The sequence below is a fragment of the Pseudobutyrivibrio sp. ACV-2 genome (assembly GCF_900107545.1).
Lineage (GTDB): Bacteria > Bacillota > Clostridia > Lachnospirales > Lachnospiraceae > Pseudobutyrivibrio.
Window position 1 is genome coordinate 1 of the sequence record NZ_FNQZ01000014.1, and the last position, 56,541, is coordinate 56,541.

A 56,541-nucleotide genomic window follows, 5' to 3' on the forward strand; every position below is an offset into this window, starting at 1 on the left:
CTGCAATCATCAGTAATTTCGCGCCAAAGCGCGAAATATCATATTTCAGATTCAAGATTGCAAACGAGCGTCAGCGAGTTTCGCAATTACCTATTATGACTATACTCTATTTCTAGCAATAAAAACAGAACATGAAAGAGAGCAAATCTTTGAATTGACCGATTATCCACATGAAAAGATAATTAAAGAGCTTGGTACAGTGATGCGTATTGATTTATTAAATAAGCGTGATCCAGAGAAGTTTGAGGAGCTCTGTAAAGAACACGGTATTAAGTAAAGATAGTTATGACAAGGCCTTTTGCATTAAGCAGAGGTCTTTTTTCATTCGACGATTGTTTGTTTACAATAATACAATACTAATATAGCTAGCGTTTGCACCACTTGAGTATTAAAATACTTTGGTGGTGCATTTTTGTGGCCAGAAGGGATAATAAATATGAAGAACAACAAGAGAAGACAACAAAACAGAATAAGCATAATATTGATAATCGTAGCGATAGTGATGATTATTGGTTGTGGGGTATATTTCCTCTGTGGAAAAATGGGCCAAGGCCTGGAGGCTACCAGCGAGGAAGAAATAACTGCAATAGATAATCCAATGACTTCATTAGACAACGAAGAAGCAGAGGAACTGGATGCAACTAAATTAAATGAACTCGAAGATCTTTTTAACACCAATGAATATAACGGCTTTTTGACATACGCATTTACGAATCCAAGCGAGATTAATTGGGAGGAAGTATTTTACAACGGAGCTGGAATTAACAAAGAGAATGTATCTCAAAAAGAGAAAGATGAGTATCTTAAGTTGATGGAAAGCGATCAACTTGATACGGATTTAATTGCAATAGATAAGAATGACCTTACTAGTTATGTGAAAGAGAAGGCAGGGGTAGATGTTAAGGATGTACATCTTTTTTGGATATATAGCGATAAATATCACTGCTATTATGCTGAGCATGGAGATACAAATTTTCTACCAGTTGAATGTATAAAAGGTGTAAAGAATGGTAATAGAATTACACTGGATTTTAAGCCAAGCAATGATGAGGGCTATGGAGTTTTAGGTGTTAATCCAGATAGAATAATCACCATTGAAGAAACTGATAAAGGATATATGGTGAAGTCTATGTATATTAATTGGGAGGATGGAAATAATCCGGAGCAGACCTTTGATGTGGATTTACCTGTGTTTGATGGTCAGTGCCGATTGATTAGCTGGGATGGAAATCTTGATACCAACGAGGATGCAAAAATTCTTCTTACTGTAGATGGTAACTATGAGTGTGGACATACAATAGGAACTGACGATAACTTTGAAGACAGTCATCTTCACATCAAAACTATAAGTGCAATTGGATTATTTGACTTTAATGCTGATGGACGCAAGGATATTGAGGTAATCGGAAAAGATTGGGAAGGAAATGATGCTCTTGCATTATTAAAATGTGAGCCAAGTTATGATGGAAGTTATTATTTTTCACTGGAGCCTGCAGCCTCAAATCTTATTTTATCTCAAATAAAAGGTGAGCTTACAATTCCAAATCTTAAGGCTGAGCTGCTTGGAGATAATAAGTCTGGAACAATTGATAATTGGAAAGATGCCTTTAAACTGGTTGTTAGATTTACTTCGGACAACGAAGATTTAAGCTATAACCTTGTCTATATAGATAATGATGATATTCCAGAGCTGGTGGTTGATAGGACTGGTTATGAAGTTAGTGTTTACAAATATTCAGATGGTGTTGCAAAACCTGTTATTGAAGGTTGTGCATATGGAGCATTTGGAAATCACGGCTATGATTACGCCCCTAAGAAAAACTGCATGCGAAACTATAATTCAGATTTTGCAGGAGCAATTATGTACACTACCTATTTCTCAATTCATGATGATGGCGAGGCAGTTGAAGATTATGAAGTGAAAACCATGAATTTCAAAGATTTAAATGGTGATGGCTACCCATCTACTGAAGAATTGGAAGCAAGTGATGAAAGCGACTGGGAAGGAACCACAGAGTATGGCATTATGAGTGGCGAATTATTTTCTGAAGAAGAGGAAAAAGCAGAGATTGAGAATATTGAAAGTACTTATATATTTACGGGACTTTATGGTGAATATAGCTATGAAGAGCTTGTTAGCAAATTAAAATAGGAAATAAATATAGTTATTATAAGGCCTTTTGCAAGCAGCAGAGGTCTTTTTTTATATCTTGAGATTAGATATAATCAATCAAAGATAACCTATGAGAATAATCTATGCCAAAAAAGAGTAGAAAATGAAGCTTTTGCAATAGTCGGAGAGCCATATAATGAGTGGCATAAGCAAGGTATAGGATTTTTCACGTTAGATAAAATTTGCTAAGAAAGAATAGGGGGCTTTATGAAGATAGCTAGAGTTATTCTTATCACTGCATTATTTATTGTACTAACAGGTTGCGCTTATAATCAAAAGATGGATGGGGATGGTATGGTAAGAAGCTATACCCAAATCTCTCAGGAAGAAGCCATGGAAATGATGCAAAAGGATGATGGTCATGTAATATTAGATGTCAGAAGACAAGATGAGTATGACCAGGGCCATATTCCTGGCGCTATTCTGATTCCTAATGAGACCATTGATACAGAGATGCCAGAAGAGCTTCCAGATAAGGAACAGATAATATTGATATATTGCCGTAGAGGTAATCGCTCAAAGGAAGCAGCACAAAAGCTCTTTGATATGGGCTATGATAATGTATATGAATTTGGTGGCATCAATACTTGGACAGGGGAAATAGTTACTGAGGAAGCGGAGGAAGACGTATCCATGAAAATGATGATAGGAGAAACAGAAGTACCAGTTACATGGGAAGAAAATGATTCTGTTGAAGAATTAAAGAGTCTTCTTCCAATAACTGTTAACATGTCTATGTACGGTGACTTTGAGCAGGTTGGCTCACTAGGACAAAGTATCGTGCGAAATGATAAGCAGACAACAACTAATCCAGGGGATATAGTTCTTTATTCTGGAGATCAGATTGTTGTATTTTATGGTTCCAATTCTTGGAGCTACACAAGACTTGGCCATGTAGATCTAGCTGATGATGAACTCGCTGAAATGCTTTCTAATGGAGATGTCACTATAAAACTATATTAGTAAACATATTGCATTTATTTTTTGCCTTTCTTGGAATCACGATAATAGTCCAGGGAAGGCATTCTTTGTTCTTTAATATCATATCTAATCTGAATTTCCTCAGGAGAATAGCTCTTAAGAAGACTTTCAAAGCTGATAATGGAACCAGCCTTAGTAATTCTGCGACGATCAATGTAGACATTATAGGTATTGAACAGTGTTCCATTCAAGATAAGGTATGCAGTACCTTTAGCATCAGAATAAAGCCCTTTTCTTACACCTTCCTCGAAAGTCTGAATATCCATAATCTTAGAGTCTTTTGGATTTAAGGCTCCCATATTAGATTCCTTGTTAGCTGAAATATTATTTTCCATGGCACATATTATACACGCAAATTATGGAAATACTATGTAAATATATTAATGCGTAGTTCTAATAGTTAATATAGTTAAAATAGTTATAATCGTTAAAACCTATCATAGCTCTCAAGAAAAAATAAATAAAAAAAGTTGGTGCATCAAAACCTTGTAAATACAGGGCTTTGGCGTCTTTTTCATATATGAACCAAAAAATATTTTGATCAAAACTCCCAAATTGGGACATTGGCTTTATGAAAGGGTTAGGAAGGAGCTGATGATTTTGACCCAAGAAGAATTACTAGAAGAAGTCAAAGGGAAGGATGAAGATGGTAAATCTAAAGCTCAGGTTACTGTAGGTATTATGGATGTCTTAAATAATGAGATGATTGACTCCATAACCTCACTGTATGGTGTTTTAGATGTAGCTATTGTTCCAGATTATAATTCAGCATTTGAGCTTGTCTATACTGATAGTGCAGATTATGAGTTTGTTCAGATGACAGGTATTGTATCATACACCACTTGGATTGGTTGGCTAATAGCGTACCTTTCTTTGTTTATGTGTTAATATTTTCTAATACCAAAAGCTCCAGGGCTCTTTACCTCTCCCTGGGGCTATTTTTATTTAAATGTCCAAAAGTGGATAAAATAATAAGATTTGGACAAAACTAGTAATTTCATAAAAAACTATTCGCGGAAAGAGGGAAAATTAGATAGATTTTGCGGCCTCATATTATTTATAGAAAGCAGCTCAGAGATCTGTTTTAGTCTCTGGGCTGTTTTTCTATCTTATGCCAACTAAAACTGTTAGAATTATAATAACTATTTACGAAAAATTGGGAGATAAGATAATGATTACAATGCAGCCAACTGATCATCTAGTGGGGATAAATGTACAGGGGGATTATTATGATTTTGAAGCATTTGTTGATGCAGCCCATAGACTAACTGGCATGTGGCCAGATGAAAACTATAAAGATCCATATTATTCATGCAGTAATAGACTCCTAGGTATATGCTATGACATACGACACGCGTACCAAGGCGATAGAGAAGTAGTGGTGAAAGATAATGGCCTTAATAGGGAAGTGATGAAATACCATAATCTTGTAATGTCAGATCAGACTGTATATTACAGTGTAAACATCCTTTTCCCAGAAGCCATTTTCATGGCAACTACATCTGAAAAGTTCTTGAGTTATGCCCAAAAGTACTATGGGAAAAACGGGAAAAAGCTTATGGAAAAGGAAGGTTGGCCTTTATACTATGAGTATCCGCAGTACCTAAAAGACTGCGCCGTTATAAGAAGCTTTGCGTGTCTAATATGGGGGGCAGTTGGAGATGTCATTGGTGAAGCTGCCCTTGAACGTATCTTAAATTCACAAAGTCCATATGAAGCATATATCGGTTATGCAGCACAGTATATAGATAAATTTGATATAGAGCTGATTAATGCCAAACTAGATAAAAGAGTAGGTAAACTTAAAACCATGGCAAAGAAGATAGTAGATCCAGATAACAGTTATTATCAGGTATATGCAGATGTTTCTGCCGCGGCCAGAGCATATGGTTGCTCTATTCATGAGGTGCATGACCCTGATTTAGATTTTCCTGAAGAAATTGAGTGGTAGCGGAGATATAGAGATGAACAAAAAAGACCAAATGACAGTAGAAAACTTCGTGAGTACAGGGATGGAACTAGAAACCCTCTACACTTGTTTTCCAGACTTTTCAAAGGAAGAAATAGCTGAGATTTACAACAACTATAAAGACAATGAAATGCCAACAAGTAATTCTACAGGCATGCGTATCAATTGCTCATAAGGTAAGGTGGTAAAAATGGATATAAGAAAGCAGGATTGGAAACTGTTTAGAGAAAAAGTTCCTGAATGGCAAGAACTATATATGGAAAAGCTATTAAAGCAATACATAGCTCTACTATCGGATGAGAGTAGCTATGCGTCAAAGAGATTTTGGAAATTGGACGAGAAGATTAAAAAGGATAAGCGTACCCCTGGTGTACAGCTGCAGCTAGACAAGTCCGAGATGGAAATAGATACAGCTCATTTAATCATGGATGGTGCAATAACGCTTGATGACTTATCAGATTTCAGCAAGGAATTCCAGGATACTGTTAATAGTCTCATAGAAAGATTTAATTAGAAAGATATTAAATGATATAGAAAGCACCACTAAATATAGAACTTTATAACAGCTTGAAATAACTACAGACAAGCTGGAATATTTGATAATATCGAGGAAGAATAAGTTATGTTTTTTATTATGGGAATTGAAAAGGAAGGTAGACCTCTTGCAGGTAGCATTTATGCTATGTATAAAGCTGGTAGCATAAACATTACTGATTTTGCAAATCTACTGAGCTGCTCACGTACAACTATATATAAATACATTAGCATTAAAGAAATTTCTGAAAGTACATAAATTAAGATTATAATTGTAGAAGGAGTACTGATTTAATGAACATACAGATTTTTGGAACAAAGAAATGTAATGATACAAAAAAAGCAGAGCGCTTCTTTAAGGAGCGTGGTATCAAGTACCAGTTCATCGACATGAAGGAAAAAGGCATGAGCAAGGGGGAATTCACCTCTGTTGCCCAGGTAAACGGAAACATTGATGCCATGCTGGATCCAAACTGCAAGGATCAGGATACTCTTACCCTGATTCGATATATTGCAGAAGAGGATAAGCTTGAAAAGATTCTGAAAAATCCTCAGGTAATCAGGACACCGGTTGTCAGAAATGGGAAACAGTCCACCATCGGCTACCAGCCGGATGTGTGGAAGAAGTGGGAGTAAATAAGGTATTAACTAATGGCAGGTAAAGACATGACAGTTCCTTGCGAGGATGGATTAATCAACCTTCGCGTTGGAGCAATTATTCTGAAGAACAGTAAAATATTGATGGTTGGGAATGACCGGTCGGAGTATCTTTATTCTGTCGGTGGACGCATCAAGTTTGGTGAGACATCTGAAGAAGCAATCCTACGAGAAGTGTTTGAAGAAACAGGCATTAAGATGGAAGTCGATCGACTGGGGTTCATTCACGAAAATTATTTTTGGGGCGATGCTGAATCAAATCATGGCAAGCTTATCTATGAGGTTTCATATTTCTACTATATGAGAGTTCCGGAGAATTTCGAGCCATTATGCATGAGTATGACAGAAGACAATCATGAGGAATTTCTTCGATGGATAGATGTTAATGATCCAATAAAGTATTACCCTGAGTTCTTCAGAACCGAGCTATTACATCCAGAAAACAGAGTAAAGCATTTTGTAACGGATGAGAGGTAATTATCTGTATATTTAACAAATTTGGTGTTAGATGAAACATTAACATTAATATTGTTAAAGAAAATATGTCTGATATAATATTTCACGGAGCTATCAATGATGGTAGGCGGTTAGCCCTCGCCAGAGGGGTGTTACAGCCCTCTGAGTAATCAAGGGGGTGATGCTAATGGTTACATATAGTGATTTGTTCACTTATACACTAGTTTTAATCGGCATAATAACCTTAGTTTATAATTTGACAAAAAAGAAATAGCCGCCCATAGTCTGGTAAACTTGGCGGCTATTCTTAGCTAATATTTCACCGGGCCACCGTCTATCGGTAGCTCTTTTGTTATGCTTATAATACCACCTTAGAAACGCCCTGTCAAAACAAAGAAAATGGTTGTGAAAATGCTGATAGTAAGGGCATTTATCCAGCCCATTGTAAAGAAAAAGAACAGAAATATACCTAAAACCAATATAAATGAAATGAGCCTATTTTTAATAAAAGAAAATTTTGCAATTGAATTTATCAGGTAGATAGCGCCTAGAACTGCACCTAAGGCTGCGCCTACAAACATTAGTAACCAAATCATAATATAACCTCATAAAGCTAAAACTACATATGCCATATAATACTATCAAATTGTGTTTATTTTAGAATGGACATTTTGTATACTTATGAGGCATAACAATCAGGCGAGAACTATTGGAGGTGACAGAAATGATTAGAAGTCTTAGTAAAAAAACTAAAATAATACTTGGTATTATTATTTTTTTAATAGTTGTATTTTTGCTTAGATTATTGATTGGTAAATTTATCTTTAATGTGCCTTATATAGGTACAGCAAAAGAGGATTTTTGTTCAGAATCTCTTGATACAGTCCTTACCAAAAAACAGGTTAAAGAAGATTTGCAGTATGTTTATAATAAACTTAGGAAAAAGCATCCCGCCTGGCTTGAAGATTCCAACGATAAAGTTGTAAAATTAGAGTCAAAATATCAGGAAGAGCTTGCTAGCCTTGAAAATAATAACTCTGATACCATTACAGTGCTTGATGAGTGGAGAATCATCGGAAGTATTTTGCATGAGCTTCAGGATGGCCACACAAGAGTGACATTTTCTGATGAAAAACCTACATATATTGACGATTTCTCACAGATAAATCAGTATGGTTTGCCAGTGAAGATTAATGGTGAATCTACAAAGAATGTTTATTCACGCTTTAGTTTGTTATTTCAATATGAGACTGAAGGTTTTTTAGAATATATTTTTGAAGATAGCTTTGTTAAAAACAAAAACTATCTTGCCTATATGGGAGTGGACACAAAATCTGGGGTTACATTCACTTTTGATACTGAAGATGGAACAGTTGATTACCACTATGATTTTGTTCCTTATGAAGATATAAAGGGAGCAGAGAAAGATGATTGGGATAATTGGGTTTACTACGAGATTTCTGCAGACAATAAGGTGGGGATTTTTACATTAAATAGCTGCGATGATAATGAGGAATATCTCAATACCTTGCAAAGTTTTTTTGATGATGTACATAAGGCAGGTGTAGAAAATATAATTGTAGACCTTCGAAGTAATGGTGGGGGAAATTCATACGTTGCAAATGAGTTTTTACGTTATATAGACGTGGATGGCTACAATACCTGGGCATGCGATGTAAGATATGGACCTTATTTAAAAAAATATAGAGATCTATATATAAAAAATGAGAGAAAAGAGCCCCTATTCAGTGGTAATATATATGTGCTTACAAGCCCAATAACTTACAGTGCGGCAATGGATTTTGCAATGCTAATAGGTGATAATAATATTGGAAAGCTTGTTGGCGAGCCATCGGGAAATTTACCTGATTGCTATGGTGATTGCTTAGATTTTTGTATTCCAAATTCTAAGCTGGAGCTTTTTGTATCATTTAAAAAATGGTATAGAGTTGACCAGAATAAATCTGGGGGCCCACTAAATCCGGATTATCTGTGTGATGAGAATGATGCTATGGATAAAGCTTTTGAAATTATTAATGATAATTTACAAATACAGGGGGCACAAATGTGACTATCGTTCAACTTGAAGATGTTATGGCAGCCAAGCAGGAGCAGCTTGGCGAGTGGCTAACAACAAAATAAAAAAAGTCGGTTATGTGTTAAAAAATTTAATCCGATTGAAATCGTAAATACGATATAATGGCTGTCAGGGTTGTCAATTCTGACAGCCGTTTTTGAAGGAGGAATATAATGGAACAGATTTTTAACCCTTATTTGCCTTTGACAGAGTATGTTCCAGATGGGGAACCGCATGTTTTTGATGGCAGAGTTTATATCTATGGTAGTCACGATAAGGCCCAGGGAAAGGTTTATTGTGAGCAGGATTATGTTACATGGTCAGCACCAGTAGATAATTTAAAAGATTGGAAGTATGAGGGCGTAATTTACAGAAAAGAGCAGGACCCTTCAAATGCTGATAAGAAAATGCAGTTATGGGCTCCAGATGTAACAAAGGGGCCAGATGGAAGATATTATTTATATTATTGCTATTCTTTTTATCCAGAAATTGGTGTAGCAGTAAGTGATAGTCCTGCAGGACCATTTGAATTTTACGGCCATGTGAAATACCCTAAGAGCCTTTATGAAGGAAAGACACTAGATGACCACATGCCATTTGATCCAGCAGTACTTACAGATGATGATGGAAGAGTTTATTTATACTGGGGATTTGCACCAGCCTGTGAAAAGGAAATGATTTTGCCTGACTTTTCAGATGAAGAAATAGCGCAGATGCCGCCTGAAAAGCAGGACATGATGAAAACTATTAAGAAAATTAAATTTGTTGTGGACTCTCAGGTTGCAGAATTAGAGCCTGATATGCTCACTCTTAAGGAAGAACCAAGAAAGCTAATCCCAAGCGGAAAAACATCTGAGGGAACAGGCTTTGAAGGTCATGGATTCTTTGAGGCTTCTTCTATTAGAAAAATAAATGGTAAGTATTATTTTGTATATAGTAGCCATAAGAGCCACGAGCTTTGCTATGCAATTTCAGACAAACCAGATAGAGACTTTGTATACGGCGGAATTATTATTTCCAATGGAAATATTGGTCTCGATGGAAATGAAAAGCCTACATATACCTTGAGCAATAACCATGGTGGAATAGAAAAAATAGGTGATAACTATTATATTTTCTATCACAGATGTACAGATGGAAATGAGTTCTCTCGTCAGGGGTGTGCTGAGAAAATCACTATTGAGGATGATGGAACAATCAAGCAGGTTGAAATGACTAGCTGTGGATTAAATGGTGGAGCACTTGTAGCTTCTGGAATGTATCCAGCAGGTATTGCCTGTCATATCACTTCTGCAACCACAATGAGTTTTATTGATTTTAATAATCCTGTTATGCAAAAGCAGACTCGTATGGTTGAACGTCAAAATACAACCTACATTACTAATATCGAGGATGGTACAACTGTCGGATACAAATACTTTGATTTTGATAATGTAAAAGAGGTATTGCTGGAGGTCTGTGGCGAGTTTGGTGGAGTAATTGAGCTTTCGGGAGATTTTGATTTAAAAGAAAAATATGCTTCATCAAGAATTAATATTGATTCTGATAATTGGCAGCTTGTAAGTATTCCTGTTGAAATTAGTGCAAAAAATAAGGCATTATATATTAGCTTTACAGGTAATGGCAGTCTGGATCTCAAGAGCATCGGCTTTAGATAAAATATGTCGGATAATTAAAAATTTAGTCTTTGTAATTAATAATTCCTTGAAGTTATGCTAGATAAAAATAGCTTAACCGAAAGGAATTTTTTTATGAAAGCAGTTATTTGTGATTTGAACGGGGTAATTTGTTTTACAGATAAGTATCACTATATCAAATATATGGGTCAAAAATGTGACTATCGTTTATCAGAGACAAGCACAACAGGGTGGTGTTTCTGCTTCGGATCCAACTTCTATTGCGTATGCTGTTGCTCACGCAGGCCAGACGGTGGACTTCTAGAACTTGATAGTTCGCTTAGTTGGAAAGTTCCACAGAAATATGTTTGGTCAAATACTATAAAGATCGAATATGATTGTGATTATTGGCTGATGAACTATGAAGAACTTCTAGGTGGTGGTAGTGTTACAGTAACATATTAAGCACATTACATTTTACAGTTCTTTTGTATAGTAATGTCTTTTGCCTGTATATGGATAATCAGCAAGTGTAAAAACTTCATCATACCCATGCTTTATATAAAACTCTGGTGCTTGAAATGAAAATGTATCAACAAAAACGTATTTGCATCCTCGATGCCTAGCTTCGTTCTCTGCTGCCAATAATAGTTTGCTTCCAAGCCCGTCTTTTCTCAGACGTTCATTGACAAAAAGATAATGTATACATAACCAGTTACCAAAGGTTTCTCCGGTTAGGCCAGCCAATTTTTGGCCTTTTTCGTTTTCGTAAAATATGCCAAGTGGTATATTTTTGGATTCTTCTCTATTACTAAGATTATATGCTTTTAGCATCTCAAAAATATCATTTATATCCTTTTCATCACCATCAGCTGTTATGCGAAATTTTAAATCATTTTTCATATGTATCAACTATCCGTTTATTTTAAATTTATCAACTTAATACTTTATATCTTAATCTAATGTATGAATCTTCTAAGACAGAACACTCATCTAATTTAAGTACCCCTAAAGATGACAACTCCTTAGTTGTAGCTAATGATTCTCCATCTATCAATGTCGATGTTTCACGCCCTCCGACCAAAACAGGAGCAACTACAATATCCACATAATCGATTAATTTTCCTCTAAGAAACAAACCATTAACTGTGCCACCAGATTGAATTGTTAACCTATCACAATTGCATTCCGTTGCTAATCGTTCTAATGCATCTTTTATTGATGGCTTTTCTTGGTAGATAATATGTAAATTTCTTTCTTTAACCTTAAATGCTGGATGTTCTGAATTTGATGTGATAATTACAGCATTCTTGGATAAAGCACAAAAATATTTAACCCCTTGCTCGGTCAAATGATGATTATCAAGAATTGCAAAAGATACCGCTGTTTTTGAAGGCTTATCTTTTGTATTTACACCCATCTTTTCCTGGACGCGACCAGTATTAAAAGACCACAAATCTGTTGTTTGCTCAATCTCATAATATTGATGCAAACCGTCTTTTAAGCCAGTAATATTAGGAAAATCCTTATCATAATCCATCTCATCAGTTGCCCCTGTACTGATTTTTCCATCGACTGACATTAGCATAAACAATGTTGTAATTGGTCTATTCATAATTTCCCCTTGCATATTTATTGATTCATCACTACAACAGAATACAACAATATACTCAAAAATCCAATTATGACCTTTATTTAAGTGAATTATATATTCAAAAAAGAGATCATCTCATAATGAGTGCTCTCTAACAAACTAAATCAATATACTTTTAGAAAATAATAAACGCTCAAAGTGGAGAAAATATATCAATTCTATAAAATTTCTCCAAGTTATGGGTTAAATTTGTTTTTAAAGCATGGCTCTGAGCATATCGGTATAAGCAGCATTAATACAGTCCTGATACAGTCCTGAAGAAGTTAACTAGACTTTTTGAACCTATTGGAAATGATGGGGTTGTAACAAGACAACAATCGTGGTATATTGTAGAAAATTAGAGAAAGAACACACTGGTTGATGTGTGTGGGTGAGGAAATGAGAACAAGATAGTTTAATTTAAGTAATCACATAGGCTCTTGTTTTTTGTCGGAAGACAAGAAACGGACAATAGCAGCATTTATCTGAAAGAGAAATGCTGTCCTGTAAAGCAGGATTATTGTGGGTTATTTTTTAAGTTAGCCCACAATAACTAAAATGATTTTTGCCTGATGAACAGGCTAGTTTGTGTACGCTTAAATTAGATTATCGCTTTTGTATCCTTATCTGCACCAATAGGTGATTATATAGGATTTTTTAGCGAGTCTGTTTTTGCGTACGCAAAAGCAGGCTCGTTTTTTATGTCAGGGGACTGGAGGTTTTTATGGCACAAATAAATATTACTAATCTTACCTTTGCATATGAAGGAAGCTTTGACAATATTTTTGAAAATGTTTCCTTTTCTATAGATACCAATTGGAAACTGGGATTTATTGGCAGAAATGGTAAAGGTAAAACAACTTTTTTGAATTTGTTATTGGGAAGATATGACTACGAGGGACGCATATCTACAAATATGGTTTTTGATTATTTTCCATACAAGGTTAGCGACGCTGATATGGAAAAGACTGCGGACGAGCTTATGGAAAAATGGAAGCCATCGGTGGAAAGCTGGAGAGTTATGTGTGAATTGCCTCAGCTCTCCATAGATGCTGAGCTGCTTTACAGACCCTTTAAGACCTTGAGCTTTGGGGAGAGAACCAAGGTCATGCTTGCAGTTTTATTTTCTGGAGAAAATGATTTCCTGTTAATTGATGAGCCCACAAATCATCTGGATATGGAGGCTCGTGAAATTATAAAGAATTATTTGGCTTCCAAGAAAGGCTTTATCCTTGTGTCCCATGACAGAGATTTATTGGATGTCTGTGTTGACCATGTGTTGGTTTTAAATAGGGCAACAATAGAGGTTCAAGCGGGAAACTTTTCTAGCTGGTGGGAGAACAAAGCAAAAGCAGATGCATTTTCAAAGCATGAGAATGAAAAGCATTTAAAGGAAATTGGAAAGCTTAAGGCTACTGCAGACAGATCTTCCAGATGGGCAGACAAGGGAGAGGCTAGAAAGATTGGCTTCGATCCAATTAAAGAAAATGACAGAAGCATAGCTACCAGATCTTACATTGGCGCTAAGACCAAGAAGATGCAGGCAAGAGTGAAATCCTACGAAAAGCGAATGGACCGTGAGATAGCAGAGAAAGAGGGATTACTTCAGGATTTGGAGGAACCCATCGACCTTAAGGTAATGCCTATGGAGCACTACAAGAAAGTGCTTATAGATTGCAAAGATTTAACCCTTAGATATACTGATGGAACAAAGCCTGTAGTAAATGATTTATCTTTTGATTTGCTTCAAGGAGAGAGAGTATTTTTTAGCGGTGAAAATGGCAGTGGAAAATCTACCTTGATTAAATCGATTTTGGCTACAGCTGGTGTGGTTACTATGTCAAACCTTGTAACAGAAGGGACACTTAATGTGGCTCCCAATCTTGTCATCTCCTATATCAATCAGGATACTTCCTGGCTTAGAGGAAGCCTGAGGGATTATGCATTAAAGAATGGGCTGGATTACAGTTTATTTCTTTCAATACTGAGTCAACTTGATATGAGCCGAGTTCAGTTTGAAAAGAATATAGAGGACTATTCTGAGGGGCAAAAGAAGAAGGTGCTCATAGCGGGAAGTTTGCTTACATCAGCACATTTATACATTTGGGATGAGCCACTAAATTACATTGACGTTTTTTCGCGAATGCAGATTGAAAAATTGATTGAGGAGTATAAGCCAACTATGCTTTTGGTGGAGCATGATGTGAGATTTAGAGAGAAGTTGGCAACAAAGGAAATAACACTTTAGGAAAGCTATGTCCTTAGAGAAAGCGGTGTAAAAGTGGTATAAATCCGTGCAACTAAATTGAGGGCAGATGTTTTGATGATAATCTATCATTTAGTAGGGCATGGCAGAGGAGTTTAAACTAGTTTTTTATTATTATGGAGTAAGAAAAATGAGACAGAAAAATAAGATAATAGGAAACAGAAAATTTTATATGAAGGCACTGACAATTGCAGTGCCAATTATGCTTCAGCAGTTAATCCAGAGCATGGTTTCGCTTATAGATAACTTTATGGTATCAGGCTTAGGTGATATTTCAATGTCTGGTGTAAATGTTGCTGGACAGGTTATGTTTGTGTTTATGATTTTTACTAATACTATCTGCATGTCTGGCGGCATATTCCTTACGCAGTTTTATGGTGCACAGGATAAAAAGGGAATGCAACAGGCATTCATGTTTAAGCTGTTAATTGGACTATTGGCATTTGTACCATACTTGCTTGTGTGTGTTGTATTCCCAAGATCAGTACTATCACTTATGCTGATAGGAAATACCCAGGCGGGATTAATCCTGGATGAGGCTGTACGCTACATTAAAATCATGGCTATAATAGGTGTTCCATTCACCTGTTCAGTATGTATTGCCAGCTCATTGCGAGATATGGGAGAGGTAAGGATACCACTTTATGTAACAATCGTAGCAACACTTATCAATACAATCTTTAATTACTTGTTAATCTATGGACACTTTGGTTTCCCAGCACTTGGAGTAAGGGGAGCAGCCTACGCGACAGTTATAGCAAGAACAGTGGAGTTTGTAATCTTTGCAGTTGTCTATGTGTTAAAGAATCCGGACTTTGCAGTTCGTTTTGGCAGTAAATACAGAATTGATACTACTCTATTCAAAGAGATTATTAAGAAGGGTTCATTAATGCTGTTCTGCGAAATGACCTGGGTTCTTTCAGAGACAGTTACAACAGCCATTTACAATGGTCGTGGTGGTGCAGATGTTGTATCGGGTATGGCATCAAGCTTTGCCATTGCCAATCTTTTCTTTGTTGCCTTTGGTGGAATCTATTCTGCAACAAGCGTAATTATTGGAAGAACGCTTGGCGAAGGAAATCTGGAGGAAGCCCGAAGACAGAAGAACTGGCTTTTATCAGGAGCGGTTACTTTTGGAGTGGCCATGACATTTGTAGGATTTGGCACAACAGCTATTATTCCTATTGTTTTTGGTAAGCTAAGTGTAAACGCAATAGCAATCTGTCGTAGCATGGTTATTATGATGTCATTCTTTATGCCAGCATGGGTACTTATTAATGCACAACAGGCCGTTGCAAGAGCTGGTGGCGACACAAAGATGGGAGCCTATGCAGACGCCAGCATCACCATAGTAATTATGCTTCCAATGCTTTTCGCACTGGCTAAGTTTACAAATATCGGCCCTGTACAGATGTATCTGAGCGTAAAGCTTTTGGACGTGATAAAGATTACAATCTTCCATTTCTGGTTAAAGAAAGAGCGATGGCTCAATAATCTAACAGAGATAGGGAACGAGCAGGATAGCGTGAATGCCAATGATGAGGTTGTTGAAAGTGGTATAGCTGTCAAATCAGTGTAAATCTAGACTATATCAGTGCAAATTGCATAACATAATTGAAAGTGTGGTATATAATTGCTATACTTCAATATGTAGTAAATATAATAGAAAGCGAGGTAATCATTTATGAGAAGAAGAGTAGTAGATATGACAATTGAATATGGATGGATGACCTCGGATACTGATTTAAGATAGATTTATTTTGTGATTGTAATGACCGTGGCATTTTTGTCGCGGTCTTTTTTACTTCAAAAACTTTAGATTGTCCTGAGGTCTCCAAAAATTTAAAAACTGAACACAAATAATGAATGGAGAAATCAAGATGACAAATAAGAATATTAATAAAGAATCATGTAGACGTATTTCTGAGGTACAAAAGAACAGTTATACCATTTTGTTTGAAGGACAGGATATTCCTGCAAAGTTAAAAGGAAACTTTTATGAGCTGGAGGGATGCGAGCTTCCGGTAGTTGGAGATTATGTTAGGTTCGACTACAATCCGATTGGTGATTCAATTATCAGTAAGGTATGTGAAAGAACCAGTTTCCTCCAAAGGCCAGATCAGGCGAAGACAGGTGTGATGCAGTATATGGTTGCAAATGTTGATTACACATTTATCATCACATCTCTTAATGAGGATTATAGCTACAATCGAATTGTAAGATATGTAAGCGTGGTACTGCAGGGAAATTCCACCCCAGTTGTTGTGCTTACTAAGTCAGACTTATGTAATAATCCAGGTAGATATGTTCGTGAGGTGGAAGGAATCTCAGATAAGGTGAAGGTCCATGCTATAAGTGCCATTTATAATATTGGATTGGATGAAATAAACGAATATCTTCAGCCAGGAAAAACAATTTGTCTAATGGGATCTTCAGGAGCAGGAAAATCCACTCTTTTGAATGCCCTTGCAAAAGAAGATTTAATGAAGACCTCTGCAATTAGAGAGTCAGATTCTACCGGCAGACATACAACCACCCATAGACAACTGATAGAGCTGGAAAGTGGAGTTTGCGTAATCGACACGCCTGGCATGCGAGAAATTGGTATGGCTAGTGTAGAAGATGGAATAGATGGAATCTTTTCAGATATTATCGAGCTGAAGCAATGTTGTAAATTTAGTGATTGTAAACACGATACTGAGCCAGGCTGTGCAATAAAGGCGGCTATTGAAAGCGGTGAACTTTCAGCTGAAAGATTCAATCTATTCAAATCGCTTAGTGAAGAAAACTCCCGCAACTATTCCAAGAAAAAACAAATTGCCAAGTGGGTAAAGAATGCCAAAAATCTTGTTCGTTGATTAATAAAGTGTAAAACAGACTCTTTTCAGTGCAGTAGAGGGTCTGTTTTTGATATCTGTTATGCTTTTGATAGTAAAGATGGAGGTGGTTCAGGTGCGAAGGTATTATCTTGATAACATTAGATGGTTTACTCAGATTTTAGTTGTTATCTATCATGTTTTATATATGTATAACGGAGAGGGAATACTTGGAGGTCTTGGAAAGATAACCAGTCTTAAGACCCAGCACTATGATGTATTCCTGTACTTGGTTTATCCCTGGTTCATGTCACTTTTATTTATTGTGGCAGGTATAAGTAGCAGGTTGTATATGGATACTCACTCTGAAAAAGAGTTTATAAAATCCAGAACAACTAAATTGTTAGTGCCTTCGACTGTAAGCTTATTTGTATTCTGGTTTATTCAGGGTTATTTGAGCATGTCAATGAGTGATGCTTTTCAAAATTTGCAAGGAGTTCCGAGCATAGTAGTATACATGATAATGGCACTTAGTGGATCAGGACCTCTTTGGTTTTTACAGTTACTATGGATTTTCTCGATAATGCTGGTTCCAATCAGAAGGATTGATGGTGACCGTTTGTGGAAATTAGGCGAGAAAGCTAATATCCCTGTAATCTTTGCCATGACTATTTTAGTCTGGGGCGCAGCTCAAATTTTGAACACACCTGTCGTAATTGTTTATAGATTTGGATTATATGGCGTGATGTTTTTTGCAGGTTATTTCATTTTTTCACATGAGGAAGTAATGGTGAGAATGCAAAAAGCCTTTCCGATTATTTTAGTTATCGGGTTGGGACTTGCATCGGCATTTGTTATTTCCTACTTCGGGCAGAATTATGCAGATGCTCCAATTAATAGAGGGTTGCTTGATAATGCTTTTGCATGGTTTGGCTCACTTGCTATGCTTAGTGGATTTGCCAGATTCGTTGATTTTGAAACGGGCTTTACAAGGTGGATGAGCTCAAAAAGCTTTGGGTTATACGTATTTCATTATATTGGAATAGCTGCTGTTGCTTTATTTATTGCAAAACCTGCACTTCTTCCAGCACCAGTGATTTATATTCTCAGTACTATGGCAGGTTTCGGTGGTGGCATTCTGCTTAGTTTTGTATTTTCAAAGCTTCCGTTTTTCAGATGGGCTTTGCTTGGTATAAAAAAATAAAAGGGAATATTGGAATGACGACTTTATTAGCCATAATAGGTATTTTAGGAGGTTTTTAGCATGAGTGAGTTTATTGCATATTGCAGATGCTACGGCGGCAGCAAACCTAGCACTTCAGGAACATGGAATGCGTGCGATTTTACTAAAGAGTGAGCAGAAAATTACCTCTTTGTAGCATTTGTTGTTTTAAGTGCCGCAATCGAGTATAATTCACCATAACTTTTAAATGGATTTTAGATGGGGTGAGCAATGAAAATTACAGTAATCAATGGCACAGAGAAGAAAGGTGTTACTTATAGGCTCAAGGAAATTTTCCTTGAGTCATTTCGAAATAGTGCTAAGATAACAGAATTCTATCTTCCAAAGGATGGACCAGGATTTTGTACTGGCTGTACTTCATGTTTTTTGACTAAACAAGAGCTCTGTAAGGACTACGTGACAGTGCAGAAGATAGAGAAGGCAATGCTGGAGGCAGGCTTAGGTAAAGACAATCCTGAGTACACAGATTTCAAATATTGGAAAGAACAGGGCTGGATTGATGGAGTCAGACCATGGAAATAATTTAGGGGTGCATATGATTATCAAAGATATTGACAACGGAAAAGCCTTTGATTGGGGAAACACTTCCGAGGATTATGCAAAATATAGAGATATCTATCCAAATGAGTTCTATCAGACCATTTTGGATTTAGGACTTTGTAAGGATGGGCAGCGTGTTTTAGATATTGGAACGGGCACAGGGGTGCTTCCAAGAAATATGTATTCCTACGGTGCAAAATGGACTGGAACTGATATTGCAGAAAACCAGATTATTCAGGCAAAAAAACTTGCTTCTGAAGCTGGCATGGATATTGATTTCTTTGCATGCCCTGCAGAGGATGTAGAGTTTTCGGATGGAACCTTTGATGTGATTACTGCTTGCCAGTGTATATGGTATTTGAATGCTGAGGTAATAGCACCTAAGTTTGCCAGGATGTTAAAACCAGGTGGAGAATTTTTAATTTTGTATATGGGTTGGTTACCTTATGAAGATGCCATTGCTGGAAAGAGTGAAGAGATAATTTTAAAGCACAATCCAAACTGGTCAAGTTACGGAGATACAGTGAAGCCTGTGTATGTTCCGGATGAACTGCTATCATATTTTAATCTCATAAAGCGCATGGAATATCATGTTGATGTTCCTTTTACAAGAGAAAGCTGGCATGGCCGTATGCGCGCGTGCCGAGGCGTTGGAGCTGCAATGAATGAGACACAGCTTGCAGCATGGAATGAGGAACACATGAAGATGCTTAAGGATAATGCTCCGGAAGAATTCATGGTGAAGCATTATATTTCGCTGGCAGAACTAAGTCTGAAGTAAATGTAACAAATTGTTTTGGGAGGATATACACTTGAGTAGATTAAAAGAACTTAGAGAATACGTAGATGAAGAGCTTAATCAATTGCCCGAGGACAAGAGAGTGAGTGCAACTGCACATCTCTATGGGGTTTCCCTGGCTGCAACTATCCTTGCAAAAAAGAGAGACCTTGATGAAGAACTGGCTGCAATGGCAGGAATGCTTCATGACTTGCACGCTTATAAAAGTGGCTCCTATGATGACCATGCCCATTTAGGTGCTGGCCTGGCCAGAAATATTCTTGAGAAACTTGATTTAACAACCATGGAAGAAACAGATACTATCTGCTCTGCAATTTACCATCATGACGACAAATTAGTGACTGATTCACCTATGGATGAATTACTAAAAGACGCAGATGTAATCGACCACTGCTTCAAAGACTCATCCAAAGCGGTAAAGGAAAAAGAGCAGGTAAGGTATGAGAAGCTTTGTGAGGAATTAGGGCTCAATTAGTACACATGATTTTCAATATAAGAGGAAATTGCTTCCTCAGTGAAAAAAATAGGACCTAATATTTTCACTATATCAACTTAATCTATCCAGGGTGAAAAAATGCCTATTTTATTTTCACTATAGAAAACTAATATGATCTATAGTGAAAATCTAGAGTGATATTTTTCACTATAATTAACTTATAGTCATATAGTGAAAAATATTGAGTCATAGGAGATGTTTGTATGCTACTTAGAGATTATAAAAAAGAAGATGGAACAATAATTGCAAGTTGGCTTCAGAAAGAGGATGAATTATATAAATGGTCTGCAGATATATATAATAAGTTTCCTCTTTTAGGAGATGATATCTATGAAAACTATTTACCACAGCTTGGAACAGGGAAGTTCTATCCCATTACTGCCGTTGATGAAAATGAGAATGTTATTGGGCATTTCATTATTAGGTATCCAAAGGCTGATGATGAAAGTTCTATACGATTTGGTTTTGTCATAGTTACTCCTACACTAAGAGGAAAAGGATACGGCAAAGAAATGCTTAGGCTTGGAATCGAATATGTAAAGAGCAATCTTTCAGCTTCAAGGATTGATCTTGGAGTGTTCGCAAACAATGAGAAGGCAAAGCATTGTTATGAATCTGTAGGTTTTAAGGAATATGGCAGTAGAGAATGTGCGCTTCCTATAGGTACTTGGAATTGTATAGATATGGAGATGTTCTTAGAGTAAGTCGAAGCGTATAAGGGAATTCATAATGATACGAAGAATAAAAAAGATTTTAAAAGTAACGGGAATAGTTATTATTTCCTTCATAGCAATTATTTTAGTGGCGCATTTCACAGGCAGAATAATCAATAACAGAACACCAGATGGTGGGATAAATGAATCAATGTATGTAGATATAAATGGAACAAAGCAATGGATAAATATCTACGGACAAGATAAGGATAATCCAGTTTTACTCTATCTTCATGGTGGGCCTGGCTCATCAACCAGCATATTCGATTACGCCGTTACAAGAAAGTGGAGTGATGTATATACGGTAGTCACTTGGGATCAGCGAGGCTGCGGAAAAAGTTATGACACCTCAAAGACAGATAATATAACCGCAAGCATCATGATGCAGGATGGCAAGGAAATGACTGAATTCTTACTTGATCATACGGGCAAAGATAAGATTACTCTTTTAGGACATTCATGGGGTTCGATGTATGGTGCAAACTTAGCTTTGGAATATCCGGAATATTATGAAGCATTTATTGGCGCAGGACAATTTATCGATCCTAAGGAGAATGAACAAAGACTTTACGATGCGGCACAGGAATGGAGTGTTGGAGACGAAGAAGGTAGAGCACTCCTTGAAAAATGGTCTCCAGAAAACGAAGATTCCATAGAAGCTATACAGGCAAGAAATGCTACTATGGAAAGATATGGTTATGGAATGATGAAAGATGGCTCGGACTATAATCTTTATACCACGGTGCTGTTCAATCCAAACTATACAATAAAGGATTATGTTGGATATCTATCACACGGGAGTAAGGAGTTTGAACCATATTTGACTTTCTGGGCAAGTGATGAATTGTCAAAGCTGTCGCTACTTCGTAAATACGAATACAAAGTAGCCTACTACAATATAGATGGAGATATGGATTATCAAACAAACTACCAGCTTGCCTGTGAATACTTTGATGATGTGAACGCTCCATATAAAGAAATGTTTGTGATGAAAGATGCAACTCACGGTCTGCTTGAATCACGCTCAGAAGAATTCTCGGAGATAGTACATAAGATAGCAGGGAAATAAATTATATATTAGGATACGCTAGATATGGGAGATACGATGAACGAACAAATTAGAAAAAATACAGTATTATCCTGCTGGATAATATTTGTAATCCTAATATTAGTACATGGATTCGAAGCTATCGTCCTTAGGATGGATGAAACCTTTTTTGGAGAGAACTTCATCAATAAGGTGTTTGGAATCCTAGTGATTTTTCTGGTGCTGCGATGCCTTAAATGGAAATGGTCTGATATAGGGTTTGCACGAACCGGATTTGTGAAAAGTATTGGCATAGGATTGCTGCTTGCTCTGTGCTCCTTCGTCATTTCTTATGGTGTGGAAATCCTAATCCTGAAAAGCCAGGGGCACGATATCGGATTTGGAATTTTTACAACAGGCTTTTCCCTGACTGGTGAAGCGGATATACATACAGGTATTGGATTTATATTAATGTGCATTTTTTTCAACCTGATAAATGTGATTATGGAGGAAGGCACCTTTAGGGGGCTTTTCTATCAAATTGCAGATATTGATCATTCAATGAAATATGCTCTGTTCTTCCAGGCCTTCTTGTTTGGAGTTTGGCATATTGTGACTCCACTCCATAATCTGATTGATGGTGATATTAACATTGGGGCATTCATCGGACTTGGCGTGGGATACATTATCCTCGCCGGTATGATGGGCATTAAGTGGGAATTGCTTTATCGGATGACGGGAAGTCTTTATGCTGGAATGGCTGATCATTTCTTCAACAATTGCATTGCCACAAATCTACTTCATGTAGTTACTGAGACGGGGACAGATGAAATGATGATTGTTCGCGTGGCAATAGCGCAATTATTGTCATTTGCAGGGGTTTTAGTAGTGTGGAAGAAAAAGGGGATATAAGAGGTGTTTAATGGGGAAAAAGAAAGTGGAACATGTTGTTTTTGATGGTATGAGAAAAATAAAAAAGAATTACAATATCAGTGAATACAACAGGAAAACTTATAAGAAAAAATCGAATAGGGTAAAAGAACAGTAAGAATCGGAGCTTGTAGCGCTCTTTCTATGAGAAAGGACATCGATAATTCAAATTTGTTGAATAATTAATATTCCAGTGTAACAGTCTATTGTATAAAAATGCTTTTGACAGAGGAAGAGGTGTTGGACATGGGGTTGGAATTATTACAGGCATCTACAGCGGATGCATTAACTATAACTGGGATCTCTAGACGAGCCTTTCACAGTGATGTGGAAGTTGGTTCCAAGGAAAAAGTGGGACCACCAGGATATATGTCAGTTCCGTATTATACGAAGATGGCCAAGTCAAATCATCTTTTTAAATTGATAGATAATGGCTTAATCATTGGCGGAGCGGTACTTTTTTTGGATAATGAAAAACTTAATATTGGCAGGATTTTTATAGGACCGGAAAATCATCGAAAAGGTTATGGAATATTTTTGATGCAGAAAATAGAAGCGTTATATCCTGCGGTAAAGGAATTTACACTTGATACACCAATCTGGAATACCAGAACTAACTCATTCTATTTAAAAATTGGGTATACGGAAGTAAGGCGTGATAATGAGTTTATTTATTACGCCAAACAACAATAAATAATTTAAAGTTATATAAGGAGAACACATATGAAATCATTGATTATCTATTTCAGCAGAGCTGATGAAAATTATGCAGTCGGTTAAAAAGTTCGTTTATAAAAATGAAAACAGCATGAAAAAGATGCATGAGTTTTATGATAAGACTCTTGCATCCCTTGACGTTCCTTATTCGGAAGCCTGTTTTGATACTTCTTTCGGTCAGACACATTGTCTTCTCGTTGGAGATCCGGAAAAGCCAAGGATATGTACAATACATGGAGGAAATGGGATCACAACATTGAATCTGAAACTGTTTCTTCCGTTGTTGGAAGAATACAGTATCATTGCTCCGGATGTGATCGGTATGCCCGGGAAAAGTGATCCATACAGGATTATAAGCAGCAAGAAGGATGAATACGGACTATGGATCAAGGAAGTATTGAGTCATTATAAGGAAGAAAGAATATCCTTTGTTGTGTCTTCTTACAGTTCTGCCATGTTTCTTTCATTTGCCAAGAACTATCCGGAGATGATTCAAAGCGCCTTGCTTCTGGTTCCGTCAGGGATAGTGCATGGACCAATCCTGCCTATGCTGGGCAAGATGGTCGTTCCGTTTATGAAATACTATTTTAGTCCTTCTGAGAAAACACTTGATGTGGTGATTGAATCTATGGGCGGAAAAGGTGATCCGGTATGGAGAGAATTCTATGATATTATGATGTCATCTTATAAGATGGAGATGAGGCCGCCCAGGGAATATAAAAAGAAAGAACTGATATCGTTTACGTCTCCGCTTCTCATAATCGCATCGGAAAATGACATATTCTTTCCGGCAAGCAGAGTATTCCGTAAAGCAAGAGAAATTTTTGCCGGATCTGTAACTACGGTAGAAATAGACAGTAAACATTTACCATCTGATGAAACGATGATTGATGTATGTAAACGGACGAAAGAGTTCTTTAAGAATGCGTAACTGGAATATCTTACAGAATAATAGACTAGGAATAAGAGGTATACAATAATAACGTAGAGGGATGAAAAATGGTTGAAATAAAAATTGCAAGACAAGATGATATTGAGAGTTTAATGAGCATTCGCCTTGAAATGCTTAAGGTTGTGAATAGTCTTCCAGAAAATTATGAGTATTCAGATGAAATTATAAATGAAAGTCGAGATTACTTTTTGAATGGAGACCAGATGACTGTTCTTGCTTGTGATGGAGATGCTGTCGTTGGTTGTGCATCCATGAGCTTTATAAGGATAATGCCAACATTTGATCACCCGACCGGAAAACGAGCCCATCTTATGAATGTATATACAAAAAATGAATATCGTCGACAGGGTATTGCTCAAAAGATGGTCGAATTGCTAATAGAGAAAACTTGTGAAAAAGGTGCCACAGAAATCAGTCTTGATGCAACATCTTTAGGAAGACCACTCTATGAAAAATTGGGATTTACTGATTCAACAGAATGTATGGTTCTAACAAATTTTTAGGAGAAAGACCATGAGGGAAATAACGCCCAGCGAGGTAAACCAACTGTACGATTGTATTCGTGAGTTATCAGAATATCACAATGCGACCTCTGAGAATTTTAAAGGATGTTATCCTATAAATCCATATGAAAAGACGCTGGAATCTTTTGAAGCGGCATTAAGAAAAAAAGAATCTTACATAGCTGTCTCTGAATTTGAAAATCAGATCATAGGATTTTGCAAAGTAGATATAAGTGGGGAAAACGGTAAACTGGACTATTTGCTGGTGAAGGAAGAATTCAGAGGAAAAGGTTTTGGAAAAGAACTCATGGACTGGGCAATGCTTATGTTTGCCCAAAATACTGTTAGGCACATTGAAGTAAAAGTGGTTGATGGTAACCCTACGATTCATTTGTATGAAAAATATGGATTCAAAATGAAATCGCACATATTAGGGATTGAGCGTTAAATCCGTGTCAGGTATATGTGATGTCCCTGAAGTGAGTAAGAGGGGCTGGAAGCTGTAATTTGGGGGAGTTGCATGAAACATTCTAAACTGAAAAAAGCGCTTATATGCATTGCTGCATTGCTCGTAATAGTATTTGCGATAGCAACGGTTATCTATATCAATATTAAAAGTTTTACGGTTAAGAGAATACAAAGTTCAGATGGCCAGGAAGTATATATTATGGGTACGTTTCACACCAATCATTTTGACTCTATATCAAATTATTCTTTTGAAGAAATGCTTAATGCAATACAGAGCATAGATCCTGATGTGGTTTTCATTGAGGCAAGAGAAGAAAACTACGAACAGTATGGAGTAGTGGATGGTCCTGTTGATATGTGTATTACATATTGCTATTGTCGGGATAATGATATTCCTGTAGAGATGATAGATTACTGGAAAGTAGATAATAACAATTACAAACGAAACACCACCACCGAAGATAGAGATGATCATATACATCAAAATATAATGGAGAAACTGAACCTCTATGCTAATAAAAAAGTTTTAATAGTATGTGGATTTGGACATTTATATCCGCAGTTGGATCGACTGGTGGATGAAGGGATGGTAAAGGAACGTATTCCGCATATTTCAAGCTTGTTTAAGAGCGATGGAAAAGAGTTTGAATATCCTTCTTCTATATGTGAGGTGTGGGAGCAAAGAGCATACTTTTATGCTTACACATATCCAGAATCAATTCAGGCAGATGAAACAATAAACGATGAAGTGAAAGCCCAATGGCCGATTGATGAAAATCATAATTTCTATGATTCGCAGATAAAGTATTGTGAGCTGTTTAGAGCAAATCAGTAATATAGGTGATATATAAATGGAATGGAGCACCATGATATGAGCAAAAGGATACATTTAATCGGAATAAAAGGGAGATAAATTATGGTACAGAAAATAATTAGAAATCAAATGTTTTTGGCTCAGAAATGTGAGCCTGCTACAAAGGCGGATGCACAGATAGCTCAGGATTTGCTTGATACATTAAGAGCAAACATAGACCATTGTGTTGGGATGTGTGCCAATATGATTGGACAGAAGAAGACTATTATTGCTGTTGCGGCGGGACCATTTCAGTTTGTAATGATAAATCCAAAGATTACTCAAAAGAAGGGCAAATACGAGACAGAGGAAGGTTGTCTTTCTTTGGATGGAGTAAGACCTTGTACCAGATATGAGGAGATTGAGGTTGAGTTTCTTAATCAAAACTTCGAGCCACAACATGCAAAATACACTGGCCTTACAGCTGAATCCATCCAGCACCAGATTGACCATTGTAACGGGGTGGTAATATAGATAATCTGTAGACGAGTGGGGATTGGAGAAGTCGAAAACCCAGATTATACAGATGATAAAACTCAAAAGACGTTGCAATCTAGGCGTTTAAACTTCTATCTTCGCAACGGCTGTAGAGACACGGGACTTCGTGTAAATTGTTTTGGGGTTAACTACATAATTTTAGAAGCTGGAAAGACTCAATTTAAAGATAAAGATGAAGTATGGAATCTTTATGAAAGATTCTATAAAAGCTTTTTACCTGAAGATAAATTTAAGAAAAATATACGAAGAACAAATTAGAGAAGGTACACCAGAGTACTTGATTAAGATGGTAAGATAAATCACATTTGGGGGGAACAATATGCTAAAAGACTTTTATGATATCGACACAGAACCAATAGTAGATCTTGCAGCATTTTACGGTAAGCCAAAGGAGATTACTGAAAAATGCTTAGTCATCTTTTCAAAAGAAATACATGATTATTTGCTAGAAAAATATACATGTGAAAACATAGGTACTATAACTGCCTGCAATGGAAATACGCCTATATATTTAATTGAATATAAAGGCGAAAAAATAGCATTCTATTTGACTGGTATCGGAGCAGCAATCGCATCTGCAACCTGCTATGAAATTCATTGGCAGACAGGTGCCACAAAGTTTATTATGTTTGGTTCATGTGGAAGCTTAGATGCTGATGCAACTACAGGAAAGTTTATTGTGCCTACTAAAAGTTATAGAGGAGAAGGCACTTCCTTCTACTATGCTCCAGCGAATGATTATATAGATATAAAAACAGCTGATAGACTTGCAGAAATTTTCCAGGAACTAAATGTTCCACATGTCAAAGGCTCTGTGTGGACCACAGACTCAATGCTCAGGGAGACAAAAGGGTTAGTTGCAAAAAGAAAATCAGAAGGCTGCATTGCAGTTGAAATGGAGTTGTCAGGCGTTCAGGCATTATGTGATTTTTATGGCCTGACTTTATATGATTTCCTTGAAGCAGGTGATGTGCTCTCTGACAGTGGATATGAAATTGAAGGATTAAAAGATGCTAATCACAGCTTGGGTAAACTGTTTATAGCCCTTGAGATAGCTCTTAGAATATGATTTGCAGTGAACTGTAGTGAATATATTAATTGATTTTATAAATCGAATGGTATAGTATACATATAAAGATTGCAAGCAATCGGATAGTATAAAATGTATATAACAAGGAGGTGCGTCATGCTTAAGGTAGTAGCAAAACTTACAGTAAAGAAGGATAAAATAGAAGAGTTCAAGAAGACTGCAGAGGAACTTATTAAAAAGTCCAATGCGGAGGAGCAGAATATCTTTTACACATTGAACCAGAGCGTGGAGGATGAGCAGAAATTTGCGTTTATTGAGTGTTGGAAAGATAGTGATGCACTTAAGGCACACGAGGCATCAGAGCACTTCACAAAGATATTCCCAATGCTTGGTGAATTAGCAGAAATTTCTGCTCCAGTAGAGCTTTACAACGAGGTTGAGTACTAAGCTATGTTATTCTCAGGGACAATATTGTTTTATTTGGCATGGAGGAAAAAATGGAATTTAAAGAAGTAGTAAAAAATCGCTATTCATGTAAGAAATATGATACAAAAAAAGTTGAGAGAGAAAAGCTAGAGGCTATTTTAGAGGCAGGCAGGCTTGCACCTACAGCAAAAAATCTTCAGGAACAGCACATTTATGTTGTAGAGTCTGAAGAGGTTCTAGCTAAAATTGATAAGATGACACCTTGCAGATATGGAGCACCTACTGTACTGGTTGTTGCATTTGATAAAAATAATGTATTTACTTATCCAGGAGACAAGAGAGATTCAGGTGTTGAGGATGCATCTATCGTAGCTACACATCTTGTTCTTGCAGCTTATGATGAAGGTGTTGATAGCTGTTGGATTAATTATTTTGATCCAGATCAGATGGCAAAAGAACTTGGTCTTCCAGAAAATGAGGAGATTTTAATGCTTCTTGATCTTGGTTATGCATCAGAGGGCGCAGGTCCACTCGCTAATCACGACAGCAGGAAGCCATTATCAGAGACAGTTAGCTATTTATAAAAAAGGAGATGTATATGTATCAGTTATGACAATCGTCAATTCTGCCCGTCCTTTGAGAGGGAAAGCCTAAAAATTGCTGATTTAAAGGGACAACCACTGATAAGTCTAAATGAAAAATACAATCCTACGCGAATTTGCTAAATTCCTGCGAGCGTGAAGGCTTCTATCCAGATGTTCGAATTAAAACCATGGAAGCTGCCATGATATATGAGTTTGTCAGGGAAGGCTTAGGAATTGGAATAGATGTAGATATTCACAACAAGGAAGTTTTTTCTAAGGACATCAAATTGATTCCTATTGAGGATGGCATTTCTTGGAATGTGTACGTGGCTTACGAGAAATCCAAGGAAGATGATAAGAAACTGCAGCAGTTTGCAACTATATTGACATCAAAATAATTAGAAATAGAAAATACGCCTTGCGCAATCGACAATCGATTGCGCAATTTTTTTATCATTTTTTGGTTTATTCGTATACTGATTGCACAATTATCTTATGGATTTCGTTAATTGTTTAGTAAATAAAATACTACTAATATATAGATATAAGGTCAGTTCACGGAATATTCACAAATATTTAGTGAAGCTGAAATGCGCAAGTTTGCGCAAGTGATTGGGAGGTAATATGGGAAAGAAAATACTAAAAAACAAGGTTTTACTATTGATGCTTGTTCCAGCTGTGGCATATGTTGTTATATTCAGTTATTTGCCAATGGGCGGCATAGTTCTAGCATTTAAAAACTATAAATATGCAGATGGCATATTGGGGAGTCCATGGGTGGGGCTTGATAATTTCAAATTTCTTTTTGTCTCAGATAAAATCTGGCAGCTTACAAGAAACACTCTACTTTACAATATAGCTTTTATTATTTTTGGAATGATATTTGAGGTAGGATTTGCAATTATCTTAAGCGAATTAACCAACAAGGTTTTTAAAAAGATTGCTTAAGGATTTATGTTTCTTCCGTACTTTATTTCGTGGGTTGTTGTAGCGACAATCATGATGAATATTTTCGGAGATCACAGTGTACTTAATTCTATAGTTACAGCAGCAGGTGGGGAAAAGATAAGCATCTATAGCAATACAGCACTTTGGCCAGTAACAGAGTTACATTGGACAAGGCTGTAGATTATACCTGGAATGGATGGGCATGGGCTATCAACAGACAGGATGAGCCAGAGGAGGCAGGCTAGGGAAATGTACAATGCAATTGACTATGCAGATGATTCTCAGGTTGAAATTGAAGGTGAAAATATTCTAACTGACGCGCAATTTGATAGACTTATGACAGGCTGGAATTATGATAAACCAGAGAATGTTACAGCATCAATTGTCGAAGATGAAGGAATCCCTACCTTTAAATTTAGTAGTGTTGGTAATGTAAAATTTGATTTATCTCATAATATAACTATTGAAAAAAGCGGTAAGTATTCTATGGTTGTTGAATATAAGGGGGATAATACAACTGGTGTGTGCATAAAGCCTTTTACCAAACTCAATGGTTACATCAGAGAGACAAATATCTATCCATCTGATACCCGTTGGACCAGAGGCACAATTGATTTAGAGTTGGATGCTGGCACGGATATTGTTGTTGGAATTGAAATTGATTCACCACAAATTACAGGTGAAATTAGAAATTTTGGAGTGTATCTAAAGGAATAAAGTAGGTAAGCTGATGCAGGAAATTGAATTAAAGAAAATAGCAGAGGAACTTAATATTTCCCAGACCACGGTGTCTAGGGCTTTATCTGGGAACGGAAGAGTTTCTGATAAGACTAAGCAGAGAATTGAAAAGTTTTTGCTGGATAACAATTATACTTTAAAGAATCGTTCTGTTGACTATGGTAGCAAGCATACTGGAAATATATGCGTGACTATACCAGGTGAAGATAAATTTGCAGAGACCCCTTTCTTTCATGCTTCTTTAATGAGTATTTTAGATTATTACTCTACAAGAAATTACAACGTAATTCCGGTTAAAACAAAGGCAAATGATATTCGTCAGCTTGAAAAGATTATTAAGCAGCATAAAGTAGACGGGGTTATTCTCACCCGCACGATTAAAAAAGGAATTGACATAGAGTTTTTAAAGAGCCGTAATATTCCATTTGTTGTTATAGGGTCTTATGAAGATGATCAGGTCTATCAGGTAGATGTGGATCAGGAAAATGGCTGCAAGGAGCTTACATCAGTTCTTTTGAAAATGGGTTATCGTAGGCTTGCCTTACTATGCGCAGATATGACTCATGTTGTAACTCAAAGCAGATATGCAGGTTTCCTTAAAGCTCATGTGGAAAATGACTTGGGAATCAACACTCAGTTTGTGTTTAATGAGACAGGATATGCTCAACAGACTGCCCAAGCGGTAGACGATTGCTTGAAAAATCAAATTGAATGTATCATTTGCATGGATGATAACATCTGTATCAACGTATTGAATCGATTGAAGGCAGAAAATGTTGTAGTTCCTAGAGATATCAAGGACGCATCATTTTTCAATAGTTCAGTTTTAGAGATGCATTACCCTCCAATAACAGCATTGGAGTTTAATACGGGAGATTTGTCATGGACTGCGGCAAAAATGTTGTATGAATTACTCCAAGGCAATGAAGTTCCCCACAGACAAATGTTGGGACATCAGCTCTTTTTGAGGGATTCGACACAGAAGGATATAGTTAAGGCGTTTTAATAATAAATAAAATTGGGAGGATAATATGTTAAGAAGAAGGTCTAGAAGTGGAGCTAGAATTATTAGCCTTATGTCGGCTATTGCAATGCTGGGAGGTCAGGTGTATTTCCCATTTGAGGCAAAAGCAGAGGAAAGTGAAAGTTGGAAGGCTACTGACTTAATTAAAAACGGAGATTTTGAGACTGGTGATTTAAGTGGCTGGACTGTAGATATGCCAGATAGTGATGGAGATGCTGTCGGTTATAAGATTAAAGTTGATGAATGGGCGAGCAATAACAAAACTAATATCTTAAATTACTGGAACAATAATGAAAGTGCGTCTTTTGAGTTTTCTCAGGACATTAAGGATGTTAAAGCTGGAACTTACAAGCTTTCCTTTGAAGCTGATGGCGCAGAAGATGAATCTGGCTTAAAGCTAAGTTTAAATGGTGAGTCAGTATCAATAAAAACTTCAGGTTGGGATAACTGGTCCACATTCTCTACTGAAAGCTTTACAGTTGAGGAGAAGACTGATTTAAATTTTAAGATTAGTGGAGAAATCTCTTCCGGTTATTGGGGGGATTTAGACAACTTTGTTTTATACAAATTAGAGTCTAATGAAAACTCTGATGATGAGAAAAAAGATGAGGATTCAGAGTCGGAAGAAGATAAGGATAAAGACAAGGACAAAGATAAAGAGCAGGAAGCTGAGGAAGCAGATATTATTGTTAAACCTGTAGATGGCTGTGATGAAGATTTTATCACTGGTGTTGATGTAAGCTCATATCTTGCACTTAAAGACAGTGGTGTAAAGTATTATGACTATGATGGAAATGAACTTAGCAATAGCGAATACTTTGTTTTCCTTAAGGAGTGTGGCGTTAACTACGTCCGTATCAGAGTATGGAATGACCCTAAGGATTCTGAGGGAAATGGCTACGGCGGTGGAAACTGTGATTTGAACAGAGCTATAAAGATTGGCAAGTGGGTCACAGATGCTGGAATGAAGGTTCTTATTGATTTCCATTATTCTGATTTCTGGGCTGATCCTGGTAAGCAGACTGCACCTAAGGCATGGCAGTCTATGACAATTGATGAGAAGGAAGAGGCTCTTGAGAAATTCACAGTGGATAGTCTCCAGAAGCTTATCGATGCAGGTGTCGATGTTGGAATGGTCCAGGTTGGAAATGAAACTAACAATGGCATCGCTGGTGAAAAAAGCTGGGAAAACATGGCAAAGCTTTTTTCTGCTGGTAGTAAGGGTGTGAGAAAAGTTGCTAAGGACAATGACAAAGATATTCTGGCAGCTATTCATTTTACAAATCCTGAAACAAGTGGTAGATATGAGGGCTATGCTAAGAATCTCAAGGAATACGATGTAGACTATGATGTATTTGCTTCATCTTACTATCCATATTGGCACGGAACACTGAGCAACCTTAAGAGTGTGCTGTCAAACATTGCTGATAATTACAACAAGAAAGTAATGGTGGCAGAAACTTCTTATGTCTACACTCTTGAAGACGGCGATGGATGTGAAAACACAGAGCGTGAAGGCAAAAATGATCCGTTGAATTTTGATGTTTCAACTCAGGGACAAGCGGATTCTGTTAGAAGTGTTGTTGAAACTGTGGTTTCAGTAAAGGGCGGAATTGGTGTATTTTACTGGGAACCAGCATGGCTTCCAGTACAGGTTTATGACAAGGATGCAGATGACGCTGAGGAAGTGCTTGCTTCAAATAAAGAAAAGTGGGAAAAGTACGGAAGTGGCTGGGCTGCTTCTTATGCGAAGGAATTTGACAAAGATGTAAGAGATTGGGGCGCTGGCGGTGCTGTAGTTGAAAATGAGGCTTGGTTCGATTTTGAAGGACATCCACTTTCTTCTGCAAAGATTTATAAATATATTCGTACTGGCGTGAAGGCAAAGGTAAAGATTCTTCGAGTAGAGGTTTCTGATGTAGAGTTTGAGCTTGGAGATGAAATCAAGCTTCCTGAAACAGCAACTGCTATTTATAACGACGGAACTAAAATTGATAAGGAAGTTCTTTGGAATGAAACAGAATTGGCTGATGCAAAGGAAAAAGGCGTTGGGGAATTCGAAATCTCTGGTACTGTTGAAACAGCAGAGGAAACATTCGATGTTGTTTGTAAGGTAACCGTAAAGCCAAAAAATTATCTAGTGAATGCTGGTTTTGAAGATGGAGATAAGGCTTGGACAATAGACGATAAAGGAAACACCAATGGAAACAATGGTGTAGGAGTTCAGGCTGATGCTTCAAATGTAAAATCAGGTAGCATGTGTCTGAAGTTCTGGGACAATGAGGCGATTGATTATATTGTTGAGCAGAAAATCACTTTGGACAAGGGTATTTACAAGCTGGGAGCTTTTGTTGAAGGCGGTGACTGTGGTGAAAGCGCAGAGTTCAAGCTTTATGCAAAAGTGAAGGATGAGATTCTTTCAGCTGATACAGGTGTTACCGGTTGGCAAAACTGGGCAAATCCAGAGATTGATTCTATTACTGTGAAAGCTGACGGCACAGAGGTAACAGTTGGTGTAAGTGTAAAGGCTGCTTCTGGTGGTTGGGGTGCCTGGGATGATTTCTACCTTTATAGAACAGGCGATTTCACAGGAGCCGATTCGTCTGACGATGTTATTGATGATGATAACAAAGATGACAACCCTGATATAGATAATCCAGGTGATAATGGTAATTCTGGAAATGATGGTGGAAATACAGGCAATAATGGTAATCAGGATAATAATCCAACAGATGATAACAAGGACAACAAAACTGATAATGCAAAGGTGATAATTGAGCAAGTTCATCAGGCTGTTAAAGTCTTTGTTGAAAAGGTGGTTGTGCCAGTTGTAAAAGAAGTCTGTAGAGTATTTAAGAGAATATTCGGATGGTTTTAAGAGGTGAATAATGGAGCATAAGTTAGATTTTACTAGAGCAAGGCAACAGGAAATTCACAGTTTATCGGAAAAGTTTTTTGGTGTGAACCCAGCGGGGAAAGAACTGGGTTTCACCAATTATTACATGACTATTGATGGAAAGCCTTTCTTTGGGATTAGTGGTGAGTGCCATTTTTCGAGAGTGTCGGAAAGTCAGTGGGAGGACACAATTCTTAAAATGAAGGTTGGAGGAATTAATGTCATCTCTACCTATATTTTCTGGAATCATCATGAAGAAATTGAAGGGACATTCAGATTTGACGGAAGACGTAATCTTAGAAAATTTATAGAATTATGTGACAAGCATGGTATGTTTGTGATAATTCGTATGGGGCCCTTTGATCATGGTGAAATGCGAAATGGTGGGCTTCCAGATTGGTTATATGGAAAGCCTTTTGAGGTTCGTAGTTTAAATGATGGATTTCTTCATCATGTGAGACTTCTTTACAGAGCTATCAGTGAGCGGATTGACGGATTATTGTACAAGGACGGAGGTCCAATTATTGGCGCTCAGCTTGATAATGAGTACATGCATTCAGCAGCACCTTGGGAGATGACTACTGGAGTATCTAATGAATGGACCAATGGTGGAACCGATGGGGAAGAATATATGCTCGCCTTGAAAAAGATTGCTGTAGAAGAGGGAATTATAACACCTTTCTATACCTGTACAGGATGGGGCGGTGCTGCTACTCCATCGGAAGAAATGCTTCCACTATGGGGTGGTTATGCGTTTTGGCCATGGATGTTTTATGGCAAGCCAGACTACAGTCATCCTGCCACACCAGAGTATTTGTATAGAGATAATCATAATAATCAGGTGCCAGATACCTATAATTTTGAACCAAATTATAAGCCTGAAGATTTGCCCTATGCATGCTGTGAAATGGGTGGAGGAATGATTAATTTCTATAATTACAGATTTCAGCTCCCTTATGAATCAGTGGATGCAATGGCAAATATCAAAATTGCCAGCGGCTGTAATTTCCTAGGCTACTATATGTATCGAGGGGGAAGCAATCCAAAGGATTCCTTGGGCAATTATCTGAACGAGCATCAGTGTCCAAAGATTTCTTATGAATATCAGTCGCCGATTGGGGAGTTTGGACAGATTCGCCCTAGTTACCATAGATTACGAAGGATGCATTTGTTCGTAAAGCATTTTGGAACAAAACTAGCTGAAATGGTTACTATGCTGGCCGAGGATAATCAAAATCTTCATCCAACGAACACTGATACCCTTAGATATGCTACCAGGACAAATGGCAAAGAGGGGTTCCTGTTTATAAATAATTATCAGGATCATGTGATTTTAAGTAATAAGTCTAAAGAGAGAATAGCCGTTAAACTACCTGATAAAGAGATTGTTATTAATGATTTTGGAATTGCTTCAGGTGAAAATACAATTCTTCCAATCAACATGAATCTGGATGGACTTCTTTTAAGCTATGCTACGGTACAGCCTCTTTCACGAGTAGAGAAAGATAACGTAATTACGTATTATTTCTATGAAGTTCCTGGAATGAAACCAATGTATGCTTTTGCCGGTGAAGAAATAATTGAAGCTAAGCTAGGGGCAGATAAGTATTTTAGTAAGAAAGTTAATGATTCAGAAATAAGATTTATTACTTTGTCAGTTGAGGATAGTCTAAATTATTATGAGTTTGACACTGAAGCTGGAATAAAGGTTATCTTTTCTGAAAGTCCTGTTCTATTTGATGGGGAGAATTACACAGTAGAAAAGACTGATTTAAATCCTAGGGAAATAACAACAACTCAGTGTGGTCCTTCCCGATTTACCTTTATGGTTCCAAGTCTTAATGAGCAAGCTAAGGATTCGCTATTGAAGATTGAGTATAGTGGCGATATAGGGTCCCTCTTTAACGAAAAGGGAGAACTGCTTGCTGATAATTTCTCCAACGAAGCCATATGGGAAATCGGATTAAATGAAATAGGTGTTAAACCAGGCGAAATAATTACGCTGCTCATTACACCAAGAAAAGATGATGTTCTTGTAGATGTATCTTCCACTATGGCAGGTCGACTCGAAAAAACGGATGGGGTTCACTTTGAACTTCGGGGTATTACATTGGTGGAGACCATAGAAGAACGCTTAGTCACAATTTAATAACCAGCTTTACAATGAGATACTCGAATGGGGCTGTTAAAAAACTCCCCTAGATAGTGCCTGAAATCAAAACTTGGATTAGTGACACTTCTGTGATAAATAAGCTGCTATTATTAAATCAAACAAAAGAATATAACTTAATTAATCAGCAGTTTAGGAAAGGAGGCTCACTATGAGAAAAGGAAATTTCAAAGTTAGGGTACTATCGACAGGTATGGTTGTCATGATGATCATGACAACATTCACCCCACTTTTGTCACAGGCAGCTGGGCTTCCTGATGAAGAAACGACATTTACAGAACCGGCTGCTGAAGAAAAAACAACCGAAGAAAATCCAATCGATGAAGATTCACTCAAAGAAACAACAGAAGAAGTCATCGAAGAAACCAAATCAGAAGACATGCTTTTAGAAGAAACTCCAGCAGAAAATCCATCGGATGATGAAAACTCTTCAGAAACGGATGAAGTTAAGGACGACGATAAAAAAGCTGATGAAGAAAAATCTGAAGATGTGAAGCCAGAAGAAAAGAAGGTCGATGAAGAGAAGGCTGGAGAAGAGAAAAACGAAGAAAATAAAAAAGATAAAACTGATAAAGAGCTGGAAGAGGAATTAGAAAAAAAGAGATTAGAAGAGGATGAGTTAGAGAAAAAGAGATTAGAAGAAGAGGAGCTGAAGAAGAAGGAGTTAGAAAAAAAGAAGCAGCCTCCAAGACATGAAAGAATCTTCGCAGAAGTGAATGGAGAATACAGGGAGTTTATCATAGAAAGTCAGGCCGAAGACCTTGATACTCCTTGGAAGGATGAAAGCGGAAATGAATATACATGGGATTCCGACAATCTCTGCTGGAGAGATGGCAATGGTCACCTGTTTATGGTGGATAAGAATTATGTAGATCCACATTACGGAGAAATGTGCTACGGTGATTCAACCGACAGTATGGTTAGCACCAGCAAAAAAATAGCTCAGAACTCCATGAATTCTATGGTTGATATTATTTGTAAGCAGTGCCCTGAACTCGCTTTCATAGCTGGTCCGTTAAAGGCGATAATTGGAGAAATTTTTGGATTGGGTGGTTCTAAGGATGCGAATCAGGAAATAGTTGACAGATTAAAGGAAATTGACACTGAACTAAAACGCATCGAAAACGATCATAAATTTCATGTTGAGGATGCAACGGCAATGACCTCTATAGGCAAGCAATTCCAAAGCTTAAGAGATTCAATTGGTCCTTTAAAAGATAAATTAGGCGACAAACTAGATGATTATGAATCTGGAAGAATAACAAAGGAAGAATACAACAGACAAGTTGCTGCACTTTATGATTCTACTGAATATGGAGCAGTTAAGTTGGCATTAGCGGGAGCAACAAACGCATTTTTCCAAGAGACCGATTATACAATAGACAAAATTTCAATTTTCGACGCAGCCTATAATCTACAGTGTAATCACGTAATGTTTTCCGGTGAGTCAATCGACAAAGTGACGCCATATCTTATTCGCCAGCTTTCTACATATTTTCAAGCATACGGTTTGGTAAATACAGTTTTGGATTGCTGCGAAGCCACAACAGTAGTAGGCTCAGTGAAACAAAGTCGTAAAACGATGCTGGAAAATACTGGAGGAGTTTTTGATGGAGCTTTCGACTCCAGCAGACCAGGTGTCTTTGGTGAGTATGAAAAGTTTTTCAACAGAAACAGGTATGTATTTGTAGACCAGACGTCAGATACAAGCAGACATGTGGCTTTATCACAAGAGATATACGTCATAATGGATTATGAAACCTATAGCAGCAATGGAAAAATGAGGTTAAATGATGCAGTACCACAGCAAAAAAACTTTCCATTAAGTGAAGAACAAATGAAGAGATTAGCTAACTATGCTAATGCTAGAAATACAACAATATACAGTATACTTCTTGATGATGTTCATTTTAAGCTTAGCATTCTACCAAATAGTTCTTTGTGGAAAAGACTTAGCAATGGTGCAAGTGGAAAAATAGATGAAAACTTTACAACACATCATTTACATCGCGGCGATGTAACAATGAAAGAACAATTTAGAAATAGTGAAGTAGTGTACATGCCGTATGGTCCTCAGGATTTCATTTATAAAACCTATTACAGCAGCGGATATTGCGCACCACCTTATGATTACACAATGCAGGCTATAAGAATTAACAAAACAGGTACATCAGGTGAAACCATTAAACTGGTAGGTACACATGGAACCGGATTCATCAATCCTCATATGTTCTTCTTCCAAAAACAATAAGCGTAGCAAAGTCTAAAACAAAAAGGAGGCTCACCATAACTGGCCGAGCCTCCTTTTTGTTGGAAAAAGTTGACAAAGAATAGGTAATATATTACATTATTCATATAGGTAACATATTACTTAATTTGAAGAGGGACGAATATGAATTACGATGAAGTGATGAATATCGATAAGGTGCAGTTTGGGGATATGCCTCCACAGCCTTTTCTGCTGGGACTACTCAGTGCATTTGATAACAGATACCAGGCTGCGGCTGATGCATATTTCAAGGAAATCACCTGGAAGCAGTTTTTTGCCATAATCTGCATCAACTTATGTAAGGAGCCACCCACACTCAATGAACTATCAGATGTTATGGGCAGCTCCCATCAGAATGTGAAGCAGATTTTACTGAAGCTGGAGAAAAAGGGTTTTGTCTCCACCAGCCCTGATGAAAAGGACAAGCGAAAGCAGCGAATATTCGTCACAGATAAATGCAACGAGTTCTTGGAGAAAAACGATAATAACGGTCAGCAAAGTCTCTACATCATCGGACGCATCTTTGACGGAATCGATGATAAGAGTCTACAAACAACCATACAAACAATCATGAAAATGGAAAGGAATCTAAGTGAGTTATGAAAACATTAATTATTTACACATCACAGACAGGTTTTACGAGGAGATATGCACAGTGGCTTGCAGACAGGATGAATGGTGATCTTCTTGAATTTAAGGATGCTCAGAAGAAAAGCGACGATTTCTTTGCAGGCTATGATGCCATCTGCTATGGTGGTTGGGCTATGGCGGGTAATATCGTTAAGGGGAAATGGTTCCTAGGGAAGGCGGCTAATTGGAAGAATAAGCGCCTTGCCATGTTTTGCGTAGGCGGCAGCCCAAATGACAACCCAGATATTGCAGTTTTTCTTCAAAACACCCTTACAGAAGAGCAGAAGAAATACCTGAAATTATTCTACTGCCAGGGTGGCTTTAATTACGAAAAGATGAAGGCTCCATCAAGGCTTGCAATGAAGATGTTTGTCTCTGCCCTTAGAAAGAAAAAGGATGCCACTGAAGAAGAAAAGATGGCGATTGAGAAGATGTCTTCTTCCTATGATATTTCTGATATAAAGTATATAGAACCGATTGTTGAGTACCTTGAAGCAAATTAGATATTGTTTAGTATGAACCAGACCCAAATCTATTGGATGAGGGCCTGGTTTTGTTCTATATAAGAAAGGCCTAGGGTTGAATTACTTCTTCACAATATATATAATGTGTAGCATATTGGATAGAACTTGCACTGTGAGAAAGGGCGGAATTTAGTTTATGAATATGAAACTAAGAGGTGCTAAATAGTGTGCAGACCTTAATTTTTTAGTTACATGATGTAGAGCAAACTATTTAATTAAGGAGATTCACAATGAGAAATATAATCGTAGAACAGGAAATGTACCGTTTGGCAGTTGAGTTGATTGAGAAAAGATACCCAGAGGGATGGGGTGGCGCTGGAGTCGTCCATACTTCTGAAAATCACTATTACACCAGTGTGTCAAATGATACGGCTAATTCAGCAGCGTGCTTATGTATTGAGACTGGGGCGATGCTTGAAGCTCATAAATATAATGAGAAAGTGACACATTGTATGTGTGTTGTCAGGGATGATGAAGACTCGGAGTTCAGAGTTTTATCACCATGCGGCATTTGCCAGGAGAGACTTAGATATTGGGGCACTGATGTCCAGGTCGCAGTTACAACCAGGGATAATCAACTTAAGTTTGTGGAATTAGCAAAACTACAACCATTTCATTGGACGGATGCTTATCCGGCCGACGAGTTAGAGCATTGGGAAGAATAAAATGCAATTATAAAGCTGATGGTTTTTGCAAGAACATAAATGCAGAAGCTGTCAGCTTTTGTGTTAGAAAGATAAGAAGTAACTTTATGGGGGACTTATGAATTATCTTGAGGAATACTACAACAATTATGATGAAGAAGGTCGCCTCCTCTCCAAGCATGGGCAGGTGGAATATCTGACCACGATGAAATATATAAAAGAATGTCTGGAAGGTATTTCCGAGCCAAACATTCTTGAAGTGGGAGCGGGTACAGGACGTTATAGTGTAACACTGGCAAAGCAGGGACTTAAAGTAACAGCGGTTGAATTGATTAAGCATAATCTGGATATTCTGAAGTCCAAATTGGACGGCACAGAACCAATCAATGCCATTCAGGGGAATGCGCTTGATTTGTCTATGTTCGAAGATGATACATTTGACATGACGATGCTGCTTGGTCCAATGTATCACCTATTTACCCGTGAAGATAAACTGAAAGCCCTTGGTGAGGCGGTAAGAGTTACAAAGCCAGGCGGATTTATTCTGGTTGCGTATTGTATGAATGAGCCAACGGTCGTTCAGTTTTGTTTTGGAGCGGACAATCTACAGAGGGTTTTAGAAGAGAATCTGCTTACCAGCGATTGGCACTGTAAAAGTGAACCAAAGGAAAGATTTGAATTGGTAAGAATTGAGGATATCGAATCTTACAATGCGGAGTTTCCAATCAAAAGAGTAAAGCTTGTTGCAAGTGATGGTGCCACCAATTACATGCGCCCAAAGATTGATTCAATGGATGATGATACATTTGCGAAGTGGGTGGACTATCATTTCACAATATGTGAGCGACAGGATTTGATTGGTGCGTCCCACCATACGCTGGATATATTGAGGAAAGAGTGACCAATTCAAGAGAAGAATAATGGAGGCATAAATGGTTTTACTAGTCATTGATGTACAAAAAGGTATTACAGACAGTAGATTATATAATTTTGAAGGCTTTTTGAGAGATGCCAGGAAAATTATTGACGCTGTAAGAACAAATAATGTTGAGGTTATATATGTTCAACATGATGATGGACCTGGAACAGGTTTTTCTGTAGGTGATGTTGATTTTGAAATAGCAGACCAGGTGGCACCAGCAGAGTCTGACAAGATTTATTATAAGACTATCAACAGCTGCTTTGGGAATAAGGCATTGGCTCAATACTTACAGGCACAGGAAGATAAGCGATTAATGATAGTTGGCTTACAAACTAATTTCTGTATTGATGCATCAGTAAAATCTGCATTTGAAAGAGGCTTCCAGGTGATTATTCCAGTAGGAACAAATTCTACCTTTGACAATGATTACATGGATGGCGAGACGACATACAGATACTACAACGAAATGATGTGGCCTGAAAGATTTGCGCAGTGTGTGTCTGTTGAAGAGGCCATAGCTATAATGGAGAATTGAGTATAATTCGCTGATAGTTTTAAATAATTATATTTTAGAGGACATAATGGAACGGTATTTACAAGAATCTTGGAAGACATTTAATGAATCATAATGTGAAAAAAATTAGAAATAGGTAATTAGAGGTTAATATTTTTTCAACTTGAAGGGACCATATTATGAAAACAGTTGTATTGTTATATGAAACTTGTTGTATATATGAAATCGTTATCACCAATTATTTTCTTCAGTACTGCGGACATGAATTGGTCTTTGCTACTATAGATGGTAAGCCAGTTACTGCTCAGGAGAAATTCTCTTTGAATGCAACTTGTGCTTTAAAAGATATTGATCCCAAAGAGGTAGAACTGCTTCTAGTACCAGGCGGAGATATTTCATCAATTGCAAATGAAGAAGTATATTCATTTATCCGAGCTGTAGCGGCTAATATGCAGTTGGTTGCTGGAATATGTAACGGTGTGGATGAATTGGATAATGCTGGAATTCTTGAAGGTATAGATTCTACCCATTCACTTAAGGATGACCTTGTTGTAGGAGAGCACGTAATCACTGCAAGAGCCAACATGTACGTGGACATGGCGATAGCTATTGGAAAGAAAATGAATCTTTTTGTAGATGAAGCTGATTTGCAGGAAACAATTGATTTTTGGAAGTTTTATAAGGGTTTTTAGTGATGCGAGCACGCGGATTTGAAGTTCTTTTGGAATCGCGTGCCGGTTATGAGTGGCCCATACACGCGGATTTCAATTTAGTACAAAGGCGCGTGTAGGGAAAATGTGGATTTGACACGCGAATTTTAAGTTTGTCAGAATGCGCGTGTAGGCTTTAGCGGCTGTGAGCACGCGATTTTAACATTTTGAATTAATGGCGTGTCAGATATCAGGAAAAAAATAGAAATTTAAGGAAATCTATACACGCGGAATGGGCAATCTTTCATTAACGCGTGTCTTACAAAGCAAAAGTAAGCACGCGGAAACAGGAAAAGACTAATAACGCGTGTCAATTCAGGAAAACCTTACACGCGGAATTTGGAAAAAGTCAATGCCGCGTGTCTAATGGTGGAAAACGCGACACGCGGATTGCTGCAAATCGTGAATACGCGTGTAAGTCTGAATTTGTTGAATAGTTTAGCTACAATAGGAGGGACATAAAAAATGAATAAAGTAAAAACAGTAAAGGTTGCACTATATATAAGCGCTATACTTTTTTTAATAGCGGCTATTAGATCTGGGTATAGTGGAAATGCAGCTATAGCTTGCGGATGTCTTGTTCTGGCTGTTCTTCAAAAAGAAAAATAGAAAATTTTAGTGTTAATTCAAATTAGCATGGTGGAAACCTATGACAATAAAAGAGCTAGATTATAAGGAATTTAAAAACAAGAAATATCATGCGGATATCAAAACATACAGGGTGCTATCCATAGAGCCATCAGAGCAAGGTTTTTCTCTGAAATGGACCCAACTGGATGAAGAAATAGTGATGCCATTAGATGATGATATCTTTTCTGACTGGCTTGAAAATCCAAAGGCTTTTGGAGCATATGAAGGCAATAGTCTCGTTGGCCTTGTGGAGGGATTTTTGGAGCAGTGGAATAACAGATATCGTATAACCAATATTTGTGTTTTTGATGACTCTAATCGCAGAGCGGGTGTGGGAACAGCATTACTAGAGCATATTTTACAAGAAGCCAAGACCAGTGGTGCAAGAATGGCTGTATTAGAAACTCAGAGTTTTAATCATACGGCAATTGAGTTTTACAAAAAGCATGGTTTTGAAATTATTGGCTTTGATAGATATGCATACTCAAATAAAGGCCCTGAAGAAAATAATATGAGAATCGAGATGGGCGCAAAATTGGTGTAGAACAGGGGTAAATTAGTGTATTTGAACCGGCTTCTGCATAAGTGATATAGAATGATTCAATAACTAGTTAGGGACATACAATATGATAAGAAAAGCAGAGAAAAAAAGATTTATCCAGGATTGCGGAGATTCTGGTTTTTGTAAAAAGAGTAAAGTACAGAGCGATATTTCAAAATGATGCAGTCTCATTTGGTGATTTACAGGTAATCAAAGTTGTAGAGGAATATGATAAACCCGAAATTCTTGATAACATTTGGGTAGATGATGATGGCATCGTTAAGGGGATGATTCACATAGAAGGCAATCAGATTGCAGAACTTTATGTGGATTACTTTTTCTGGAATCAGGGGATTGGTGCAAAACTAATTGAGTTCGCTAAGGATGAATATGATGTTTCTTTTCTGTGGACCTTGGAAAAGATCACTGATGCAATAAGGTTTTATGAGTCCCATGGATTTACATTAAATGGGCAAAGAAAATTTGAGGAAGGTACTACTGAATATCTGGTTATGTTGGAGAGATAACTTCAGATTTTGACGCAGTTTACGGAATTTTTAGTGATTATGAGCCGATATTACGTAGTTGTATTTCTTATTTTGTAATTGATTACGGAATAGTCAACAGATAGTGGCCTTTGTTCCGTAGGATTTTAGTTATTGCCTTGATTTGGAATGAGCGAATGTAGGAATTCCTACGGTAATTAGCGAGAAAACATGCATTATTCCGTAACTGATTCATAATTTAGAAATTTGGCTACGGAAAAATAAGAGAAAAAACTACGATGTTCCGTAAATCAAAGATTTATAGTCAGTAAAGATAATTTCTTGACATAAGTAGATATGACATATTTTAAAGCAGTAAATAAGAAAATCGAGATTTTGAGGAGCTAGCATATGATAAATTTAAGTTTTGTAAATATACTATGGACGATTTTTAATATTGCACTATGGATTATAATTATAGCGCTGATTGTTAGATTTGTTATTAAGCAAATAAAGAAATAATCAACTTCAGATTTGCAAAAAATTAAATTGCGGGATTAGGGATTAAATGGAACAGAGAATAATATTGGAAACAGAAAGATTGTTTCTTAGAGAAATGACTATGGATGATTTTGATGCATTATATAAAGTCCTTGCGGATAGGGATATCATGCAATATTATCCATATACTTTTGACGAGAAGAGAGTCAGAGATTGGATTGAAAGAAATATGAACCGGTACCAGGAAAATGGCTTTGGGCTATGGGCTGTATGCTTGAAAGATACCTGTGAAATGATTGGAGATTGCGGATTAACACTTCAGAATATTGAGGGGGAGATGCTCCCTGAGATTGGTTATCACATTCGCGCTGATTATCAGCGTAAGGGTTATGCCAAGGAAGCGGCAGCTGCTGTTAGAGACTGGGCATTTGCTAACACGGATTACCCAGCACTTTATTCATATTGCAAATATACCAATGTGGGTTCCTATAAGACGGCAGAATCCATAGGCATGCATTTTGAGAAGGAATATCCCGACCCTGATAATAAAATAACTCATGTGTCGGTAATCTTTCGCGATGGTCGCTAATATAAATAGATAGGTGAGGATTTAGATTGAGCAAGGTAAGTAAACAATTTTTAATATATACATTTATGATAATGGGTATATGCTGGGGAACCTGTATGATTTGCAGTTTAAATGGTCTTTCCTTAAAAAGGGACTATTTCTTGTATATTCCATATATGCTTGGTGGTTGGTCGCCCACCATCGCGTCGTACATTGTCTTAAAGAAAAATGGCAGAGTGAATAATTTCAAGGAATGGCTGAAAAATGTGTTTGATTTCAACCATGGATTAAAGGCATATTTGCTGGTGGTACTTTTGGCAGTTTTATATGTATTGCCCCAGTGTATTGTTTCAGGCTATGAGAAAGGTGAACCAATTTACATAATGTTTCTTGCGATACCACTGATGCTATTGGGTGGAGGTCTGGAAGAAGCTGGATGGCGCTATATTCTTCAACCTGAACTGGAAGAAAAATGTCATTATCTTGTGGCAACAATTATAGTCGCGCTAATATGGTGGCTATGGCATTTCCCTTTGTTCCACATAAGTGGTGTGGGACAGGAAGGCCAGAACTACCTCGCCTTTGGATTTGGCGTCTTTGGAATGTCATTTGCATTGGCCTGCGTCAGAAAATGTACTAAGAGCGTGGGGCTATGTGTTTTGTTGCATTGTTTGGTTAATGCTTCAGGAGCAAGCTTCAAAATCAATGATACTATTGTAGGTAATGCTGTGATGGCTGCAGTTATGATTATTATCACATTGCCTATCGTATATACGAATAAGGAGAAACAATGTTAGAAGTAAAATGTTCAGAGGATTATGCTGTAATTAAAGATTTGTTCACTGAGTATTCGCAGATAAAAGGTGCGGAGGGATGCTTTGTTTCTTTTGATAAAGAGTTAACAGATTTAAAAGGGTTTTACAAAGATGGAGCAATTCTTGTTGGATATGAAGATGGTGAACCTGTAGGCTGTATAGCGATTAGGAAAATAGATGTAAAGACATGCGAAGGTAAGAGACTATTTATAAAACCAGAATATCGTGGTAAAGGCTATGCAAGGATTCTACTTAATTCAATGCTGGAACAGGCGCGCAGTCTGGGTTACGAACTATTCACATTTACTACTAAGCCAGATGTAATGAAAACAGCCTATGAATTATATAAACGAATGAATTTTGAAGAAACAGGATTTAATGATGGAGTTGTCTCAATGAGAATGTCATTGTAGTAAGCAAGAAGAAATTAGAGCTCAGGCAAGACCTGGTATTGAACCAATAGACGTTTCCAACTACGATTCAATAATTCTTATTTATTCATTATGGTGGGGCTCTATCCCAATGCCTGTGGCAACTTTTTTGGAGAACAATGACTTCGACGGAAAGACAATCTATCTAATCATAACCCATGGAAATAGTGGATACGGAAATACGATATCAGAGATAGAGGAGCTTTGCCCAACTGCAGAAGTTGTACCAGGAGCTAGCATCTATTGCGAGGATATCCCTGATGCAGGAGACCAGCTGGCAGAGTTGATAAATAGTTGGAATATGGGAAATAAATAGTTTGGAGGATAATAATGAAATTTAGCGATAGCTGTGCAAAGTGTATGTATGACAGACAGATGGCGAAGACGGACAACGAGGCATACTTGTCAGAAGTGAAGGCTGTTCTTGATAATAGAACGGAAGATGTGACCAGCCCACAACTTGTGGCAGAGTTTAACAAGATACATGAGAAGTATCTAGGTCCTCTTCCAGACTTCAAGGAAGAAAAGAAAAAATACAATGATCTGGTTCTTTCAATGGAAGCAGATTTGCGTAAAGAAATTGAGGAGAACTCAGATCCGCTTGCAACAGCTATTGTAATGTCGAGGATTGGAAACTACATTGACTTTGCTGCCTTGGATAAAGTTGATACAGAAACTTTTCTTAAACTCTTTGAAGATAAAAAAATGCGTCCAGAGGAAGAGGAGACCTATAAATCTTTTTGCAGCCAGTGTTCAAAAGCAAAATCCTTTTTATTGTTAACAGATAACTGTGGAGAGATTGTTTTAGACAAGCTTCTCTTGGAGCAGCTAAAGAAAAGCTACCCAAACATAAATGTTACTGTCATGGTCAGAGGCGGAGATGTATCTAATGATGCTACGCTTGATGATGCAAGATATGTTGGCATAGAAAATGTAGCAAGAGTCATAACCAATGGCGACAAAATCGCGGGTACAGTTTATTCTATGTTGTCAGAAGAAGCAAAGCAGGCTGTGGACACAGCTGATGTGATTTTCTCGAAGGGCCAGGCAAATTATGAATCCTTTGCTGGAGAAGGAAGACACGCCTTTTTTATATTTCTATGTAAATGCAATCTCTTTATAAATCGATTCAATGTTCCTAAGTTAACAGGGATGTTCATAGAAGAGTGAATCAGTGCAAAACAGACCTGATTCTGTGAAGATGAGGGTCTGTTTTTTATTTGGTGATAATATCATAACAGATAGTAGAAGAAACAGCTTTAACGATATCTTTTGCATCTTTACCAGAGGCTGCTAATTCTGCAGCATAGAGTACTTGTAGTCCAATACCAGTCGATAGATTAGCAGAGTCTATTACATGCACTCGATTTTCCATCTCTAAGTCTTCAGCAGCAAGTCGCATATTATTGTAGCACACAGACACCACCTGTCCTTGTCATCCTTCAAATCACGACAACGGATGCACTCCCTGCATAGCAAAAAATCTAGCACAACGAGAAATTCCAAGCTGCTTTTTTAAGAAAGTTGGTGGCGAAAAGCCAACCAAAGACTGGTATTTTGAAGATTTTGCGAAATCCCAAGGTACGGATTTCGCGAAGGCTCTTGATGGGCCGTTTTAGTTTAAAACATATTTTTGCTCAAGCTAATATGTTTTATTTTTTTATTAAATATCAGTTGACACAGTGTCAAGATGGTGATATGATGCAATCATCAATTGACACGATGTCAACAGAAAGGAGTACAGAAAAATGACAAAAGCATTACCTAAGATCGCACTTGGTGCATGGGCATGGGGCAATGATGGAACATTTGGTGGAAGCTTAACAGCTGATTCTCTTAAACCTATATTTGATGCTGCTATGAATAAGGGACTGAATCTCTGGGATACAGCATATGTATATGGTATGGGAACATCGGAAAAGACTTTGGGAAGCTTTCTAAAAGGTCTTCCAAGAGATTCATATATCATATCAGACAAATTAACCCCTCAGTGTATGGATTATTCTTCTAAAACACCAGTTGAGGATATGCTGGATATTGAATATAAGATGCTTGGCATTGATAGTATGGATATATACTGGGTGCATAATCCTGTAGACGCACCAAAGTGGATTACAGAAGTAGCGAAGCACTTTGAGGGTAAGAATAACGTTCCTGTAATAGGTGTTTCAAATCATAATCTTGCTGAGATAAAAGAAGCTGACAGAATCTTAAAAGAGTATGGTCTTAGACTTGGTGCAGTACAGAATCACTACAGCTTACTAAATAGATCATCAGAGGATTCTGGTATCGTTGATTATTGCAAAGAGAATGGCATTCAGTTCTGGGCATACATGGTTCTTGAGCAGGGAGCTCTTTCAGGAAAATATGATACTAAGCATCCGATGCCTGCAGGCTCAGGAAGGGCAGAGACTTATAATCCTGTACTTGATAAACTTGAGATCATGAACGCAAAGCTTAAGGAAGTGGCAGATAAGTACAATGTAGCTCCGGCACAGATTCCCGTTGCATGGGCGATTGCAAAAGGGGCATTACCTATTATCGGTGTTACAAAGGTCAGCCATGTTGAGGATGCTGTGAAAGCCTGCAATGTAGAGCTTACCCAGGATGAAATAAAGGTACTTGAGAATACAGCAGATAGTCTGGAGTTGAATCTTATCCGTATGTGGGAAAAGAAGATGGAATAATTTTTTTACCCTGCGATTGACTGCGTGTCAACCAGACGATAATATAAAAGTATTGATACACAGTTTAAGGAGAAAAAACATGGCAGTAGAAAATAAAGAGACAATTGATAAAAGAAGAGAGGAAATAATGGATGCCTGTGAGAAGCTTTATGAAACAATGGGCTTTCAGAGCATTAACATAAAGGTTATTAGCACAGAGACCAGCTTTTCCAGACCTTCCATATACAATTATTTCCAGACTAAGGAAGAAATCTTTTTAGGACTTTTGACCCGTGAATATATGAAGTGGAATGAAGCTCTTAAAAACATTATCGGAAGAAACGCTGATATGGATAAAGATTCCTTGGCGCAAGCAATAGCAAAATCTATGGAAGAACGTAAGACACTTCTGAAAATTTCTGCCATGAATCTGTATGAGATAGAGGAAAATAGTAGGGAAGAACTTCTTGTTGACTACAAGAGAACTTTCAAGAATTCGATAGAACTTTTTGATGAATGCTTAAAAAAACACCTTAAGGTGTCTGATCAAAAGAGCGAACAGATACGATATGCATTCTTCCCATATATGTATGGAATCTATCCATACTCATATCCTACAGATAAACAGATATCTGCAATGGATGAGGTAAAGCTCTCTCATATGGATACGACAATTTATGAAATGACGTATCAGTTTTTGACGCTGATTTTATGATTTAAGAAAGAAGGAATTTAAAATGAAGAAAAATATTGGAGCAACACTTGCATTATATCCATCACCTGTAATTGTAGTAGGAGCAATGGTTGATGGCAAACCTAATTGGACACTTGTAGCACATGCTGGAACAGTGGCACATAGTCACCTTATGGTTTCCATGGTTCAAGCACACTACACAAATAAGGGTATCCGTGAAAACAAAATGTTTTCAGTAAATGTGGTAGACGAATCTTGGCTTAAGGAAGCTGACAGAATGGGTGTCATCTCAGGAAATAAGGAAGATAAGTCGGATGCATTTAAATATACCGTTGGAGAAAACGGTGCTCCACTTATTGATGATGCAAAGGTATCCATTGAGTGTGAGATGGATTATAACTACGAGCTTGAGAATTTTGATAATTTCATCGGAAAGATTCTTGCTACTTACGCAGATGAAACTGTCTTAAACGAGGCAGGTAAGATTGATTATCACGTATTTAAGCCTGTGCTCTTTGAGTTCCCTACGTATGAATATTTTGTAACAGGTGAAAAAGTTGGTAACTGTGCAAAGATGAATCAGTAATTATAAAGCAGAAGCTGTTATCATCGGATATGGTGGTATTTGCTACATTATGATGAGCATTACAGTCAATTTACGTATAAGAAAATAAGAGAGGTGCCAAATGAAGAAAATAATTTCAATGTTACTTATCTCAGTATTTACTGTATTAGGACTTGTTGGATGTGGTGAGGGATCATCGAATAATGAAACTGTGTCTACTACAGAGATAAGTGACGCAGAGACCTCTACTGTCACCGATGAAGTAGAAACAAGTGATATAAAGGATACAGTAGATGAAAGCGCTGATGAAAAAATGCTTGTAATATATTTTTCTGCTACAGGAACAACTAAGGGTATAGCTGAAAAGATTGCTTCAGTTACAGGAGCAGATTTATATGAGATTGTGCCTAAAGAACCATATACTGATGAGGACTTAAAATATAGTGACGATAGCAGTCGTGCTACAGTAGAGCAAAATGACCCAGATGTAAGACCTGAATATGAAGATATACAGGTGGATATTGAGAATGATTATTCTACCATTTTCATTGGCTATCCAATATGGTGGGGTCAGGAACCACGAATTATGGATACCTTTGTTGAAAGCTATAATTTTGAAGGAAAAACTATCATACCATTCTGTACTTCAGGAAGTAGTGGTATCGAGAGTAGTAGCGCAAACCTGGTAGAAAAAGCCGGAACAGGAAACTGGCTATCTGGAAACAGATTTAGTGGAAGTGCCACAGAAGATGAGATAAAAAATTGGATATCAGGATTAGAACTTGATTAGAAGGAGTGAGAAACATGAGTGAAAAGATTGTACAGACAGCAGGAAGAGAACAGCTTGGAGAATTCGCTCCAGACTTTGCGCATTTTAATGACGATGTTTTATTTGGAGAGAACTGGAATAATCGGGATATTGATGTTAAGACACGCAGTATTATTACAGTTGTGGCATTAATGTCTCAGGGAATCACTGACAGCAGTCTGAAATATCACATTATGAATGCAAAAAATCATGGTGTATCACAAAAGGAGATGGCTGCTATTATCACACATGTGGCTTTCTACGCGGGATGGCCAAAGGCGTGGGCTGTATTTAACCTGGCAAAAGAAGTATATAATGAGCCTGTTGCTGAGATTACCGATAAAGATCGTTATCAGAATACTATATTTTTTCCTATTGGAAATCCAAATGATGCTTATGCTCAGTACTTTGATGGACAGAGCTATCTTGCACCGGTTTCTACAGAACAGATTCCGATTTACAATGTAACTTTTGAGCCTGGATGTAGAAATCATTGGCATATACATCATTCAAAGAGTGGTGGAGGACAGATGCTTATCTGTATCGGAGGCAGAGGATTTTACCAGGAAGAGGGAAAGGAAGCCAGAGAACTTCACCCTGGAGATGTAGTCAATATTCCAGCTAATGTAAAACATTGGCATGGAGCAGCTGCTGACTCATGGTTCTCACATCTTGCTATTGAGATAGAAGGTGAGGAGACAAGTAATGAGTGGTGTGAGTCTGTAGCAGAAGCGGATTATCTTAAAATCCAGTAATTGGCGTGAAGGTGATGCTAAAGAAAAGCCTGCCACAGAAATAAGTCTAGATGCCACAGACGAAGGTAGACCATTGTATGAAAAACTTGGTTTCAAGGCATCTGATGAATGTATGGTAATGAGTAATACTTAATATCGGAGCAGAAGACTAACTTGAATGAATAGAAGGGGGAACCATATTATGAAGCAATATATAGTAGATGCATTTACCAACACACCATTTGCAGGTAATCCAGCTGCAGTATGTGTTATGGATTGCTGGCCATCAGAAGAATCAATGATGAAGCTGGCAATGGAAAATAATCTGTCTGAAACAGCGTTTATTGTAAAAGAGGAACAGGGCTATCACTTACGTTGGTTTACACCAGGTTCAGAGGTAGAACTATGTGGACATGCAACCCTTGCATCTTCATTTGTAATACTAAATTACATAGAAAAGGATTTAGACCTAGTTGAATTCAACACTCTCAGCGGAAAACTTACAGTAAGGAGAAATGGAAATCTCTTGGAAATGAATTTCCCTACATATGAACAGCCTGAAATTCCTGTTACAGATGAAATGGAAGAAGCTTACGGCGTTCGTCCTATAAAGGCTCTTCTTGGTCCAGACCTTCTCTGTATATTTGAATCAGAAGAGCAGATAAGAAATATGAATCCTGATCAGATGAAGCTCTCACAGCTTCCAGGCAGAGGACAGGATGCTACAGCAAGAGGAAAAGATGTAGATTGTGTCTCAAGAACTTTCTTTCCAAAACTTCTTGTTGCAGAAGACCCAGTATGTGGTTCAGCGCACTGTCAGATAGCATCATATTGGTCTGACGTGCTTAACAAGAAAGAAATAAAAGCTTACCAGGCTTCAAAGCGTGGTGGATACGTACATTGTAGATTAGAGGATAATAATCGAATTACTATCAGCGGTGAAGCTACACTAGTTGCTATATCAGAGATTGTGGCTGAATTATAACTTACTGAGGGGCGACTTATGAAAAGAACTAAAGCTATAAAATATTCTTTTTAGATTCATGGTAGCATTATGCCTTACCATTTTTGTCATTTGCCAAGGATGTATCCTTACTCAGTTCTTTTCAAAAGGTGAAAGTGGAGCTGAATATATTATTGTTTTAGGCGCTCAAATTTAAAAAGAAATCAATCGCTGGAAAAATGTAAGAGATACATATCTAAAAAGGAAAAACATGTATCTTAGTAGGCAGGATAACTGGCACCCATCATTTAATTGTTATATTGAAGCTGTGAATGAAGTCTTTTCAAAAACTCCTAATAGCTTGAATGAGAGAAATGTATCTGTGTGGCATACGTTATGGTAGATAGTAATAACTATTCAGGGAGCCTAGTCTAATAGGCTCCCTTGTTAATTTAAGTGATTTACAAAGATAAATTGCCCATTTATCCGGGTGGTGGAAATTTCTTTGAACTTTCTGCGCCAAAGTGTGAACGAGGTATCCGGAAAAATCAAAATTAAAATATGGATAACGTAAGAATTCACAATGCTTTGAGGACTACTTGAAGCATTGTATTTTTTTGTATGGAAACCTGATAAAAAGAAAGTGGTTCCAGTGACAAAACTTTCACGAATTTGACGTATGATTAAATTGGTGGGGTGTAGGGAATCTTGTAAGAATTTGGTAAAATTAAAGTGTCTTATTTATGGATTTAGCAAGGTGATGAGTATGAGTAGATATCTAGATTATTACTTTATGACATATAAGGAAAACTATAAAGATTATAAACTCCCTTTAAAAAGGTACTATTATGATGATTTACTTTCCGAAAATTTCTACGGAACATTTAAAGAGATTTGTGAAAGAGTTAAAGGATCTGAAGATAGGGGATATTTTCGTTTTGCTGGTCTTAGCCAAAATACAATTAAAGGCAGTGAGAAATATGATTTTTTTAATGTTCATGGAAGAGCAAAAGGTGGATGTTATTTTGACCTTGATGAATTAATGAACAGATACTTAAATAAGGTAATGGATGTATATATGTATGGAAATCCGTTGATATATAGAATTGACCCGTATAATTTTTATCATTTTATATTTACTTATGCTTACCAAACAGCATTTATCAATCGACTTCTTTCTAATGATGCCGCAGAATTTGATAACGCAATTGATAAACTACAAATAAAATATAAAAAAATTCAAAAAATAAGTAACTTGGATGAAGTTAAAGGAAAAAAGGGCATTTATATCTTAATATTGAAGAAATACAAGGTTTGTTATGTAGGGCAAACGACTAATGATTTTAGAAGGCGAATCATGGAGCACTGGTCTGCCGATAGGGCTTTTGATATTCAAGGAATTGATACTTTTAAAGTAGGTGACACTAGTGATATTTTGATCTATGAATGTCCTGTTTCAAAGTTGAATGACATGGAACAAAAAATAATAGCTAGTCTTCCAGCACAGTTTACTTTAAATTGGGTAAAGGGTGGAGAGTTTACCATTCAAAAAGAAACATTATTTCCATTTAAAGAAGGTGGTATGGAAGATATTCTAATTAATGATATAAAAACTGCAGCGGGGCTATTATCATATGCAGAAAAGAAATTTGGTGCCAGTATATAGCAAGAAAGGATTGATATGGAAAAACATATTGAAGCTGAAAAAATCTGCAATATAACTGACGAAGTCACAAAAATACGCTATAAGATTGTACATAAAAAGACTCCTAATAGATATGAAATCTATACTCAATATACGGATGATAACGGCGTGTTCCGGCGTAATAGAATTCTATTTAAAGAGGCTAAGGCAGTAGAAGCAGATTTACAAAAAACAATAGCATATGTCAATGATTATCTTGTGGCAAAACATATAAACATATATGAAGATGAAAACTATATGGGTAACCGGGATTTAACGAGAGCTAAACGTACAAAACCTTTATCAGATGATCATACACCAGAAGAAATTTGTAAGCATGCTAGAGAATTAGATTTAGAAGATTTGAAAATAGTAGCAGAACAGTGTGCTAATTGTAAGGAAATAAAAATAGAGGCTAGAACAGAAAGATATCGAAATATATATATTGCCGAATATGCAAAAAGAAAAGCTAATGGAATTTGCCTATTATGTAATAAGCCCGCGCCATTTAAAGGCAAAGATGGGACTCCCTACTTAGAATCGCATCATATATTATGGCTGTCTAAAGGTGGCGAAGATGCAATTGATAATGTTGTAGCATTATGTCCTAATTGCCACAAGAAAATGCATATAATTAATGATGCTGCAGAGGTGGAATTTTTAATTAATAAGGCTAAGGAGTGATTTTTCATGATAAATGCTGAAGAAGCATGGAATAATCTTTTAAAACACGAGGGCGAACTATTTTATAAGGTTAGAGGTGGAAGTTTTACATATAAGGTTTGTCCTGATCAGAAGGGTTTTGTAGTTGATTGTGCTAGTTTCTTTCTAACAAAAGGAAATTTTATAAAAGCATTTGATTTGCTACCGGTGGATGCACCGTCGAAACTGAACAATAATGGAGTTATGGGAAGTTCATACCTTTTTGCGCTACTTTCGGACAAACGTATTGTAGATAGTATAGATATTGTTCGTGAAACCAAAGTAAATATAGAACCAAGAACATCTACGAAACTTGTTAATAATAAAATAAAACAACTAGGGACAAACAATACTATAGAGCGAGCAACTGCAAACGTAGATAAGCCTGCGCTTAATGTCTGTGGCTATGATTTTTCTTTTTTACAAATGATTGAACCTCAGTGCAATGAGTCCGGAAGAGTAATAGAATATTCGCCTCAGTCAGGATATGATAATAAATCTAATCTGCAGCTTCATGCATACGGTTCTGGAAGTTTTTGTAAATTTAAAATTGACGCAGGAGAATGGCCAGGCGTTTATTTATGGATACTAGATGATGAAATAATCTATATTGGTGAAACAGATAATTTGAAGAGAAGATTCAATACTGGATATGGAACAATCTCAGCACGTAATTGTTTTGAAGGTGGCCAAACAACGAATTGCAAAATGAATAAAGTTGTTTTGCAATATGCAAAACAAAATAGCTTTATTAGCTTGTATTTTTATAAGACTAATGAATATAAAAAAGTAGAATTGGAATTATTAAAGTCAATAAACACCAAGTAC

69 protein-coding genes (1 of these 69 only partly in view) are annotated in these 56,541 nt (G+C 37.1%); 64 read left to right on the forward strand and 5 right to left on the reverse strand.

Annotated features, from left to right (window positions below; translation table 11 throughout):
• Positions 1 to 154: 154 nt before the first annotated feature.
• The 3 genes from BLV53_RS17605 (at position 155) to BLV53_RS12875 (ending at position 3,136) form a co-directional block, all read left to right on the forward strand.
• Positions 155 to 277 (forward strand): hypothetical protein, encoded by a 123-nt coding sequence (locus BLV53_RS17605; RefSeq protein ID WP_278335398.1) that lies wholly within the window; start codon positions 155 to 157, stop codon positions 275 to 277.
• A 159-nt stretch (positions 278 to 436) separates the two neighbouring features.
• Positions 437 to 2,152 carry an NUDIX hydrolase gene (locus BLV53_RS12870; protein WP_090301520.1) on the forward strand — a complete coding sequence of 572 codons (1,716 nt, stop codon included), beginning with the start codon at positions 437 to 439 and terminating at the stop codon, positions 2,150 to 2,152.
• A gap of 228 nt (positions 2,153 to 2,380) precedes the next feature.
• Positions 2,381 to 3,136, forward strand: coding sequence for a cyclophilin-like fold protein (locus tag BLV53_RS12875; protein WP_090301522.1), 756 nt, complete (start codon positions 2,381 to 2,383; stop codon positions 3,134 to 3,136).
• 14 nt (positions 3,137 to 3,150) lie between these two features.
• On the opposite strand, the gene BLV53_RS12880 is transcribed toward BLV53_RS12875, so the two are convergent.
• Complete coding sequence (locus tag BLV53_RS12880; protein ID WP_139298963.1) at positions 3,151 to 3,489, reverse strand: hypothetical protein; 339 nt, start codon at positions 3,487 to 3,489, stop codon at positions 3,151 to 3,153.
• A 265-nt stretch (positions 3,490 to 3,754) separates the two neighbouring features.
• On the opposite strand from BLV53_RS12880, the gene BLV53_RS12885 reads away from it, so the two are divergent.
• The 7 genes from BLV53_RS12885 to BLV53_RS12915 all read left to right on the forward strand — a co-directional run bounded on the left by BLV53_RS12885 (position 3,755) and on the right by BLV53_RS12915 (position 6,791).
• Positions 3,755 to 4,042 carry a hypothetical protein gene (locus BLV53_RS12885; protein WP_170830854.1) on the forward strand — a complete coding sequence of 96 codons (288 nt, stop codon included), beginning with the start codon at positions 3,755 to 3,757 and terminating at the stop codon, positions 4,040 to 4,042.
• 283 nt (positions 4,043 to 4,325) lie between these two features.
• Entirely contained in the window at positions 4,326 to 5,105 is a 780-nt protein-coding gene (locus tag BLV53_RS12890) for a DUF6904 family protein (protein WP_090301527.1), read from the forward strand.
• 13 nt (positions 5,106 to 5,118) lie between these two features.
• The gene (locus BLV53_RS12895; protein WP_090301529.1) at positions 5,119 to 5,298 is read left to right on the forward strand and encodes a hypothetical protein; all 180 of its coding nucleotides are present in this window, start codon (positions 5,119 to 5,121) and stop codon (positions 5,296 to 5,298) included.
• Positions 5,299 to 5,313: 15 nt separating this feature from the next.
• A complete protein-coding gene (locus BLV53_RS12900; protein WP_090301531.1) occupies positions 5,314 to 5,637 on the forward strand; it encodes a multidrug transporter in 324 nt (107 codons plus the stop codon).
• A gap of 108 nt (positions 5,638 to 5,745) precedes the next feature.
• Positions 5,746 to 5,916, forward strand: coding sequence for a helix-turn-helix domain-containing protein (locus BLV53_RS12905; RefSeq protein ID WP_090301533.1), 171 nt, complete (start codon positions 5,746 to 5,748; stop codon positions 5,914 to 5,916).
• A gap of 35 nt (positions 5,917 to 5,951) precedes the next feature.
• On the forward strand, positions 5,952 to 6,293 hold the full coding sequence (locus BLV53_RS12910; RefSeq protein ID WP_090301534.1) for an arsenate reductase family protein: 342 nt from the start codon (positions 5,952 to 5,954) through the stop codon (positions 6,291 to 6,293).
• A gap of 15 nt (positions 6,294 to 6,308) precedes the next feature.
• Entirely contained in the window at positions 6,309 to 6,791 is a 483-nt protein-coding gene (locus BLV53_RS12915; RefSeq protein ID WP_090301536.1) for an NUDIX hydrolase, read from the forward strand.
• A 350-nt stretch (positions 6,792 to 7,141) separates the two neighbouring features.
• Here BLV53_RS12915 and BLV53_RS12920 read toward each other — a convergent pair whose 3' ends face one another.
• Positions 7,142 to 7,366 carry a hypothetical protein gene (locus BLV53_RS12920; protein ID WP_090301538.1) on the reverse strand — a complete coding sequence of 75 codons (225 nt, stop codon included), beginning with the start codon at positions 7,364 to 7,366 and terminating at the stop codon, positions 7,142 to 7,144.
• A gap of 128 nt (positions 7,367 to 7,494) precedes the next feature.
• Here BLV53_RS12920 and BLV53_RS12925 point away from each other — a divergent pair, with 128 nt between their 5' ends.
• The 3 genes from BLV53_RS12925 (at position 7,495) to BLV53_RS12935 (ending at position 10,928) form a co-directional block, all read left to right on the forward strand.
• Positions 7,495 to 8,841 (forward strand): S41 family peptidase, encoded by a 1,347-nt coding sequence (locus BLV53_RS12925; RefSeq protein ID WP_090301540.1) that lies wholly within the window; start codon positions 7,495 to 7,497, stop codon positions 8,839 to 8,841.
• A 179-nt stretch (positions 8,842 to 9,020) separates the two neighbouring features.
• The gene (locus BLV53_RS12930) at positions 9,021 to 10,505 is read left to right on the forward strand and encodes a family 43 glycosylhydrolase (RefSeq protein WP_090301542.1); all 1,485 of its coding nucleotides are present in this window, start codon (positions 9,021 to 9,023) and stop codon (positions 10,503 to 10,505) included.
• A gap of 93 nt (positions 10,506 to 10,598) precedes the next feature.
• Entirely contained in the window at positions 10,599 to 10,928 is a 330-nt protein-coding gene (locus BLV53_RS12935) for a hypothetical protein (protein WP_090301544.1), read from the forward strand.
• 12 nt (positions 10,929 to 10,940) lie between these two features.
• Here BLV53_RS12935 and BLV53_RS12940 read toward each other — a convergent pair whose 3' ends face one another.
• Both BLV53_RS12940 and BLV53_RS12945 read right to left on the reverse strand, forming a co-directional pair.
• Positions 10,941 to 11,366: a GNAT family N-acetyltransferase gene (locus tag BLV53_RS12940; RefSeq protein WP_090301548.1), complete on the reverse strand. Its 426-nt coding sequence runs from the start codon at positions 11,364 to 11,366 to the stop codon at positions 10,941 to 10,943.
• A 31-nt stretch (positions 11,367 to 11,397) separates the two neighbouring features.
• On the reverse strand, positions 11,398 to 12,078 hold the full coding sequence (locus BLV53_RS12945) for a dihydrofolate reductase family protein (protein ID WP_090301550.1): 681 nt from the start codon (positions 12,076 to 12,078) through the stop codon (positions 11,398 to 11,400).
• 742 nt (positions 12,079 to 12,820) lie between these two features.
• Between BLV53_RS12945 and abc-f the strand changes: the two genes are divergently transcribed.
• From abc-f to BLV53_RS13145, 41 genes are all read left to right on the forward strand, one after another.
• Positions 12,821 to 14,344 (forward strand): ribosomal protection-like ABC-F family protein, encoded by a 1,524-nt coding sequence (gene abc-f, locus BLV53_RS12950; RefSeq protein WP_090301552.1) that lies wholly within the window; start codon positions 12,821 to 12,823, stop codon positions 14,342 to 14,344.
• A 148-nt stretch (positions 14,345 to 14,492) separates the two neighbouring features.
• Positions 14,493 to 15,941, forward strand: a complete 1,449-nt coding sequence (locus tag BLV53_RS12955) for an MATE family efflux transporter (RefSeq protein ID WP_090301555.1) — start codon at positions 14,493 to 14,495, stop codon at positions 15,939 to 15,941.
• A 301-nt stretch (positions 15,942 to 16,242) separates the two neighbouring features.
• On the forward strand, positions 16,243 to 17,220 hold the full coding sequence (rsgA, locus tag BLV53_RS12960; RefSeq protein ID WP_170830855.1) for a ribosome small subunit-dependent GTPase A: 978 nt from the start codon (positions 16,243 to 16,245) through the stop codon (positions 17,218 to 17,220).
• 49 nt (positions 17,221 to 17,269) lie between these two features.
• On the forward strand, positions 17,270 to 18,382 hold the full coding sequence (locus BLV53_RS12965) for an acyltransferase family protein (protein ID WP_090301559.1): 1,113 nt from the start codon (positions 17,270 to 17,272) through the stop codon (positions 18,380 to 18,382).
• 249 nt (positions 18,383 to 18,631) lie between these two features.
• A complete protein-coding gene (locus BLV53_RS12970; protein ID WP_090301561.1) occupies positions 18,632 to 18,943 on the forward strand; it encodes an NADPH-dependent FMN reductase family protein in 312 nt (103 codons plus the stop codon).
• A 13-nt stretch (positions 18,944 to 18,956) separates the two neighbouring features.
• Positions 18,957 to 19,742, forward strand: a complete 786-nt coding sequence (locus tag BLV53_RS12975) for a class I SAM-dependent methyltransferase (RefSeq protein WP_170830856.1) — start codon at positions 18,957 to 18,959, stop codon at positions 19,740 to 19,742.
• A gap of 31 nt (positions 19,743 to 19,773) precedes the next feature.
• The gene (locus BLV53_RS12980; RefSeq protein ID WP_090301563.1) at positions 19,774 to 20,235 is read left to right on the forward strand and encodes an HD domain-containing protein; all 462 of its coding nucleotides are present in this window, start codon (positions 19,774 to 19,776) and stop codon (positions 20,233 to 20,235) included.
• 224 nt (positions 20,236 to 20,459) lie between these two features.
• The gene (locus BLV53_RS12985; RefSeq protein WP_090301565.1) at positions 20,460 to 20,960 is read left to right on the forward strand and encodes a GNAT family N-acetyltransferase; all 501 of its coding nucleotides are present in this window, start codon (positions 20,460 to 20,462) and stop codon (positions 20,958 to 20,960) included.
• A 25-nt stretch (positions 20,961 to 20,985) separates the two neighbouring features.
• Entirely contained in the window at positions 20,986 to 22,038 is a 1,053-nt protein-coding gene (locus BLV53_RS12990; RefSeq protein WP_090301568.1) for an alpha/beta fold hydrolase, read from the forward strand.
• Between the two features lie 36 nt (positions 22,039 to 22,074).
• Positions 22,075 to 22,908, forward strand: coding sequence for a CPBP family intramembrane glutamic endopeptidase (locus BLV53_RS12995; protein WP_170830857.1), 834 nt, complete (start codon positions 22,075 to 22,077; stop codon positions 22,906 to 22,908).
• A 10-nt stretch (positions 22,909 to 22,918) separates the two neighbouring features.
• A complete protein-coding gene (locus BLV53_RS17610) occupies positions 22,919 to 23,044 on the forward strand; it encodes a hypothetical protein (RefSeq protein WP_278335399.1) in 126 nt (41 codons plus the stop codon).
• Between the two features lie 128 nt (positions 23,045 to 23,172).
• Positions 23,173 to 23,619 (forward strand): GNAT family N-acetyltransferase, encoded by a 447-nt coding sequence (locus BLV53_RS13000; protein WP_090301572.1) that lies wholly within the window; start codon positions 23,173 to 23,175, stop codon positions 23,617 to 23,619.
• Positions 23,620 to 23,683: 64 nt separating this feature from the next.
• Positions 23,684 to 24,574, forward strand: a complete 891-nt coding sequence (locus BLV53_RS13005; protein WP_090301574.1) for an alpha/beta hydrolase — start codon at positions 23,684 to 23,686, stop codon at positions 24,572 to 24,574.
• A 68-nt stretch (positions 24,575 to 24,642) separates the two neighbouring features.
• The gene (locus BLV53_RS13010) at positions 24,643 to 25,098 is read left to right on the forward strand and encodes a GNAT family N-acetyltransferase (RefSeq protein ID WP_090301576.1); all 456 of its coding nucleotides are present in this window, start codon (positions 24,643 to 24,645) and stop codon (positions 25,096 to 25,098) included.
• A gap of 10 nt (positions 25,099 to 25,108) precedes the next feature.
• Positions 25,109 to 25,546: a GNAT family N-acetyltransferase gene (locus tag BLV53_RS13015; RefSeq protein WP_090301579.1), complete on the forward strand. Its 438-nt coding sequence runs from the start codon at positions 25,109 to 25,111 to the stop codon at positions 25,544 to 25,546.
• A 72-nt stretch (positions 25,547 to 25,618) separates the two neighbouring features.
• Positions 25,619 to 26,401 (forward strand): hypothetical protein, encoded by a 783-nt coding sequence (locus BLV53_RS13020; protein WP_090301581.1) that lies wholly within the window; start codon positions 25,619 to 25,621, stop codon positions 26,399 to 26,401.
• Positions 26,402 to 26,482: 81 nt separating this feature from the next.
• Positions 26,483 to 26,893 (forward strand): peptide deformylase, encoded by a 411-nt coding sequence (locus BLV53_RS13025; protein ID WP_090301583.1) that lies wholly within the window; start codon positions 26,483 to 26,485, stop codon positions 26,891 to 26,893.
• A 343-nt stretch (positions 26,894 to 27,236) separates the two neighbouring features.
• A complete protein-coding gene (locus BLV53_RS13035; RefSeq protein WP_090301587.1) occupies positions 27,237 to 27,986 on the forward strand; it encodes a nucleoside phosphorylase in 750 nt (249 codons plus the stop codon).
• A 117-nt stretch (positions 27,987 to 28,103) separates the two neighbouring features.
• Positions 28,104 to 28,394 carry a putative quinol monooxygenase gene (locus BLV53_RS13040; RefSeq protein WP_170830858.1) on the forward strand — a complete coding sequence of 97 codons (291 nt, stop codon included), beginning with the start codon at positions 28,104 to 28,106 and terminating at the stop codon, positions 28,392 to 28,394.
• A 50-nt stretch (positions 28,395 to 28,444) separates the two neighbouring features.
• Entirely contained in the window at positions 28,445 to 28,957 is a 513-nt protein-coding gene (locus tag BLV53_RS13045; RefSeq protein WP_090301591.1) for a nitroreductase family protein, read from the forward strand.
• 134 nt (positions 28,958 to 29,091) lie between these two features.
• Positions 29,092 to 29,355, forward strand: coding sequence for a LysR substrate-binding domain-containing protein (locus BLV53_RS13050; RefSeq protein WP_170830859.1), 264 nt, complete (start codon positions 29,092 to 29,094; stop codon positions 29,353 to 29,355).
• Positions 29,356 to 29,581: 226 nt separating this feature from the next.
• Positions 29,582 to 29,905, forward strand: a complete 324-nt coding sequence (locus tag BLV53_RS13055; protein WP_207646240.1) for a hypothetical protein — start codon at positions 29,582 to 29,584, stop codon at positions 29,903 to 29,905.
• Between the two features lie 249 nt (positions 29,906 to 30,154).
• The gene (locus BLV53_RS13060) at positions 30,155 to 30,622 is read left to right on the forward strand and encodes a hypothetical protein (RefSeq protein ID WP_090301594.1); all 468 of its coding nucleotides are present in this window, start codon (positions 30,155 to 30,157) and stop codon (positions 30,620 to 30,622) included.
• Between the two features lie 13 nt (positions 30,623 to 30,635).
• The gene (locus tag BLV53_RS13065; RefSeq protein ID WP_090301596.1) at positions 30,636 to 31,649 is read left to right on the forward strand and encodes a LacI family DNA-binding transcriptional regulator; all 1,014 of its coding nucleotides are present in this window, start codon (positions 30,636 to 30,638) and stop codon (positions 31,647 to 31,649) included.
• Between the two features lie 25 nt (positions 31,650 to 31,674).
• Complete coding sequence (locus BLV53_RS13070) at positions 31,675 to 34,545, forward strand: glycosyl hydrolase 53 family protein (protein WP_090301598.1); 2,871 nt, start codon at positions 31,675 to 31,677, stop codon at positions 34,543 to 34,545.
• 10 nt (positions 34,546 to 34,555) lie between these two features.
• Positions 34,556 to 36,712 carry a beta-galactosidase gene (locus BLV53_RS13075; protein WP_090301600.1) on the forward strand — a complete coding sequence of 719 codons (2,157 nt, stop codon included), beginning with the start codon at positions 34,556 to 34,558 and terminating at the stop codon, positions 36,710 to 36,712.
• A gap of 172 nt (positions 36,713 to 36,884) precedes the next feature.
• Positions 36,885 to 38,984 (forward strand): hypothetical protein, encoded by a 2,100-nt coding sequence (locus tag BLV53_RS13080; protein ID WP_090301602.1) that lies wholly within the window; start codon positions 36,885 to 36,887, stop codon positions 38,982 to 38,984.
• Positions 38,985 to 39,125: 141 nt separating this feature from the next.
• The gene (locus BLV53_RS13085; RefSeq protein WP_090301604.1) at positions 39,126 to 39,605 is read left to right on the forward strand and encodes a MarR family winged helix-turn-helix transcriptional regulator; all 480 of its coding nucleotides are present in this window, start codon (positions 39,126 to 39,128) and stop codon (positions 39,603 to 39,605) included.
• Positions 39,602 to 40,135, forward strand: a complete 534-nt coding sequence (locus tag BLV53_RS13090; protein ID WP_090301607.1) for a flavodoxin domain-containing protein — start codon at positions 39,602 to 39,604, stop codon at positions 40,133 to 40,135. The genes BLV53_RS13085 and BLV53_RS13090 overlap by 4 nt, the downstream gene beginning before the upstream one ends.
• A gap of 251 nt (positions 40,136 to 40,386) precedes the next feature.
• On the forward strand, positions 40,387 to 40,821 hold the full coding sequence (locus BLV53_RS13095; protein ID WP_170830860.1) for a cytidine deaminase: 435 nt from the start codon (positions 40,387 to 40,389) through the stop codon (positions 40,819 to 40,821).
• Between the two features lie 97 nt (positions 40,822 to 40,918).
• Positions 40,919 to 41,701 (forward strand): class I SAM-dependent methyltransferase, encoded by a 783-nt coding sequence (locus BLV53_RS13100; protein ID WP_090301609.1) that lies wholly within the window; start codon positions 40,919 to 40,921, stop codon positions 41,699 to 41,701.
• A gap of 31 nt (positions 41,702 to 41,732) precedes the next feature.
• A complete protein-coding gene (locus BLV53_RS13105; RefSeq protein ID WP_090301611.1) occupies positions 41,733 to 42,257 on the forward strand; it encodes an isochorismatase family protein in 525 nt (174 codons plus the stop codon).
• Positions 42,258 to 42,415: 158 nt separating this feature from the next.
• A complete protein-coding gene (locus BLV53_RS13110) occupies positions 42,416 to 42,928 on the forward strand; it encodes a DJ-1/PfpI family protein (RefSeq protein WP_090301613.1) in 513 nt (170 codons plus the stop codon).
• A 483-nt stretch (positions 42,929 to 43,411) separates the two neighbouring features.
• The gene (locus tag BLV53_RS17075) at positions 43,412 to 43,555 is read left to right on the forward strand and encodes a hypothetical protein (protein ID WP_170830861.1); all 144 of its coding nucleotides are present in this window, start codon (positions 43,412 to 43,414) and stop codon (positions 43,553 to 43,555) included.
• 40 nt (positions 43,556 to 43,595) lie between these two features.
• Entirely contained in the window at positions 43,596 to 44,120 is a 525-nt protein-coding gene (locus BLV53_RS13115) for a GNAT family N-acetyltransferase (protein ID WP_090301615.1), read from the forward strand.
• A gap of 251 nt (positions 44,121 to 44,371) precedes the next feature.
• On the forward strand, positions 44,372 to 44,644 hold the full coding sequence (locus BLV53_RS17370; protein ID WP_278335400.1) for a GNAT family N-acetyltransferase: 273 nt from the start codon (positions 44,372 to 44,374) through the stop codon (positions 44,642 to 44,644).
• Positions 44,645 to 45,170: 526 nt separating this feature from the next.
• Positions 45,171 to 45,692 (forward strand): GNAT family N-acetyltransferase, encoded by a 522-nt coding sequence (locus BLV53_RS13125; protein ID WP_242879107.1) that lies wholly within the window; start codon positions 45,171 to 45,173, stop codon positions 45,690 to 45,692.
• Positions 45,693 to 45,787: 95 nt separating this feature from the next.
• On the forward strand, positions 45,788 to 46,468 hold the full coding sequence (locus tag BLV53_RS13130; protein WP_170830862.1) for a CPBP family intramembrane glutamic endopeptidase: 681 nt from the start codon (positions 45,788 to 45,790) through the stop codon (positions 46,466 to 46,468).
• Complete coding sequence (locus BLV53_RS13135) at positions 46,462 to 46,899, forward strand: GNAT family N-acetyltransferase (protein WP_090301622.1); 438 nt, start codon at positions 46,462 to 46,464, stop codon at positions 46,897 to 46,899. The genes BLV53_RS13130 and BLV53_RS13135 overlap by 7 nt, the downstream gene beginning before the upstream one ends.
• A gap of 13 nt (positions 46,900 to 46,912) precedes the next feature.
• The gene (locus BLV53_RS13140; protein WP_090301624.1) at positions 46,913 to 47,233 is read left to right on the forward strand and encodes a flavodoxin family protein; all 321 of its coding nucleotides are present in this window, start codon (positions 46,913 to 46,915) and stop codon (positions 47,231 to 47,233) included.
• Between the two features lie 14 nt (positions 47,234 to 47,247).
• A complete protein-coding gene (locus tag BLV53_RS13145) occupies positions 47,248 to 48,087 on the forward strand; it encodes a damage-control phosphatase ARMT1 family protein (RefSeq protein WP_090301627.1) in 840 nt (279 codons plus the stop codon).
• A gap of 46 nt (positions 48,088 to 48,133) precedes the next feature.
• Here the strand turns inward: BLV53_RS13145 and BLV53_RS13150 are convergent, their stop codons facing one another.
• Entirely contained in the window at positions 48,134 to 48,343 is a 210-nt protein-coding gene (locus tag BLV53_RS13150; protein ID WP_330388372.1) for a DegV family protein, read from the reverse strand.
• Positions 48,344 to 48,389: 46 nt separating this feature from the next.
• Here BLV53_RS13150 and BLV53_RS17860 point away from each other — a divergent pair, with 46 nt between their 5' ends.
• From BLV53_RS17860 to BLV53_RS13205, 10 genes are all read left to right on the forward strand, one after another.
• A complete protein-coding gene (locus BLV53_RS17860; RefSeq protein ID WP_442960183.1) occupies positions 48,390 to 48,536 on the forward strand; it encodes a DUF6485 family protein in 147 nt (48 codons plus the stop codon).
• 129 nt (positions 48,537 to 48,665) lie between these two features.
• Complete coding sequence (locus tag BLV53_RS13160) at positions 48,666 to 49,604, forward strand: aldo/keto reductase (RefSeq protein WP_090301629.1); 939 nt, start codon at positions 48,666 to 48,668, stop codon at positions 49,602 to 49,604.
• Positions 49,605 to 49,683: 79 nt separating this feature from the next.
• Positions 49,684 to 50,298 carry a TetR/AcrR family transcriptional regulator gene (locus BLV53_RS13165; RefSeq protein WP_090301631.1) on the forward strand — a complete coding sequence of 205 codons (615 nt, stop codon included), beginning with the start codon at positions 49,684 to 49,686 and terminating at the stop codon, positions 50,296 to 50,298.
• A 22-nt stretch (positions 50,299 to 50,320) separates the two neighbouring features.
• On the forward strand, positions 50,321 to 50,863 hold the full coding sequence (locus BLV53_RS13170) for a flavin reductase family protein (RefSeq protein ID WP_090301633.1): 543 nt from the start codon (positions 50,321 to 50,323) through the stop codon (positions 50,861 to 50,863).
• Between the two features lie 100 nt (positions 50,864 to 50,963).
• Positions 50,964 to 51,632 carry a flavodoxin gene (locus BLV53_RS13175; RefSeq protein WP_090301635.1) on the forward strand — a complete coding sequence of 223 codons (669 nt, stop codon included), beginning with the start codon at positions 50,964 to 50,966 and terminating at the stop codon, positions 51,630 to 51,632.
• Positions 51,633 to 51,646: 14 nt separating this feature from the next.
• Positions 51,647 to 52,405, forward strand: a complete 759-nt coding sequence (locus BLV53_RS13180) for a carboxymuconolactone decarboxylase family protein (RefSeq protein ID WP_090301637.1) — start codon at positions 51,647 to 51,649, stop codon at positions 52,403 to 52,405.
• A 181-nt stretch (positions 52,406 to 52,586) separates the two neighbouring features.
• On the forward strand, positions 52,587 to 53,369 hold the full coding sequence (locus BLV53_RS13190) for a PhzF family phenazine biosynthesis protein (protein WP_090301639.1): 783 nt from the start codon (positions 52,587 to 52,589) through the stop codon (positions 53,367 to 53,369).
• Positions 53,370 to 54,093: 724 nt separating this feature from the next.
• Entirely contained in the window at positions 54,094 to 54,993 is a 900-nt protein-coding gene (locus BLV53_RS13195; protein ID WP_090301641.1) for a GIY-YIG nuclease family protein, read from the forward strand.
• A 15-nt stretch (positions 54,994 to 55,008) separates the two neighbouring features.
• Complete coding sequence (locus tag BLV53_RS13200; RefSeq protein WP_090301643.1) at positions 55,009 to 55,695, forward strand: HNH endonuclease; 687 nt, start codon at positions 55,009 to 55,011, stop codon at positions 55,693 to 55,695.
• Positions 55,696 to 55,701: 6 nt separating this feature from the next.
• Positions 55,702 to 56,541, forward strand: the 5' portion of a protein-coding gene (locus BLV53_RS13205) for a GIY-YIG nuclease family protein (protein ID WP_090301644.1). It continues 21 nt past the right edge of the window; only the first 840 of its 861 coding nucleotides appear in the window; the start codon lies at positions 55,702 to 55,704; its stop codon lies beyond the right edge, outside the window.

Excerpts from the sequence above, each read along its gene's own strand:
- BLV53_RS12925 (WP_090301540.1), top strand. The coding sequence starts at position 7,495 with ATGATTAGAAGTCTTAGTAAAAAAACTAAAATAATACTTGGTATTATT.
- BLV53_RS13165 (WP_090301631.1), top strand. The coding sequence starts at position 49,684 with ATGGCAGTAGAAAATAAAGAGACAATTGATAAAAGAAGAGAGGAAATA.
- BLV53_RS13090 (WP_090301607.1), top strand. The coding sequence starts at position 39,602 with ATGAAAACATTAATTATTTACACATCACAGACAGGTTTTACGAGGAGA.
- BLV53_RS13005 (WP_090301574.1), top strand. The coding sequence starts at position 23,684 with ATGAAAATTATGCAGTCGGTTAAAAAGTTCGTTTATAAAAATGAAAAC.
- BLV53_RS13145 (WP_090301627.1), top strand. The coding sequence starts at position 47,248 with ATGAAATTTAGCGATAGCTGTGCAAAGTGTATGTATGACAGACAGATG.
- BLV53_RS17610 (WP_278335399.1), top strand. The coding sequence starts at position 22,919 with ATGGGGAAAAAGAAAGTGGAACATGTTGTTTTTGATGGTATGAGAAAA.
- BLV53_RS13135 (WP_090301622.1), top strand. The coding sequence starts at position 46,462 with ATGTTAGAAGTAAAATGTTCAGAGGATTATGCTGTAATTAAAGATTTG.
- BLV53_RS13010 (WP_090301576.1), top strand. The coding sequence starts at position 24,643 with ATGGTTGAAATAAAAATTGCAAGACAAGATGATATTGAGAGTTTAATG.
- BLV53_RS13175 (WP_090301635.1), top strand. The coding sequence starts at position 50,964 with ATGAAGAAAATAATTTCAATGTTACTTATCTCAGTATTTACTGTATTA.
- BLV53_RS12985 (WP_090301565.1), top strand. The coding sequence starts at position 20,460 with ATGCTACTTAGAGATTATAAAAAAGAAGATGGAACAATAATTGCAAGT.
- BLV53_RS13170 (WP_090301633.1), top strand. The coding sequence starts at position 50,321 with ATGAAGAAAAATATTGGAGCAACACTTGCATTATATCCATCACCTGTA.
- BLV53_RS12915 (WP_090301536.1), top strand. The coding sequence starts at position 6,309 with ATGGCAGGTAAAGACATGACAGTTCCTTGCGAGGATGGATTAATCAAC.
- BLV53_RS13110 (WP_090301613.1), top strand. The coding sequence starts at position 42,416 with ATGAAAACAGTTGTATTGTTATATGAAACTTGTTGTATATATGAAATC.
- BLV53_RS13190 (WP_090301639.1), top strand. The coding sequence starts at position 52,587 with ATGAAGCAATATATAGTAGATGCATTTACCAACACACCATTTGCAGGT.
- BLV53_RS17075 (WP_170830861.1), top strand. The coding sequence starts at position 43,412 with ATGAATAAAGTAAAAACAGTAAAGGTTGCACTATATATAAGCGCTATA.
- BLV53_RS12935 (WP_090301544.1), top strand. The coding sequence starts at position 10,599 with ATGAAAGCAGTTATTTGTGATTTGAACGGGGTAATTTGTTTTACAGAT.
- BLV53_RS13105 (WP_090301611.1), top strand. The coding sequence starts at position 41,733 with ATGGTTTTACTAGTCATTGATGTACAAAAAGGTATTACAGACAGTAGA.
- BLV53_RS13070 (WP_090301598.1), top strand. The coding sequence starts at position 31,675 with ATGTTAAGAAGAAGGTCTAGAAGTGGAGCTAGAATTATTAGCCTTATG.
- BLV53_RS12940 (WP_090301548.1), bottom strand. The coding sequence starts at position 11,366 with ATGAAAAATGATTTAAAATTTCGCATAACAGCTGATGGTGATGAAAAG.
- BLV53_RS13085 (WP_090301604.1), top strand. The coding sequence starts at position 39,126 with ATGAATTACGATGAAGTGATGAATATCGATAAGGTGCAGTTTGGGGAT.
- BLV53_RS12995 (WP_170830857.1), top strand. The coding sequence starts at position 22,075 with ATGAACGAACAAATTAGAAAAAATACAGTATTATCCTGCTGGATAATA.
- BLV53_RS13025 (WP_090301583.1), top strand. The coding sequence starts at position 26,483 with ATGGTACAGAAAATAATTAGAAATCAAATGTTTTTGGCTCAGAAATGT.
- BLV53_RS12895 (WP_090301529.1), top strand. The coding sequence starts at position 5,119 with ATGAACAAAAAAGACCAAATGACAGTAGAAAACTTCGTGAGTACAGGG.
- BLV53_RS13180 (WP_090301637.1), top strand. The coding sequence starts at position 51,647 with ATGAGTGAAAAGATTGTACAGACAGCAGGAAGAGAACAGCTTGGAGAA.
- BLV53_RS13020 (WP_090301581.1), top strand. The coding sequence starts at position 25,619 with ATGAAACATTCTAAACTGAAAAAAGCGCTTATATGCATTGCTGCATTG.
- BLV53_RS13060 (WP_090301594.1), top strand. The coding sequence starts at position 30,155 with ATGTACAATGCAATTGACTATGCAGATGATTCTCAGGTTGAAATTGAA.
- BLV53_RS13015 (WP_090301579.1), top strand. The coding sequence starts at position 25,109 with ATGAGGGAAATAACGCCCAGCGAGGTAAACCAACTGTACGATTGTATT.
- BLV53_RS13040 (WP_170830858.1), top strand. The coding sequence starts at position 28,104 with ATGCTTAAGGTAGTAGCAAAACTTACAGTAAAGAAGGATAAAATAGAA.
- BLV53_RS13130 (WP_170830862.1), top strand. The coding sequence starts at position 45,788 with ATGATTTGCAGTTTAAATGGTCTTTCCTTAAAAAGGGACTATTTCTTG.
- BLV53_RS12880 (WP_139298963.1), bottom strand. The coding sequence starts at position 3,489 with ATGGAAAATAATATTTCAGCTAACAAGGAATCTAATATGGGAGCCTTA.
- BLV53_RS12945 (WP_090301550.1), bottom strand. The coding sequence starts at position 12,078 with ATGAATAGACCAATTACAACATTGTTTATGCTAATGTCAGTCGATGGA.
- BLV53_RS13075 (WP_090301600.1), top strand. The coding sequence starts at position 34,556 with ATGGAGCATAAGTTAGATTTTACTAGAGCAAGGCAACAGGAAATTCAC.
- BLV53_RS12955 (WP_090301555.1), top strand. The coding sequence starts at position 14,493 with ATGAGACAGAAAAATAAGATAATAGGAAACAGAAAATTTTATATGAAG.
- BLV53_RS13000 (WP_090301572.1), top strand. The coding sequence starts at position 23,173 with ATGGGGTTGGAATTATTACAGGCATCTACAGCGGATGCATTAACTATA.
- BLV53_RS12975 (WP_170830856.1), top strand. The coding sequence starts at position 18,957 with ATGATTATCAAAGATATTGACAACGGAAAAGCCTTTGATTGGGGAAAC.
- BLV53_RS13125 (WP_242879107.1), top strand. The coding sequence starts at position 45,171 with ATGGAACAGAGAATAATATTGGAAACAGAAAGATTGTTTCTTAGAGAA.
- BLV53_RS13200 (WP_090301643.1), top strand. The coding sequence starts at position 55,009 with ATGGAAAAACATATTGAAGCTGAAAAAATCTGCAATATAACTGACGAA.
- BLV53_RS12890 (WP_090301527.1), top strand. The coding sequence starts at position 4,326 with ATGATTACAATGCAGCCAACTGATCATCTAGTGGGGATAAATGTACAG.
- BLV53_RS12905 (WP_090301533.1), top strand. The coding sequence starts at position 5,746 with ATGTTTTTTATTATGGGAATTGAAAAGGAAGGTAGACCTCTTGCAGGT.
- BLV53_RS13160 (WP_090301629.1), top strand. The coding sequence starts at position 48,666 with ATGACAAAAGCATTACCTAAGATCGCACTTGGTGCATGGGCATGGGGC.
- BLV53_RS12875 (WP_090301522.1), top strand. The coding sequence starts at position 2,381 with ATGAAGATAGCTAGAGTTATTCTTATCACTGCATTATTTATTGTACTA.
- BLV53_RS13055 (WP_207646240.1), top strand. The coding sequence starts at position 29,582 with ATGGGAAAGAAAATACTAAAAAACAAGGTTTTACTATTGATGCTTGTT.
- BLV53_RS12920 (WP_090301538.1), bottom strand. The coding sequence starts at position 7,366 with ATGATTTGGTTACTAATGTTTGTAGGCGCAGCCTTAGGTGCAGTTCTA.
- BLV53_RS13115 (WP_090301615.1), top strand. The coding sequence starts at position 43,596 with ATGACAATAAAAGAGCTAGATTATAAGGAATTTAAAAACAAGAAATAT.
- BLV53_RS12990 (WP_090301568.1), top strand. The coding sequence starts at position 20,986 with ATGATACGAAGAATAAAAAAGATTTTAAAAGTAACGGGAATAGTTATT.
- BLV53_RS12870 (WP_090301520.1), top strand. The coding sequence starts at position 437 with ATGAAGAACAACAAGAGAAGACAACAAAACAGAATAAGCATAATATTG.
- BLV53_RS12970 (WP_090301561.1), top strand. The coding sequence starts at position 18,632 with ATGAAAATTACAGTAATCAATGGCACAGAGAAGAAAGGTGTTACTTAT.
- rsgA (WP_170830855.1), top strand. The coding sequence starts at position 16,243 with ATGACAAATAAGAATATTAATAAAGAATCATGTAGACGTATTTCTGAG.
- BLV53_RS13035 (WP_090301587.1), top strand. The coding sequence starts at position 27,237 with ATGCTAAAAGACTTTTATGATATCGACACAGAACCAATAGTAGATCTT.
- BLV53_RS13100 (WP_090301609.1), top strand. The coding sequence starts at position 40,919 with ATGAATTATCTTGAGGAATACTACAACAATTATGATGAAGAAGGTCGC.
- BLV53_RS13195 (WP_090301641.1), top strand. The coding sequence starts at position 54,094 with ATGAGTAGATATCTAGATTATTACTTTATGACATATAAGGAAAACTAT.
- BLV53_RS13065 (WP_090301596.1), top strand. The coding sequence starts at position 30,636 with ATGCAGGAAATTGAATTAAAGAAAATAGCAGAGGAACTTAATATTTCC.
- abc-f (WP_090301552.1), top strand. The coding sequence starts at position 12,821 with ATGGCACAAATAAATATTACTAATCTTACCTTTGCATATGAAGGAAGC.
- BLV53_RS12910 (WP_090301534.1), top strand. The coding sequence starts at position 5,952 with ATGAACATACAGATTTTTGGAACAAAGAAATGTAATGATACAAAAAAA.
- BLV53_RS13080 (WP_090301602.1), top strand. The coding sequence starts at position 36,885 with ATGAGAAAAGGAAATTTCAAAGTTAGGGTACTATCGACAGGTATGGTT.
- BLV53_RS13045 (WP_090301591.1), top strand. The coding sequence starts at position 28,445 with ATGGAATTTAAAGAAGTAGTAAAAAATCGCTATTCATGTAAGAAATAT.
- BLV53_RS12900 (WP_090301531.1), top strand. The coding sequence starts at position 5,314 with ATGGATATAAGAAAGCAGGATTGGAAACTGTTTAGAGAAAAAGTTCCT.
- BLV53_RS13095 (WP_170830860.1), top strand. The coding sequence starts at position 40,387 with ATGAGAAATATAATCGTAGAACAGGAAATGTACCGTTTGGCAGTTGAG.
- BLV53_RS12930 (WP_090301542.1), top strand. The coding sequence starts at position 9,021 with ATGGAACAGATTTTTAACCCTTATTTGCCTTTGACAGAGTATGTTCCA.